Annotated in this window: 41 protein-coding genes and 1 other RNA gene (1 of these 42 running past the window's edge); 21 read left to right on the top strand and 21 right to left on the bottom strand. The window is 73.9% G+C overall.

Features of this window, described 5'->3' with window-relative positions:
• Positions 1–421: 421 nt before the first annotated feature.
• Entirely contained in the window at positions 422–1,186 is a 765-nt protein-coding gene (locus AB0L74_RS04445; protein WP_365645447.1) for a hypothetical protein, read from the top strand.
• Positions 1,187–1,478: 292 nt separating this feature from the next.
• Positions 1,479–2,528 carry a LacI family DNA-binding transcriptional regulator gene (locus AB0L74_RS04450; protein ID WP_365645449.1) on the top strand — a complete coding sequence of 350 codons (1,050 nt, stop codon included), beginning with the start codon at positions 1,479–1,481 and terminating at the stop codon, positions 2,526–2,528.
• Here AB0L74_RS04450 and AB0L74_RS04455 read toward each other — a convergent pair.
• From AB0L74_RS04455 to ftsE, 6 genes are all read right to left on the bottom strand, one after another.
• The gene (locus AB0L74_RS04455; protein ID WP_365645451.1) at positions 2,495–3,475 is read right to left on the bottom strand and encodes a PHB depolymerase family esterase; all 981 of its coding nucleotides are present in this window, start codon (positions 3,473–3,475) and stop codon (positions 2,495–2,497) included. The two genes, AB0L74_RS04450 and AB0L74_RS04455, sit on opposite strands and share 34 nt — an antisense overlap.
• A gap of 127 nt (positions 3,476–3,602) precedes the next feature.
• Positions 3,603–4,002, bottom strand: a transfer-messenger RNA (tmRNA) gene (gene ssrA / locus AB0L74_RS04460).
• Between the two features lie 162 nt (positions 4,003–4,164).
• A complete protein-coding gene (gene smpB, locus AB0L74_RS04465) occupies positions 4,165–4,644 on the bottom strand; it encodes an SsrA-binding protein SmpB (protein ID WP_365645453.1) in 480 nt (159 codons plus the stop codon).
• Positions 4,645–4,691: 47 nt separating this feature from the next.
• Positions 4,692–5,888: a S41 family peptidase gene (locus AB0L74_RS04470; RefSeq protein WP_365645455.1), complete on the bottom strand. Its 1,197-nt coding sequence runs from the start codon at positions 5,886–5,888 to the stop codon at positions 4,692–4,694.
• 68 nt (positions 5,889–5,956) lie between these two features.
• Positions 5,957–6,874: a permease-like cell division protein FtsX gene (gene ftsX, locus AB0L74_RS04475; protein ID WP_365645457.1), complete on the bottom strand. Its 918-nt coding sequence runs from the start codon at positions 6,872–6,874 to the stop codon at positions 5,957–5,959.
• A 34-nt stretch (positions 6,875–6,908) separates the two neighbouring features.
• A complete protein-coding gene (gene ftsE, locus AB0L74_RS04480; RefSeq protein ID WP_365645459.1) occupies positions 6,909–7,598 on the bottom strand; it encodes a cell division ATP-binding protein FtsE in 690 nt (229 codons plus the stop codon).
• Positions 7,599–7,838: 240 nt separating this feature from the next.
• On the opposite strand from ftsE, the gene AB0L74_RS04485 reads away from it, so the two are divergent.
• Positions 7,839–8,030, top strand: a complete 192-nt coding sequence (locus AB0L74_RS04485; RefSeq protein WP_365645461.1) for a hypothetical protein — start codon at positions 7,839–7,841, stop codon at positions 8,028–8,030.
• Positions 8,031–8,125: 95 nt separating this feature from the next.
• Here the strand turns inward: AB0L74_RS04485 and AB0L74_RS04490 are convergent, their stop codons facing one another.
• The 4 genes from AB0L74_RS04490 to AB0L74_RS04505 all read right to left on the bottom strand — a co-directional run bounded on the left by AB0L74_RS04490 (position 8,126) and on the right by AB0L74_RS04505 (position 13,520).
• A complete protein-coding gene (locus tag AB0L74_RS04490) occupies positions 8,126–8,812 on the bottom strand; it encodes a hypothetical protein (RefSeq protein ID WP_365645463.1) in 687 nt (228 codons plus the stop codon).
• Between the two features lie 305 nt (positions 8,813–9,117).
• A complete protein-coding gene (gene prfB, locus AB0L74_RS04495) occupies positions 9,118–10,224 on the bottom strand; it encodes a peptide chain release factor 2 (protein WP_365645465.1) in 1,107 nt (368 codons plus the stop codon).
• Between the two features lie 96 nt (positions 10,225–10,320).
• The gene (locus AB0L74_RS04500; RefSeq protein WP_365645467.1) at positions 10,321–11,571 is read right to left on the bottom strand and encodes a serine/threonine-protein kinase; all 1,251 of its coding nucleotides are present in this window, start codon (positions 11,569–11,571) and stop codon (positions 10,321–10,323) included.
• A 224-nt stretch (positions 11,572–11,795) separates the two neighbouring features.
• Entirely contained in the window at positions 11,796–13,520 is a 1,725-nt protein-coding gene (locus tag AB0L74_RS04505) for a serine/threonine-protein kinase (protein WP_365645469.1), read from the bottom strand.
• A 493-nt stretch (positions 13,521–14,013) separates the two neighbouring features.
• Between AB0L74_RS04505 and AB0L74_RS04510 the strand changes: the two genes are divergently transcribed.
• From AB0L74_RS04510 to AB0L74_RS04550, 9 genes are all read left to right on the top strand, one after another.
• A complete protein-coding gene (locus AB0L74_RS04510; RefSeq protein ID WP_365645558.1) occupies positions 14,014–17,892 on the top strand; it encodes an FHA domain-containing protein in 3,879 nt (1,292 codons plus the stop codon).
• 164 nt (positions 17,893–18,056) lie between these two features.
• A complete protein-coding gene (locus tag AB0L74_RS04515; protein ID WP_365645471.1) occupies positions 18,057–19,451 on the top strand; it encodes an ABC transporter substrate-binding protein in 1,395 nt (464 codons plus the stop codon).
• Between the two features lie 4 nt (positions 19,452–19,455).
• Positions 19,456–20,802: a sugar ABC transporter permease gene (locus tag AB0L74_RS04520; RefSeq protein ID WP_365645472.1), complete on the top strand. Its 1,347-nt coding sequence runs from the start codon at positions 19,456–19,458 to the stop codon at positions 20,800–20,802.
• Complete coding sequence (locus AB0L74_RS04525; RefSeq protein WP_365645473.1) at positions 20,799–21,710, top strand: carbohydrate ABC transporter permease; 912 nt, start codon at positions 20,799–20,801, stop codon at positions 21,708–21,710. The genes AB0L74_RS04520 and AB0L74_RS04525 overlap by 4 nt, the downstream gene beginning before the upstream one ends.
• A 141-nt stretch (positions 21,711–21,851) precedes the next feature.
• Positions 21,852–22,079 carry a hypothetical protein gene (locus AB0L74_RS04530; RefSeq protein WP_365645474.1) on the top strand — a complete coding sequence of 76 codons (228 nt, stop codon included), beginning with the start codon at positions 21,852–21,854 and terminating at the stop codon, positions 22,077–22,079.
• Between the two features lie 151 nt (positions 22,080–22,230).
• Positions 22,231–24,438 carry a CDP-glycerol:glycerophosphate glycerophosphotransferase gene (locus AB0L74_RS04535; protein ID WP_365645476.1) on the top strand — a complete coding sequence of 736 codons (2,208 nt, stop codon included), beginning with the start codon at positions 22,231–22,233 and terminating at the stop codon, positions 24,436–24,438.
• A 6-nt stretch (positions 24,439–24,444) separates the two neighbouring features.
• The gene (locus AB0L74_RS04540; protein ID WP_365645478.1) at positions 24,445–26,697 is read left to right on the top strand and encodes a CDP-glycerol glycerophosphotransferase family protein; all 2,253 of its coding nucleotides are present in this window, start codon (positions 24,445–24,447) and stop codon (positions 26,695–26,697) included.
• On the top strand, positions 26,694–27,962 hold the full coding sequence (locus AB0L74_RS04545; protein WP_365645480.1) for a hypothetical protein: 1,269 nt from the start codon (positions 26,694–26,696) through the stop codon (positions 27,960–27,962). The genes AB0L74_RS04540 and AB0L74_RS04545 overlap by 4 nt, the downstream gene beginning before the upstream one ends.
• Before the next feature lie 116 nt (positions 27,963–28,078).
• Positions 28,079–29,635 (top strand): hypothetical protein, encoded by a 1,557-nt coding sequence (locus AB0L74_RS04550; protein ID WP_365645482.1) that lies wholly within the window; start codon positions 28,079–28,081, stop codon positions 29,633–29,635.
• A 23-nt stretch (positions 29,636–29,658) separates the two neighbouring features.
• Here AB0L74_RS04550 and AB0L74_RS04555 read toward each other — a convergent pair whose 3' ends face one another.
• Complete coding sequence (locus AB0L74_RS04555) at positions 29,659–30,072, bottom strand: organic hydroperoxide resistance protein (protein ID WP_365645484.1); 414 nt, start codon at positions 30,070–30,072, stop codon at positions 29,659–29,661.
• Between the two features lie 124 nt (positions 30,073–30,196).
• On the opposite strand from AB0L74_RS04555, the gene AB0L74_RS04560 reads away from it, so the two are divergent.
• Both AB0L74_RS04560 and AB0L74_RS04565 read left to right on the top strand, forming a co-directional pair.
• Positions 30,197–30,670: a MarR family transcriptional regulator gene (locus tag AB0L74_RS04560; protein WP_365645486.1), complete on the top strand. Its 474-nt coding sequence runs from the start codon at positions 30,197–30,199 to the stop codon at positions 30,668–30,670.
• 111 nt (positions 30,671–30,781) lie between these two features.
• On the top strand, positions 30,782–32,386 hold the full coding sequence (locus tag AB0L74_RS04565; RefSeq protein ID WP_365645488.1) for a glycosyltransferase family 2 protein: 1,605 nt from the start codon (positions 30,782–30,784) through the stop codon (positions 32,384–32,386).
• A gap of 161 nt (positions 32,387–32,547) precedes the next feature.
• Here AB0L74_RS04565 and AB0L74_RS04570 read toward each other — a convergent pair whose 3' ends face one another.
• Complete coding sequence (locus AB0L74_RS04570) at positions 32,548–33,171, bottom strand: TetR/AcrR family transcriptional regulator (protein ID WP_365645490.1); 624 nt, start codon at positions 33,169–33,171, stop codon at positions 32,548–32,550.
• A gap of 220 nt (positions 33,172–33,391) precedes the next feature.
• On the opposite strand from AB0L74_RS04570, the gene AB0L74_RS04575 reads away from it, so the two are divergent.
• The 4 genes from AB0L74_RS04575 (at position 33,392) to AB0L74_RS04590 (ending at position 39,273) form a co-directional block, all read left to right on the top strand.
• On the top strand, positions 33,392–34,309 hold the full coding sequence (locus AB0L74_RS04575) for an ABC transporter permease (protein WP_365645492.1): 918 nt from the start codon (positions 33,392–33,394) through the stop codon (positions 34,307–34,309).
• A 115-nt stretch (positions 34,310–34,424) separates the two neighbouring features.
• Positions 34,425–35,183, top strand: a complete 759-nt coding sequence (locus AB0L74_RS04580) for an ABC transporter ATP-binding protein (protein ID WP_365645560.1) — start codon at positions 34,425–34,427, stop codon at positions 35,181–35,183.
• A 161-nt stretch (positions 35,184–35,344) separates the two neighbouring features.
• Positions 35,345–37,570, top strand: a complete 2,226-nt coding sequence (locus tag AB0L74_RS04585; RefSeq protein WP_365645494.1) for a CDP-glycerol glycerophosphotransferase family protein — start codon at positions 35,345–35,347, stop codon at positions 37,568–37,570.
• Entirely contained in the window at positions 37,567–39,273 is a 1,707-nt protein-coding gene (locus AB0L74_RS04590; RefSeq protein WP_365645496.1) for a glycosyltransferase family 2 protein, read from the top strand. Before AB0L74_RS04585 ends, AB0L74_RS04590 begins: the two co-directional genes overlap by 4 nt.
• A gap of 18 nt (positions 39,274–39,291) precedes the next feature.
• Here AB0L74_RS04590 and AB0L74_RS04595 read toward each other — a convergent pair whose 3' ends face one another.
• The 4 genes from AB0L74_RS04595 to AB0L74_RS04610 form a co-directional block, all read right to left on the bottom strand.
• The gene (locus tag AB0L74_RS04595; protein ID WP_365645562.1) at positions 39,292–40,869 is read right to left on the bottom strand and encodes a hypothetical protein; all 1,578 of its coding nucleotides are present in this window, start codon (positions 40,867–40,869) and stop codon (positions 39,292–39,294) included.
• Between the two features lie 238 nt (positions 40,870–41,107).
• The gene (locus AB0L74_RS04600; protein ID WP_365645498.1) at positions 41,108–46,048 is read right to left on the bottom strand and encodes an NAD-glutamate dehydrogenase; all 4,941 of its coding nucleotides are present in this window, start codon (positions 46,046–46,048) and stop codon (positions 41,108–41,110) included.
• A gap of 494 nt (positions 46,049–46,542) precedes the next feature.
• A complete protein-coding gene (locus AB0L74_RS04605; protein WP_365645500.1) occupies positions 46,543–47,208 on the bottom strand; it encodes an HAD family hydrolase in 666 nt (221 codons plus the stop codon).
• An 80-nt stretch (positions 47,209–47,288) separates the two neighbouring features.
• A complete protein-coding gene (locus tag AB0L74_RS04610; protein ID WP_365645502.1) occupies positions 47,289–47,804 on the bottom strand; it encodes a hypothetical protein in 516 nt (171 codons plus the stop codon).
• 295 nt (positions 47,805–48,099) lie between these two features.
• Here AB0L74_RS04610 and AB0L74_RS04615 point away from each other — a divergent pair, with 295 nt between their 5' ends.
• A complete protein-coding gene (locus tag AB0L74_RS04615; RefSeq protein WP_365645504.1) occupies positions 48,100–48,795 on the top strand; it encodes an Rv3235 family protein in 696 nt (231 codons plus the stop codon).
• Positions 48,796–48,888: 93 nt separating this feature from the next.
• On the opposite strand, the gene secA is transcribed toward AB0L74_RS04615, so the two are convergent.
• Complete coding sequence (secA, locus tag AB0L74_RS04620; protein WP_365645506.1) at positions 48,889–51,705, bottom strand: preprotein translocase subunit SecA; 2,817 nt, start codon at positions 51,703–51,705, stop codon at positions 48,889–48,891.
• Positions 51,706–51,983: 278 nt separating this feature from the next.
• On the opposite strand from secA, the gene AB0L74_RS04625 reads away from it, so the two are divergent.
• Positions 51,984–52,556 (top strand): GNAT family N-acetyltransferase, encoded by a 573-nt coding sequence (locus tag AB0L74_RS04625; RefSeq protein ID WP_365645508.1) that lies wholly within the window; start codon positions 51,984–51,986, stop codon positions 52,554–52,556.
• Between the two features lie 205 nt (positions 52,557–52,761).
• The gene (locus tag AB0L74_RS04630) at positions 52,762–53,934 is read left to right on the top strand and encodes a crosslink repair DNA glycosylase YcaQ family protein (protein WP_365645510.1); all 1,173 of its coding nucleotides are present in this window, start codon (positions 52,762–52,764) and stop codon (positions 53,932–53,934) included.
• A gap of 1 nt (position 53,935) precedes the next feature.
• Here AB0L74_RS04630 and AB0L74_RS04635 read toward each other — a convergent pair whose 3' ends face one another.
• From AB0L74_RS04635 to AB0L74_RS04650, 4 genes are all read right to left on the bottom strand, one after another.
• A complete protein-coding gene (locus tag AB0L74_RS04635; protein ID WP_365645512.1) occupies positions 53,936–54,682 on the bottom strand; it encodes a response regulator transcription factor in 747 nt (248 codons plus the stop codon).
• Positions 54,683–54,887: 205 nt separating this feature from the next.
• Positions 54,888–55,580: a ribosome-associated translation inhibitor RaiA gene (raiA, locus tag AB0L74_RS04640; protein WP_365645514.1), complete on the bottom strand. Its 693-nt coding sequence runs from the start codon at positions 55,578–55,580 to the stop codon at positions 54,888–54,890.
• Positions 55,581–55,891: 311 nt separating this feature from the next.
• The gene (locus AB0L74_RS04645) at positions 55,892–56,977 is read right to left on the bottom strand and encodes a ComF family protein (protein ID WP_365645516.1); all 1,086 of its coding nucleotides are present in this window, start codon (positions 56,975–56,977) and stop codon (positions 55,892–55,894) included.
• A gap of 174 nt (positions 56,978–57,151) precedes the next feature.
• Positions 57,152–57,671, bottom strand: the end of a protein-coding gene (locus AB0L74_RS04650) for an LpqB family beta-propeller domain-containing protein (protein WP_365645518.1). Its footprint extends 1,325 nt past the window's final position; 520 of the gene's 1,845 nt are visible here — the last part of the coding sequence; its start codon lies beyond the right edge, outside the window — the gene reads right to left on this strand; its stop codon occupies positions 57,152–57,154.

A 57,671-nucleotide genomic window follows, 5' to 3' on the forward strand; every position in this document is an offset into this window, starting at 1 on the left:
CGCCACCGGCACCCTCACCGGCTGGTCGCTGACGTTCTGACGCCGGCACCGCACCCAGAGAAGAGCACGCGAGACGCCCGGCCGGGGTTCCCCGGCCGGGCGTCTCGCGTGTTCGGCGACCGATTTCGAACCTATCCGTTTTCATTTATCGGACGCCTCGACGGAAAGCTCAAGCCAACCTCAAATAACTCGGCGGGCAAGCTCAAGTCAACCTCAAATAAAGAGAGTACGTGTTCACATCAAGCCGTCTCTCATGGAAAGATCATGACTGTGCGGGAACGCCGAAAGGGGAAAGGCGAAACCGCACGCAGGGGGGGCCAGGCATTACTGAAAAGTAATGCCACCCATGTGCACCGTGCGTGCTTTCCCTGCTGCTTCATTTCGCTTCGTGTTTCTCATCCACGTAACGGAGGCAGTAGACATGCGCAAGACCGCGAAGATGACCCGCAGAAGGCTCGTCGGAATGGCCGCCGTGACGGCGGCGGCCATCACCATGGCGGCCATGCCGGCGACGGCGTCCGCGGAGGAGGCGGTCGGCTCCACCCCGGCGTCGTACGAGGCCTACCTCGTGGAGCAGGTGGAGCTGGGTGACGCGGACGCCCAGCAGACGCTGGACGAGTTCCAGGCGCTCTCCGAGGGCGAGCAGGAGCAGTTCATCACCTACCTGAACGACCCCCAGCGCGGTCAGGAGCTCGGGGACTTCCTCTCGGACGTCACGGACGTCGACTCCATCAACGAGGAGTCCTACGAGACCGAGCTGACGAAGACCAGCGAGAACGGCGACGTCGTCCTGGAGGCGACGACCGGTATCGACCAGGTCGAGTCCGCTCCCTCGACCGACGAGGAGCTCGCCGACCCGACGGCGCGGTACTACGACTGGAACGCCTGGTACCAGGTCTCCGACAAGATCCTCGGTGTGACGGTCACGACCGTGAAGATCGGTGTCAACTACCGCACGACCAAGTCGCGGGTCGTCAAGGTCTACAGCGGGTACGCCTCGCACCGCAACCGCGTCCCGTTCGTCGAGTTCCGCCACGGCATCGTCAGCAAGTGGATCTCCGCGGACCCGGCGAACAACGCCACCGCCGAGACGATCTGGCAGGGCGAGTGGAAGGGCATCGCCTGGGACGGCCGTCAGCGCGTGTGGGCCGACCAGAGCGGCTTCAAGGGCGGCTACCTGAAGTAGGCGGACCCCAGGGCCGGCATCCGGCAAGCTCACGCCGGCCGCACCGAGCGGGAACGCTCGGCGCGGCCGGCGCTTCCGGTGGTCCCGGCCCCGCGCTGCCACGAGGGGGCTGCGCCAGGGCCTGTCGTCTGTTCGCGGTTCCCGCGCGAACCATTGACGCGAGCCCCCTCCGTCCCTACCTTCCCGTCGCGGGGCTTCGACGACCGGCGCCGGAGCCGTCCCCGCGTCCGCCCCGGGAGGAGCCGACCATGCCGACGGCACGAGGGCGGGCGCACGGGCCGGAGCCGTCCTGATGGTCAGGATCACGGACGTGGCGCGGCGCGCCGGGGTGTCGCCCAGCACCGTCTCCTACGCGCTCAGCGGCAAGCGCCCGATCTCCGCGGCGACCCGCCGCCGGGTCGAGGCGGCGATGCGCGAGCTGGGCTACCGGCCCCGCGGGGAGGCCCGGCCGGTGGCGGGCGGCCGGACGAACGTGGTCGCGCTGGTGCTCTCCTCGTCCGCCGACGTCCGGGTGCCGGCGGTGATGGAGTGCGTGGCGTCCGCGGTCACCGCGGCCCGCGCGCACGGCCGGGACGTGCTGCTGGTCAGCCGGGAGGGGGACGCGGACGGGACGGACGGGCTGCGGCACGCGGCGGACGCGGCCCTGGCGGACGCGCTGATCGTGACGGACGTACGGGCCCGCGATCCCCGGCTGCCGCTGCTGCGCGCGCTGGACCGGCCCTGCGTACTGATCGGTGTGCCCGCCGAACCGGACGGACTGACCTGCGTGGACGTCGACGTCGAGGCGGCGGGCGCGCTGTGCGTCGACCATCTGGCGGGACTCGGGCACCGGGCGGTGGCGCTGGTCGGGCCGCCGTCGCGGGGGCCGGCCGGGCGGGCGGCCCGGGGCGTGGCGGCCGCCGCCGCCCGCGCGGGGCTGGCCTGCTCGGCGTACTCCTGTGCGGCGGCGCCGGACGCCGCCCGGCTCACCGCCGGGCGGCTGCTGCGCGCGCGGCCCGCGCCGACCGCCGTGGTCGTCCGCGGCGAGCGGCTCGTGGAACTGCTCGTCGGCGCCTTCGACCACCTCGGCCTGCGGGTGCCCGCCGACGTGTCCGTGGTCGCGCTGTGCCCGGACCCGCCCGCCGGTGCGGGCCGCCTCCCGGTCACCTCGGTCACCGTGCCGTCCGCCGCACGGGGCGGGCGGGCGGTGGAGCTGCTGGTGCGGCACCTGGCGGGCGAGCCGGTGCCGGGCGTCACGCTGCTGCCGCCCCGGCTGACGCGGGGCGCGACCACGGCACCGCCCGGCGGGGGGCCGCACCGGACGCCGGGTCAGCCGAGCCCCCAGGCCCGGCCGAGCCGGTAGGCCGCGCACAAGCCGACGTCCAGCGCGTACGCCCCGGCCGTCCCGCACCTCTCGCCGCCGGTGCCCGGGGCGACGGGCTGGCCGTGTCCCATCCCCGTGATGGCGTACGTCTCCACGACCGCCCTCCCGGACGGGTCCCGGAAGATCTGGTGCGGGTACCCGGCGACCGTGTCGCTGGTGTCGGCGGTGCGATCGGCGCCGTGCACGTCGGTCCACTGCTCGACCAGGCCGGTCATGTTGGCGGGCCGGACCGTGTAGTCCGCGCTCCCGTGCAGCACGGTCAGGGCCGGCCAGGGTCCGCCGTAGCCGGGCCGGGCGGCCCGCACCCGGTCCCCCCACTGCCGCGGCGTCTGCGTGGCGCCGACGTACATGCACACGTACGGCGATCCGGCGGCCTGCGCGCAGCCGTAGGGCAGTCCGGCGACGATCCCGCCGGCGGCGAACTTCTCCGGGTACGCCGCCATCATCACGGCGGTCATGCCGCCGCCGGCCGACAGCCCGGTGACGTACACCCGGGACGGGTCCGCGCCGGTGTCGGCGAGCTGCCGGTCCACCATCTGCGCGAGGGACGCGGCCTCGCCCTGGCCGCGCTGTATGTCGCCGGTCTGGAACCAGTTCAGGCAGGAGGAGAGGTTGTTGGCGCTCTGCTGCTGAGGCAGGACGACGGAGAACCCCCAGCGGTCGGCGAGCTCCGGCCAGCCGCTGCCGGTGCCGTATCCGGCGGCGTTCTGGGTGCAGCCGTGCAGCGCGAGGACGACCGGCCGGCCCGCCGGGAGCCCGTCGGGGACGTACCGGAACATCCTCAGCGCGCCGGGGTTGGTGCCGAAGCCGGTCACCTCCTGGAGGGAGGCGGCCGAGGCCCGGCCGGGGGCGGCGAGGAGGGTGAGCAGGGCGGCCAGCAGGGTCGCCAGGGCGGTGACGGAACGTGCGGCTCTGGTGTGTGTCATGGCCAGGGACGGTAGGGGCGGGAGCCCCCGCCGGATATGGGGCCGGCCGCCACAGGGCGGGGGACCGGCTGTGTGGCCGCACACCAAAGGGCCCGGTGATCGCGGATCACCGGGCCCTTCATGGAGATGGTGGAGATGGCGGGAATCGAACCCGCGTCCAACGGTGCGGAACCAGGGCTTCTCCGTGTGCAGTCCGCTTCGCTTTTCTCGGCCCCGGAGATCACGCGGACAAGTCTCCGACGGGCTCAGTCACTGTGTGGTTTCCCTCTTCACCCCGTGACCGGGATCGAGGTTTAGTTCCCTAGCTGATGCCAGGATCCGGGTCGGGAACAGCCCCGGGCTGACACTCCCTTAGTAGGAGGCTCGCTCTGCTACCTGAGATCAGGCAGCGAGGGCGAAGGCCTGCTGGGAGGAATCGCGCTTGGTGTTGGCGATTATTTTTTTCGGCCTGTGGTTTACGAGATCATGGCCGCTTCCTCGACACGCTTCCCCTGCTTCGACAGCCGCTGTCGAAACCGATCATCCCCATGTTGATTTCTCAAGGTGCGCACCCACCGTGAGGTGCGGTTGTCATCCTACGGGACCAACGCCCGTCGATGCCACCGTATTCCCCGGCGGTCACCCCGCCGGGCGCCGGGTCCAACGCGTCCCGGCCGCCCGCCATTCCCGGGTGCCCGGGGTGAGGCGGGTCACGCCCGCTGCCGCCGCCGGATCGCCGACATCGCCCGCTCGGCCTCCCGCCGGTCCTGCTTCTCCCGCAGGGTCTGCCGCTTGTCGTACTCCTTCTTGCCGCGCGCCAGCGCGATCTCGACCTTGGCGCGGCCGTCCTTGAAGTACAGGGCGAGCGGCACGATGGTGTGCCCCGTCTCCTGGGACTTCGACTCCAGCTTGTCGATCTCCACGCGGTGCAGCAGCAGCTTCCGCTTGCGGCGGGCGCTGTGGTTGGTCCAGGTGCCCTGGCTGTACTCCGGCACGTGCACGTTGTGCAGCCACGCCTCGTGCCCGTCCAGCTGCACGAAGCCGTCGGCCAGCGACGCCCGCCCCTGGCGCAGCGACTTCACCTCGGTCCCGGTGAGGACGAGCCCGGCCTCGTAGGTGTCGAGGATGTGGTAGTCGTGCCGCGCCTTCTTGTTCTGCGCGATCAGCTTGCGCCCTTTTTCCTTAGCCATAGTGCCGACCATTTTCGCACCACCCAGGGGTCTGGCGGGAAGCCGATTTACGCGGGCGGCGGTTCCTGTCCCAGGCCGCGGAGGACCGTCCGCGCCCGCTGGAGCGCGGCCGGGGCGTCGGGGTCGACCTCCAGGTCGGGTGTGATGCCCGTGCCGTCGACGCCGCGGCCGGAGGGGGTGCGGTAGTGGCCGACGGTCAGCTCGGCGACCGAGCCGCCGGGCAGCCGCCTCGGCATCTGCACCGAGCCCTTGCCGAAGGTGCGGGAGCCCACGACGACCGCCCGGCCGCGGTCCTTCAGGGCGCCGGTGAGCAGTTCGGCCGCGCTCATCGTGCCGCCGTCGACGAGCGCGACCAGCGGCCTGGCGGTGTCCCCGCCGGGCTCGGCGTGCAGCACCCGCTGCTCGCCGTCGACGTCGTAGGTGGCGACCAGGCCGCCGTCGAGGAAGGCGGAGGCGGCCGTGACGGCCTCGCCGACCAGTCCCCCGGAGTTGCCGCGCAGGTCGAGCACGATCCCCTCGCCGGCCGGGGCCCGCCGTACGGCGGTGCGGACCTTCTCGCCGGTGCCCCGGGTGAACGCGGTGACCTTGACGACGGTGGCCCCGCCGGGCAGCTCGCGCACCGTGACGGAGTCCGTCGACAGGCGGGCCCGGTGCAGGGTGAGGCTCCACTCGCGCGGGCCGCGCTGGAGGCCGAGCCGGACGGTGGTGCCGGCGCTCTCGCCGGTGGCGTCGCCGCGCAGCAGGGAGACGACCTCGGTGACGGGACGGCCGTCGACCGGCGTGCCGTCGATGCCGCGCAGCCGGTCGCCCGCGCGGATCCCGGCGGTGTCGGCGGGCGACCCGGCGCGCACCCGGGTCACCTCGATCCGGCCGTCGCGCTCGCGCCGCACCCGCAGGCCGACCCCGGTGTAGCGGCCGTCGAGGGCGTCCTCCAGCTCCTCGTACTCGCCCCGTGAGTAGACGGCGGCCCAGCGGTCGCCGCTGCGGCTGACGGCCCGCTCGGCGGCCTCCACGGGGGACTTGCCGTCGGCCAGCGCCTCGGCCGCCGCCCGGGCCACGTCCTGGCGGCCTCCGGCCGGCGCGGCCGAGCGGGCCCCGTCCGCCGCGGCCTTCGGGTCCTCCCGGTCCGTCCCGGGGAGCGAGCCGGTGGCCGCCCCGGCGACGAGGACGCTGGCGAACACCAAGGTCAGGGCGGCCCCGTGGCGGAGGCGGCGGGGCCGGTGGAACGGGTCGCGACCTGACATGCCGGTGAGTCTAGGACAACGAAAAGGGCCGTACGGACGGTTGCCCGCACGGCCCCTCGCGCGATCTGTCATACCTTCAGATACTTGCGCAGCGCGAAGAACGCGGCCAGCGCGGGCATCAGGAAGCTCGCCGCGAGGATGAGCGGCAGCTTGGTGAGAACGGCGTCCCAGCCGACGAAGTTGATCAGCGGCAGCTTCTCGGACAGGGCCATGCCGTTGTCGATGACGAAGTACTGCCCGAGCACGAGGAAGGAGCAGGCGATGGTGCCGCCGACCAGCCCGGCGACCGCGGCCTCCATGATGAACGGCGCCTGGATGTAGAAGCCGGAGGCGCCGACCAGGCGCATGATGCCGGTCTCGCGGCGGCGGCTGAAGGCGGAGACGCGCACCGTGTTGACGATCAGCAGCAGCGCCACGACCAGCATGACCAGCATCACGCCGCGCGCCGCCCAGTTGAGGTACCCGAGGAGCTTGAAGAGGTTGTCCAGGATGCCCTTCTGGTCCTGCACCGACTGCACGCCCGCGCGGCCGTTGAAGGCGGTCGCGATGACCTGGTACTTCTCCGGGTCCTTCAGCTTGATGCGGTACGACTCCTGCATCTGGTCGGGGGTGAGCGAACTGGCCAGCGGGGAGTCGCCGAACTGCTCCTTGTAGTGCTTGTACGCCTCGTCCTGCGACTCGTACAGCACCTCGTCGACGACCGACATCTTGCCCAGGTCGGCCTTGATCTGCTGCTTCTGCTCGGTGGTGACGGCGCCCTTGGCGCAGTTCGGGTCGGACTCGGCGTCGCTCTTGTTGCAGAGGAAGATCGAGACGTTGACCTTGTCGTACCAGTAGCCCTTCATCTGGTTGACCTGATCGCTCATCAGCAGCGAACCGCCGAACAGGGCCAGGGACAGGCCGACGGAGACGATGACCGCGAAGGTCATCGTCAGATTGCGGCGGAGACCGACACCAATCTCCTGGAAAACGAACTGCGCGCGCATGGCGTCTTTTTCGTGCCTTTCCGTGGACGGGGGATCAGTGCTGGTAGCCGTAGACGCCGCGGGCCTGGTCGCGGACGAGGCGGCCCTTCTCCAGCTCGATGACGCGCTTGCGCATCTGGTCCACGATGTTCTGGTCGTGGGTCGCCATCACCACGGTCGTACCGGTGCGATTGATCCGGTCGAGCAGTTTCATGATGCCGACGGAGGTCTGCGGGTCGAGGTTGCCCGTCGGCTCGTCGGCGATCAGCAGCTTGGGCCGGTTGACGAAGGCCCGGGCGATCGCCACGCGCTGCTGCTCACCGCCGGAGAGCTCGCCGGGCATCCGGTCCTCCTTGCCGCCGAGGCCGACGAGGTCGAGCACCTGGGGCACGGACTTGCGGATCTCGCCGCGCGACTTGCCGATGACCTCCTGGGCGAAGGCGACGTTCTCGCCGACGGTCTTGTTCGGCAGCAGCCGGAAGTCCTGGAACACGGTCCCCAGCTGGCGGCGCATCTGCGGCACCTTCCAGTTGGAGAGGCGCGCGAGGTCCTTGCCCAGGACGTGCACCTGCCCGTGGCTGGCCCGCTCCTCGCGGAGGATCAGCCGCAGGAAGGTGGACTTGCCGGAGCCGGAGGACCCCACGAGGAAGACGAACTCGCCCTTCTCGACCTCCAGGGAGACATCCCGGAGAGCGGGTCGGTTCTGCTTGGGGTAGACCTTGGAGACGTTGTCGAATCGGATCACGGATGCACCACGGGTCGCCGGGGGTAGATGAGCGTGACCATACGCGAACCGGGGTAGGGACCGCAGTCACCGGTCGGGGTTGCGCAAGGGTTGCGTGTTTTGTCCGGCCCGCGCCCCCGCCCCCGCTCCGCCCCGGGGGGAACGCGCGCAGTGCCCCGCGGAACCTGGCACAGTGGAAAGGGAACGTTCGCGGCGGCGCGGGCGTTGTGTACGTGGAACCGGTGCGAGGAGGGCGAGCGCATGACGTACGACCGGCTGGTGTGCGCGAACTGCGCGGCGCCCGTGAGCGAGGGCCGGTGCCCGGTGTGCCGGGCGAACCGCGAGCGGATGCAGCAGGAGAACTTCTTCGCGGGACTGAACCCGATGACACTGGTGGCGCTCCTCGCGGTGCTGGTCGCGGCGGTGGCGCTGCTGGCCCACCAGACCGCCTGAGGCAGCCCCGGAGACGGCTGAGGCCCGGAGCGCTGGATGCGTTCCGGGCCTCTTGGCCTATGCCGCGCGTACGGTGCGCGCGCGGGTGACTACCGTTAGGCGGTGGCGCCGCCGCGGCCGGCCACCAGGCGCGGCAGCAGCCGGAAGCCGATACCGCCGGCGATCATCGTGGCGGCGCCGACCAGCAGGAACGTGGTCTCCGCGGCACCGGTCTCGGCGAGCTCCTTGCCGCCGCCCTTGGCGTTGGCGGCCGGGACCGCCTCCGCGCCGGTGTCGGTCAGGGCCGAGGAGCCCTGCTCCTGAGTGGAGGGGTTGGAGCCACCGTCGGTGTCGGTGTTGTCACCGACACCGCCGACTCCGCCACCGCCGTTGTCGTGGTCGTCTTCGCCGTCACCGGGGTCCTCGGACGGAGGCTGCTCGGTGGGAGGCTCCTCGGTCGGGGGCTCCTCGGTGGGAGGCTCCTGCGTCGGGGGCTCCTGCGTGGGAGGCTCCTGGGTCGGAGGCTCCTGCGTCGGGGGCTCCTGGGTCGGAGGCTCCTGCGTGGGAGGCTCCTGGGTCGGGGGCTCCTGGGTCGACGGGGTCGACGGGATCGAGGTGGGCGGGTCATCCGGCTCGTCGCCGAGGCCGATGTTGACGTCGGCGCCCAGGCCGTCGTCCCCTGCGCCGACGCTCACGCCGATCTCGAGCGCCGAAGCGGCACCCGCGGCGGTCAGCGAGGCACCGGCCGCGATCACGGCGCCGGCCGCGATCCGAGCGACACGGATCCGCGTCTTCTTGGTCATATGGTTGCTACCCCCAGTAGCTCATCGTCAATGAGGCGGCGTTCGGGGCCGTGATCGACGGAGGTAGCTGTAGCGAAGCCCCCCGGTTCACATGCGCCCGATACATACGCATGCCGCGCCTCACCATTCCGATTTTTCAAAGCAACGTCAAGGCCATTGCGCACAGGATGTCCGCGTAAGCGGCGAATGCCGGAGAGGTCGTCATGTGAGTGTGATGTAGAACCCCGACATCACGGTACAGAAAAGGCAACTGCCGCCCGAAAGGCGGCAGTTGCCTTGTCGACAAAACGCTGTATGCGCCGAGCTTACTTCTCCTGCCGCTTGCGCCAGCGAATTCCGGCCTCCAGGAAGCCGTCGATCTCGCCGTTGAACACGGCCTCCGGGTTGCCCACTTCGTGCTCGGTGCGCAGGTCCTTGACCATCTGGTACGGGTGCAGCACGTACGAACGCATCTGGTTGCCCCAGGAGTTGCCGCCGTCGCCCTTGAGGGCGTCCATCTTGGCCTGTTCCTCCTGGCGGCGCCGCTCCAGCAGCTTGGCCTGGAGGACGTTCATCGCCGTGGCCCGGTTCTGGATCTGCGAGCGCTCGTTCTGGCACGAGACGACGATGCCCGTGGGGAGGTGCGTGATGCGGACCGCGGAGTCGGTGGTGTTCACGCCCTGTCCGCCGGGTCCGGAGGACCGGTAGACGTCGATCCGCAGCTCGGACTCGTCGATCTCGACGTGGTCGGACTGCTCGACGACGGGCAGGACCTCGACGCCGGCGAAGGAGGTCTGGCGGCGGCCCTGGTTGTCGAACGGCGAGATGCGCACCAGCCGGTGCGTGCCCTGCTCGACGGAGAGGGTGCCGTAGGCGTACGGCGCCTGCACGGCGAAGGTGGTCGACTTGATGCCGGCCTCTTCCGCGTACGACGTCTCGTAGATCTCGGTCTTGTAGCCGCGCTGCTCGGCCCAGCGCAGGTACATGCGCTGGAGCTTCTCGGCGAAGTCGGCGGCGTCGACGCCACCGGCCTCGGCGCGGATGTTGACCAGCGCCTCACGGGCGTCGTACTCGCCGCTGAGGAGCGTGCGGACCTCCATCTCGTCCAGCGCCTTGCGGACCGCGGTGAGTTCCGCCTCGGCCTCGGCGCGGGTGTCCGAGTCGTTCTCCTCCTCGGCCATCTCGAAGAGCACGGCGAGATCGTCGATCCGGCCGCGCAGGGCCTCCGCCTTGCGGACCTCGGCCTGGAGATGGGAGAGCCTGCTGGTGATCTTCTGCGCCTCGTCCGGGTCGTCCCACAGGGACGGCGCGGCCGCCTGCTCCTCGAGCACGGCGATGTCTGCCCTCATCTTGTCGAGGTCCAGAACGGCCTCGATCGACTCCATGGTCGAGGAGAGGGACTTGAGCTCTTCGGATACATCGACGACTGCCACGCATCCAGCGTAACGGCTCCGCCGGGCGGCGGGCGCCGGGTGACCGGGCTCACGGCGGGGCGGCGCGGGGGCGGCACCCGCCGCGGGCCCGTCGCCTCACGGGGACGCCGGGGCGGAGTCCCCGGTGTCTCGCGGGCCCGCGTCGTCGCCGCCCGTGGCCGCCCAGGTGCCGATCCCGATCGCCGCCATCAGCACCAGGGCGCCCGCGCCCAGCGCCGCCCGGCGGCGGCGCGCGGCGGCCCGGTTGCGGGCGGAGCCCGGCCGGGGGGCACCGGCCGTGCGGGGGGCGCGGGCGGTGCCGCGGGCGCCGCCGGCCAGTTCGTCGGGGCCCGGGACGCGCATGGAGGTGTGGGTGTCCCGGTTGGCGTCGGCGGGTTTCGCCCCCGGCACCAGCGGCACGGCGCCCCGGCGGGGCACCGGCTCGCCGGCGGCGGGCGGGGGCCCGGCGGGCGGCACGGGCGGTTCCCCCGGGTCCTCGTCCACGGTGTCCGTGCCGGGCTCGTCCACGTCGAGCGGTGGCATGCCGGCCAGCATCGGCAGCAGCTCGCGCAGCCGCGCGCCCAGCTCCGAGGCCCGCAGCCGGGAGGCCGGGGCCTTGGCCAGGCACTGCACGATCAGCTGCCACAGCTCGTCCGGGATGCCGGGGAGGGGGACGACCGTCTCGGTGACGTGGCGGCGCAGTACGGCACCCGGGTGGCCGCCGCCGAACGGGGTGAAGCCCGCGAGCAGCTCGTAGAGGACCGTGGCCAGGGCGTAGATGTCGACCGAGGCGCGCGGCGGGAGCCCCTCGACGATCTCCGGGGCCAGGTAGTCCGGCGTGCCGATGATCTTGGTGGCGCGGGTGCGGCGCGGGGTGTCGATGAGCTTGGCCACCCCGAAGTCGGTCAGCAGCGCGGGGTGCGAGCCGCCGGGGCCGAGCGGGCCCCGCATGTCCAGCAGGATGTTCTCCGGCTTGACGTCCCGGTGCACGACCCCGGCGGCGTGCGCGGCGGCCAGCCCGTCGGCGACGTCGGCGGCGATCGCCACCGCGGCCGCGGGCGGCAGGCGCCGCTCCCGGTCCAGGCGGGTGCGCAGGTCCGTGCCGCGGACCAGGTCCATGACGAGGGCGAGGTCGTTGCCGTCGACGACCAGGTCGCGCACGGAGACGACGTGGGGGTGTTCCAGGCCCAGCAGGGCCGTGCGCTCCTGCACGAAGCGTCCGACGAGCTCCTGGTCGGAGGCGAGGTCCTCGCGCAGCAGCTTGATGGCCACGGGGCCCTCCGGCCCCTCGCCCAGCCACACCGTGCCGGCGCTGCCCCGCCCGAGGATCTGGTGGGCGGTGTACCGGCTGCCGATCTTCCGTGCCAAGTCTGCTCCTACCGACGCGTGTTGCCGACAAAACTACGCGTCCGGGGAGCCGGCCTTCACCGCGGAGGCGGAAATCACCCGTGGGATGTCGACAAATCACCAAGCTCGCAGGTGAGGGCGGGGTGCGGTGGACGTCCGGGGCGGGCGGGGACCGGCCGGGCGGGGCAGGCCGGAACCGGAGCGGGCGGAGGCGGGACGGGCCGGGCCAGGCCGGGCCGGAGGGGTCAGCCGGTGGTGCCGCCGCCGTCGCCGCTGCCGCCCAGGTCCTGGATCCAGCCGGTCACGTCACCAACCCAGTCGCTGATCTGCTGCCAGTAGGACTTGCCGGTGCCGATCCACTCCTGGAGCGGGCTCAGCTCCCAGACCAGCCAGCCGGCCACGAACAGGATGACCAGGGTGAACAGGCACCCCTTCAGGCAGCCGAGGCCGGGGACGCGCATCGGGTTGGCGCTGCGCTGCCGCGGCGGGCGGGGCTCCCGCGCGGGCCGCCGGGGCTCCGGCGCGGGCGGCGGGGCGTACCGCTGCGGCTGCGGCTGCGGCGGCCGCTGGGGCTGCGGCGGCTGCGGCGGCTGCGGTGTCGCGTACCGCTGCGGCTGGTGCTGCTGCGGCCGGCCGTAGCCCTGCGCGGGCGGTTGCTGCGCCGGGCCCGGCGGCGGCTGCTGCGGTCGGGCGACCTGGCGCTGGGGGCGGCGCCGCAGCGGGTCCTGGCCGGGGTCGAGGTACTGGACCTGGGTCTGCTCGTTGCGGTCGCGGGCGGCGCGGAGCTGGTTCTGCCAGGGGTGCGGGTCGTCCGGCTGCCCGGGCTGCCCGCCCTGTCCCGGCTGCCCGGGGGGCACCGGCGGCATGACGGCCGTCGGGTCGGCCGCGCCGCGCTGCGGCAGGACGGCGGTGGGGTCGGCGTCACCCCCGGGGCCGCCGGTGTGCGGCAGGACGCTGGTGGCGGCGTTCGGGTCGTAGACGCCGTCGGGGTTCTGCGGCAGGACCTGGGTCGGGTCGGCGTCGCCCGGGGCGCCGGGCGTGCCGGGCACGGGCGCGGGCGCCGGGTCGGGCGCCAGCAGCGCGCCCGCGTTCTCGGCGGCGGCGATCTGGGCGGAGTTCGCGTGGACGCCGATGCCCTCGGCGACGACGCGCAGGGCGCGCGCGAGGTTCTCGGCGCCGGGGCGCTCGCCGGGGTTCTTGCGCAGGCAGCGCTCGATGACCGTCCACAGCGGGTCCGGGACCGTGGAGGGGCGGCGCGGCTCGGCGCTCAGGTGCTGGTGCAGGACTTCCAGGGCGGTGCTGCCGGAGAACGGCGGACGGCCGGTGACCAGCTCGTACAGGAGGATGCCGGCGCCGTAGACGTCGACGGCGGAGGTCTGCGGGCGCCCCTCGGCGGACTCCGGCGCGACGTAGGCGGGCGTGCCGACGAACTCGTGGGTGCGGGTGAGGCCGGGCGAGTCGGCGAGGCGCGCGATGCCGAAGTCGGTCAGCATCGGGTACAGCCGGTCGCCGTCCTGCTTCAGCAGCACGTTGGCCGGCTTCAGGTCGCGGTGGACGACGCCGTCGGCGTGGCTGGCGGCGAGCGCGTCGGCGATCTGCGCGGTGAGCAGCGCGGCGGCCACCGGGGTGAAGGGGCCGTTCTCGCGCAGGTGGCGGTGGAGGTCGGGGCCGTCGACGAGGTCCATGACCAGCGCCAGCAGGTCGCCCTCGACGACCAGGTCGCGGACCCGGACGATGTTGGGGTGGGTCAGCCGGAGCAGCACGGACCGCTCCCGCAGGAAGCGCATCACGACGTCGGCGTCGTTCGCCAGCTCCTCCTTGAGGACCTTGATCGCGACCGTCTCGCCGGGCTGTCCGGGTACGGCCGCCTCGGCGCCCGCGGTCTCCCTCTGGCGGGCCCGCCAGACGGTCCCCGTGGCGCCGCGACCGAGCGGCTCCTCGAGGAGGTACTTGCTGCCTACCGGCCGCACGTCATGCGCTCCCTGCTGCTTGCTTGGCTGGCCCGTACACCGTGCTCCATCGTGCCGTCCGTCGCGCTGGGGTGCCACGGGATGTTCCGACCACTGTAGTGCCGCGCCCCCGGCACCGGGCCGTCCTCTTCTCGTCCCGCCCGGTCCTCCCCTTCTCCTGTCCGGTCCGCCTCGTGCGCCGTCCGGTCCCGCGCGTCCTCGAAAGACGCCCCACCCGGTCCATTGGTTGCCGCACCCGGACGTGACCGATGTCAAACGGCCGCCGTTCGATCATCTCCGCGCTACTCACCGGGCATTTTTGCGGGCAGAGCCGACCAATCAAGATCATTGGGCGGCGGGATGCGGGCACGTTGTCGGCGGCAGGTGCGAGGATGCCTCCAGTACTGGCCGACGTGCTCGTGTGGCGGTGGGGGAAGTCCGCGGTGGGGGACCGCGTCAGGTGGCTTCGTCCCCCGGTACACGGGCGCCCGCGCAGAAGGGACCGCTGACGGCGATGCAGATCCGGCTGACCGTCGTAGACCCGCTGGGCCCGTCCCCATCGGCGCGGGGCAGCGCCGCGAGCTGCGACGTGCTGGTGACGGCGCCCGCCGGCACGGCCCTGGCCGCGGTCGCGTCGGCGCTGGCCTCGGCGGTCCCGGGCGGCGACGGCTCCGGTGCCCCCGTGCTGTACGCCGGCGCGCGGCGGCTGGACGCGCAGCGCTGCACGCTGGGCGAGCCCCCGCTGATCGACGGGGCCGTGCTCCACGTGGGCGCCCCGGGCGATCCCGAGCCCCATCCCGAGGCGCCCGACGCCCCCGCCCAGCTCCATGTCGTCGCCGGCCCCGACGCGGGCGGCGTCCATCTGCTGCACGGCGGCCAGATCCACATCGGCCGCTCCGCCGACGCCGACGTCCCGCTCGACGACCCCGACGTCTCCCGGATGCACTGCGCGGTGACCGTCACCGCCGACGGCCGCGTCACCGTCGCCGACCTGGGCTCCACCAACGGCACGGCCCTGGACGGCGCCCGCGTGGGCGACCGCCCGGTCCGGTTCGCGCCGGGTGCGCTGCTGCGGATCGGGGAGTCGGCGCTGCGGCTGGTCCCGGGGGCGCGGGGCACCGGGGCGCGGGTCGGGACGACGCCGGACGGGGAGGGCCATGTGCGGCTTTCCCGGGAGGCGGACGGCCCCGGCGGCGGTGCGTACGGCGGATCCGGCGGGGCGTCCCCCGGCGGCGAGGCCGCCCACGCGCGCGCGGCCGACGGGCCGGGCACCCCCGCCGGCGGCCCGGAGGGCCCCGCCGGGGGCCTGGGCGGTCCCGCCGGGGGCCTGGGCGGTCCCGCCGGGCGCACCGGCCACGCCTACGGACCGGCCGGGCAGCCGCAGCCGTACGTCCCCGGCCAGGCCGGGGCACCGAGGATCGAGCGCGCCGACACGGACCCGGCGGCGCGCCCGCCGCGTCCGGCCCCCGGCCCCGGTACGGCGGACGAGGCGGCGTACGCGGCCGCGCGTCCCGTGGTCCCCGGCCCCGGCGGCCCGCGCGCGGGGCGTTCCGGCCCCAGCTCCCCCGGCGCGTCCGCCGCGGGTCCGGAGGCGGACGGCACCACGCGCAAGGGCACACCGCTGCGCGGAACCGAGGTGCCGCCGGGCGTACGGCGGCGCGGCGGTCTCGCGGCCTGGGCGCGCCGCCTGGCCGGGGGGCGCGGCGACGCCGGCGGCACCGGGCGGGAGCCGTACGGCGAGGGACCGGCCGGGACGGCGGTGGCCTCGGCGGCCGGCGCCCCGGCGCCGGAGACCTGGCCGGACCCGGCCGCGCTGCTGCTGACGGCGCTGGCGCCGGGGCCGCGGCTGTGGGAGCGCGGGCCGGGGCATCCCGAGGCGCTCGCCGTGCGGCTCGGCACGGCCGACCGGGCGGCGCCCGACGGCTCGGGGCTACTGCCCGCCGTGCCGGTGACCGCCGGGCTGCGCGAGGTCGGGTCCCTGGGGCTCGCCGGCCCCCGGGCGCGGCTCACCGGGCTGGCGCGCGCGGTGCTGGCCCAGCTCGCCGCGCTGCACTCCCCCGACGTGCTGGAGATCGTCCTGATCAGCGCGGACCGGGCCCGTCCCCTGGAGGAGCGCACCGCGGAGTGGTCCTGGCTGGGCTGGCTGCCGCATGTGCGCCCGGGCCACGGCCAGGACTGCCGGCTGCTGCTCGCGCACGACCGCGAGCAGGCCGCGGCCCGCGCCCAGGAACTGCTGCGGCGTCTGGAGGACCACCTCACCGACCCGGGACGGCCCGGAAGCGGCGCCGACTCCGCACCGGCACCGGCGTCCGCGCCGGACCCCGCGGCGGCACCCGTCATCCCGGCCCAGCCGACCGCCGCCTCCCACGGCGGCCCCTTCGGGACCGGCGGCACCGGCGGTCCGGGCGGCGCCGTGGCCGCCCCCGGCGGCCCCGTCCGGGCGGCCGAGGGGCCCACCGCCCCCGCCGCCCCCACCGATCGGGACCGGGCCCCCGCCCGGCGCCCCGCGTGGGTCCGCGCGGACGAAGGGCCCCCCGGTCCCGGCGTCACCGAGGGGGCCGGCCCCGCGATCTGGACCCGAGGGCCCAGCGGACCCCCCGCGCCCGGCCCGACCGGCGGCCGACCCGGCGACACCGGCGCGACCGCCGGAGCGGACGCGACCGCCTGGACCAGCGGAACCCTCACCACCCCCGCGCGCTCCCAGGCGGCCGGCGTCCCCGGCGCGACCGGCGGGGCCGACCCGACCGCCTGGACCAGCGGAACCCTCACCACCCCCGGGCGCCCCCACGCGGCCGGCGCCCCCGCCCCCTTCCCCGGCCCGTACACGGTGGTCGTCGTGGACGGGGACCCCTCAGGAGCCGACGTGCGCGACGCGCTGGCGCGGCTGGCGCTGGAGGGCCCGCGGGCCGGCATCCACCTGGTGTGCCTCGCCGAGACCGCCGCCGCCTCCCCGGCGTCCCCGGTGGCGGAGACGTACGAAGCCGCCTGCGCGGTCTCGCCGGTGTTCCGGGAGTGCGGGGCGGTGGCGCTGCTCAGCGGCGACGTGGCAACGGCCCTGCGGCTGCTGCGCGTCGCGCGCGCGGGCGGCGCCCCGGCCGGCCCGGTCGGCCACGGCACCGTCGCCACCGTCGACGCCGTCTCCCCGGCCTGGGCCGAGCGGTTCGCGCGGGCGCTGGCGCCGCTGCGGCCGGACGGCGCCGACGGCGCCGGACGCGCGCGGCAGGCGCGCGTCTCCGCGCCGCTGCCCCAGTCCGCGCGGCTCCTGGACGAACTCGGGCTGGCCCGCGCCACCCCGGCGTCGCTGATGGCGCGGTGGGCCGCCGCGGCCGACGACCCGGCGGCGCTCGGCGGTCGGGCGCACGCCGTGCTGGGCGCCGGGCCGCGCGGCCCGGTCGGCGTGGACCTCGCCGCCGAGGGACCCCACCTGCTGATCGAGGGGCCGCCGGGCAGCGGCCGTACGGAGCTGCTGCGGGCCCTGGTCGCCTCGCTGGCCTCCGCCGAGCGGCCCGACCGCCTCGGCATCGTCCTGATCGACGGCCGGGACAGCGCGGGCGCCGCGGGCGGCGGGCCCGGCGAGGGGCTGCGGGTCTGTACGGACGTCCCGCACGTCACCACCCATCTCACCGCCAACGATCCGGTGCGGATGCGGGAGTTCGCCCAGTCGCTGAGCGCTGAGCTGAAGCGGCGCGCGGAGCTGCTCGGGCGGTCGGAGTTCACCGAGTGGCACACCCGGCGCGAGGTGTCGGGCCGGATGGTCGCGCAGCGCACGGCGCCGGGCGCCCCCGAGGCCGCCGGTGCCGGGGACCTGGACGCCCCGCCCAGCACGACCCTGCGGCTGCGCCCGGGGGCGGCCCGGCGGCGCGCGGAGGCCGCGCCGCCGCCGCTGCCCCGGCTGGTGGTGGTCGTGGACGACCTCGACGCCCTGGTCGCGCCCGCGCTCGGCTCGCCGGGACGGCCCGCGGCCGGCTCGGTGACGCGGGCGCTGGAGGCCGTCGCGCGGGACGGCGAGCGGCTCGGCGTGCACCTGGTGGCCGCCGCGGGCCCCGGCGGCCGCACGGCGCAGTCGGAACCGGCCCGCCGGGCGGCCCTGCGCGTCACGCTGGACGCCCCCGTGCCGGGGCCGGACGAACCGGCGCCGGGGCGCGGGCGGCTGGCCCGCCCGGACGGGCGGGTGGTGCCGTTCCAGGGCGGCCGGGTGACGGGCCGCATCCCGCGGACGGCGACCCTGCGCCCCACCGTGGTGCCGCTGGAGTGGCACCGCATGGGCGACCCGCCCGCCCGGCGCCCCGTGCGGGAACTGGGCAACGGCCCCACCGATCTGGCGCTACTCGCCAGTGCCCTGGAGCGGGCGGCACGGGAGGTCTCGGCGACGGCGGTGGCCCCCCTGGTGTGACGCCGGGGCCCACCGGGCCGTGGCCCGCCCGTGCCTGGTCACGAGGGGGTCACGATCTTCCGTACGACCCCGGATGCGCTCTTGCCGCCCCCAACCCCCGGGGCGTACACAGAGCGCACGGAAGAGCGCAGAACGTTCGACGAGGAACGAAGAACGGGGCAGTGATGCGCAGCACGAGCCGCACCATCCGGACACGCAGGACCACCGGGAAGACCACCAGAGCCGTGACCGCCCTCGCCGCGGGGGCGCTCGCGTTCTCGCTCACCGCCTGCGGGGGCGACGACGGCGGCAGCGACGACGGCGACCGTCCCGACGGCGGGACGGAGGCGACCGCCTCCGTCTCCCTGCCCAAGCTGGACGGGGCGACCCTGGAGGTCGCCGCCGTCTGGACCGGTGCCGAACAGGCCAACTTCAAGAAGGTCCTCGCGGAGTTCGAGAAGCGCACGGGCGCGAAGGTGACCTTCGTGCCCGCCCAGGACCCGATCATCAACTTCCTCGGTTCGAAGATCGCGGGCGGTCAGCCGCCGGACGTCGCGATGCTGCCGCAGCCCGGCGCCATCAAGCAGGCCGTCGACAAGGGCTGGGCCAAGCCGCTGGGCGCGGCGGCGGTCAAGGAGCTCGGCGAGAACTACTCGCAGGGCTGGCAGGACATCGGCAAGGTCGGCGGCAAGCAGTACGGGGTGTACTACAAGGCCGCCAACAAGTCGCTGATCTGGTACAACGCGCGGGTCTTCGAGAACGCGGGCGCGAGCGAGCCCAAGACCTGGGACGAGTTGCTGACCACGGCCCAGACGGTCTACGACTCCGGTGTCACGCCGTTCTCCGTCGGCGGCGCCGACGGCTGGACCCTCACCGACTGGTTCGAGAACGTGTATCTCTCGCAGGCGGGCCCGGAGAAGTACGACCAGCTGGCCCGGCACGAGATCAAGTGGACGGACCCCTCGGTGAAGGAGGCGCTGACCACCCTCGCGGAGATCTGGGGCAAGAAGGACTACATCGCGGGCGGCGCGAAGGGCGCGCTCCAGACGGAGTTCCCGGCGTCGGTGACCCAGACCTTCACCGGCGGCGACCAGCCCAAGGCGGGCATGGTCTACGAGGGCGACTTCGCGCAGGTCAACATCGGGCAGACGAAGGCGCAGGTCGGCACGGACGCGAAGGTGTTCCCGTTCCCGGCCGTCGGGGACACCGCGCCGGTGGTCTCCGGCGGTGACGCGGCCGTCATCCTGAAGGACTCCAAGGCGGCGCAGGCTCTGGCGACCTTCCTGGCCTCGCCGGACGCGGCGACGATCCAGGCGAAGCTCGGCGGTTACCTGTCCCCGAACAAGAACGTCAAGGCGTCGGCGTACCCGAACGAGGTGCAGCGCAAGATCGCCGAGGCGCTCGTCGCGGCCGGTGACGACTTCCGCTTCGACATGTCCGACCAGGCCCCGCAGGCTTTCGGCGGCACGCCCGGCAAGGGCGAGTGGAAGGCGCTCCAGGACTTCCTGAAGAACCCGAAGGACGTCGCGGGCGCCCAGCGGAAGCTGGAGGCCGACGCGGCCGCCGCCTACGGAGGCTGACGCGATGCCACCGGCCAGCGCGGCAGGGGCCCCGCCGGTCCCTGCCGCCCCCAAGTCGCGCAAGAGCGTGACCGGTACCCGCAAGACGGTGGCGGCGCTGTTCCTGCTGCCCGCGCTGGTGCTGCTCGGCGCGCTCGTGGTCTACCCGATCGGGTACTCCCTCGTCCGCAGTTTCTACGACCAGTCCGGCGACGGCTTCGCCGGCGTGGACAACTACCGGGCCCTGTTCACCGACGACGGCGTCCGCACCGCCCTGAAGAACAACATCGTCTGGGTGGTGTTCGCACCGGCGGTCTCGACCGCGCTCGGCCTGATCTTCGCGGTGCTGACCGAACGGGTGCGCTGGGGCACGGCGTTCAAGCTCGTCGTCTTCATGCCGATGGCGATCTCGATGCTGGCCGCCGGGATCATCTTCCGCCTGGTGTACGACCAGGACCCGGACAAGGGCGTCGCGAACGCGGTCTGGGTCGGTGTGCACGACACGTTCGCGCAGTCGTCGGCGTTCCCGAAGGCGCACCCGGGCCGCGAGTCGCCGCTCGAAGCGGCCGGCGGGGGCGCGTTCGTCACCAAGGAGCCCGTCCGCGCCGGTGAGCCCGTCACGCTGCCGCTGGTCGGCGTGGCGCCCGACGTGATGCCCGACGACGCCGAGCGGGCGGCGGTGCCCGAGGCCGAGCCGGGGAAGGTCACCGGCACGACCTGGCAGGACTTCACCCGCGGCAAGGGCGTCGGCACCCTGGGCGGCGTCGACGCCTCCGAGCTGGGTTACGCCGGGATGCGGATCGAGGCGGTCAAGGACGGCGAGGTCGTCGCGTCGGCGACGGCCGCGGACGACGGCACCTTCACCCTGCCCGCCGCGGCCGACGGGGCGCTGCTGCGGCTGCCCGCCGACAACTTCAAGGAGCCGTACAACGGCCTGGACTGGCTCGGCCCGTCGCTGGTCACCCCGGCGATCATCGGGGCCTACGTGTGGATGTGGGCGGGCTTCGCGATGGTCCTCATCGCGGCCGGGCTGGCGAGCGTCCCCCGGGAGCTGCTGGAGGCGGCCCGGGTGGACGGCGCGGGCGAGTGGCAGGTCTTCCGCAGGGTCACCGTGCCGCTGCTCGCCCCGGTCCTCGCGGTGGTCACCGTCACCTTGATGATCAACGTGCTGAAGGTGTTCGACCTGGTGTTCATCATCGCCCCCGGTTCCTCCCAGGACGACGCGAACGTGCTCGCCCTGGAGCTGTACCGCAAGGGCTTCGCGGCGGACCAGCCGGGCATCGCCAGTGCCATCGCGGTGTTCCTGCTGCTGCTCGTCATCCCGGTGATGTGGTTCAACATCCGCAGGCTCAGGCGGGAGGTGCGGCGATGACGGCGCGGTCCGAGGCGGTCGCGAAGGCGGCCGTCCCCAGTGAACCGGTCCGGGCGCGGCGGGCGCTGGGCGCGCGGCTGGCGCAGGGCGTCAGCGGCGGTCTGGTGCGCGTGTTCCTGCTCGTCGTCGGCCTGTTCTGGCTGGTGCCGACGTTCGGGCTGCTGCTGTCCTCGCTGCGCACCCCCGAGGAGATGGCGGCGAGCGGCTGGTGGGAGGTGTTCACCCAGCCCGCCCAGCTCACCTTCGAGAGCTATGGACGGCTGCTGGAGAACGGCGACATCACCGACTCGCTCGTCAACACCGTGCTGATCACGGTTCCGGCGACCGTGCTCGTCGTCGTCATCGGCTCCCTGGCGGGCTACGCGTTCGCGTGGATGGAGTTCCCGGGCCGCGACTGGTGGTTCCTCGGTGTGGTCGGGCTGCTGGTGGTGCCGGTGCAGGTGGCGCTCATTCCGATCGCCGAACTCTTCGGGAAGATCGGCCTGTTCGGCTCCATCGTCGGCGTGATCCTGTTCCATGTCGGTTTCGGACTGCCGTTCGCGGTGTTCCTGCTGCGGAACTTCTTCGCGGAGATCCCGAAGGAGCTGCTGGAGGCGGCGCGGCTCGACGGCGCCGGCGAACTGCGCCTGTTCGCCCGGGTGGTCATGCCGCTGGGCGGCCCGGCCATCGCGAGCCTGGGCATCTTCCAGTTCCTGTGGGTGTGGAACGACATGCTGGTCGCGCTGATCTTCACGGACTCGGGGAGCCAGCCGATCACGGTCGCCCTCCAGACGCAGGTACGGCAGTTCGGCAACAACATCGACGTGCTGGCGCCCGGGGCGTTCATCTCGATGGTGATCCCGCTGGCCGTGTTCTTCGCGTTCCAGCGGCAGTTCGTGTCCGGTGTGATGGCGGGCGCCGTCAAGTAGGGCGTCCGCGAGCGCGGCGGGGGCGGGCCGGTGACGGCCCGCCCCTTCGCGTGTTCCCCCGTATGCCGTAGGGGGCCGTAACCCGGTCACTCCACCGGCCGTTCCCGGGCCGAACACCCGCGCCGACCCCTGGATGTCCCCGTGCCCCGGTTCCGTGTCATCGTCCCCGCGCACCAGGGGGCGGCGGGCGCGCAGCCGAGCGCGTCGTACGCCGTGCCGTACGCCGCGGCGTGCCCGGCGGGAGCGGTCCGCCGCCCCGGGGACCGCCCGGCGAGCGGCGCCCGGCCCCCGGGCGCGGCGGCGGCGCGCCCGGCGCTCGCCGGCGTGCCGCAACCCGCCGGGCCGCGCACCGTCACCGACAGCCTCTGACCGCCGTTGTCCCTTCGGGAGTCCGCATGTCCCGCAGCTCGTCGCGGCCCACTCCGACCCGGCCGTCCACCCGGCGGCCGGCGGGCCGGCCCGGCCGCCGCCGCGCCGGCTGAGGCCGCGGCTGGTGAAGAACGACGACAGAGAGAGCAGAATGCCCCGCTTCAGCATCATCGTCCCGTCCCATGGGGTCGCGGGCCGGCTGTCCCAGGCGCTGGACTCGGTCCTCGCCCAGTCCTTCGGCGACTTCCAGCTGATCCCGGTCTGCGACGCGCCGGACTGCGCGGCGGCGGACGTCGCCGCCGTCCGCGCCGAGCGGGACTCCCGGGTGGCCCCCGTGCACTCCCCTCCGTCGGCGGGCCTGGCCGGGGCTCGCAACGCCGGGATGCGGGTGGCGACCGGCGCGTACCTGCTGTTCCTCGACGGCGACGACACACTGGTGCCGGGGGCGCTGGCGGCGCTGGACGCGCGCCTGGCCGAGACGGGCGACGTCGACGTGCTGTACTTCGAGCACGAGCGCGTCCCCTGGTGGGAGGGCGAACCGGCCAACCCCGCCGCGCCGCTGCTGGCGAAGACGCCGGACGGGGCCTTCTCCCCCGACGCCGCGCCGCGGCTGACCGGCGTGCCGCTGCCCGCGTGGAGCGCCGCCTACCGCCGCGCCTTCCTCGCCGAAGGCGACCTGCGCTTTCCCGGCGGGTCCTTCACCGACATCGCCTTCGGCGGCCTGGCCGCGGCGGGCGCCGCGCGGATGGGCGTGCTGCGTTCCGTCGTCGTACGGCATCTGGTGCGCCGGCAGGGCAACCGGCTGCACCGGCCGGGCGCGCACCACGCCCACCTGCTCGACCAGGCGGACCTGGTGCTCACGCGGGTGGCCGGGCTGGACCTGTCCGCCGCGCGCCGCACCGCGCTGTTCGAGCACCTCTTCGCGGCGATCCTGAAGACGGCGACCCATCCGCGGCGTCTGCCCGAGGGCGGCCGCCGGGCGTTCTTCCGGCGGGCCTGCGCGCTCCACCGGCGCCACCGCCCCGCCGGTTTCCGGCCTCCCGCCGGGCGGCTGGGCGTGCAGCACCGGCTGCTGGCGTCCGGGTCGTACGCGGCGTTCCGGGCGCTGCGCGGCGCCAACCGGGCGGCGACGCGCGTGCTCCAGGGGCTGCCGCGCCCGCACGGGCTGCGCACCCGCCTGCTGTACCGGTGGCATCTGTGCCGGCCGCTGGATCCGGACCTCGTCGTGTACTGCGCGTACTGGGGCCGCGGCTACGCCTGCAACCCGGCCGCGCTGCACGCCAAGGCGCGCGAACTCGCCCCGCGGCTGCGCGGTGTGTTCCTGGTGGAGCCCGGCCAGGAGCACACCCTGCCGGAGGGCGTCGACCACGCGGTGATCGGCAGCCGCCGCTCCTGGCGGGTGCTGGCCCGCGCCACGTACCTGGTCAACAACGCCAACTTCGCGGAAGGCGTGGTCAAGCGGCCCGGCAGCGTGCATCTGCAGACCCAGCACGGCACCCCGCTGAAGACGATGGGCGTCGACCAGTCGACGTACCCGGTGGTGGCCGCGGCCAGCGGCAGCTTCACCAAGCTGCTGGGCCGGGTGGACCGCTGGGACTACAACCTGTCCGCCAACCGCCACTCCACCCAGGTGTGGGAGCGCGCCTTCCCGGGCTCCTACGAGCACCTGGAGTACGGCTATCCGCGCAACGACGTGTACTACACGGCGACCGCGGACGACGTGGCCCGCGTCCGCCGCGAGCTGGGCGTCCCCGAGGGCAGCACGGCCGTCCTGTACGCGCCGACGCACCGGGACTACCAGACCGGGTTCGACACCGGCGGCCTGGACCTGGAGGCGTTCTGCGAGGCGGCCGGGGAGGACGTCGTGGTCCTGCTGCGCGCGCACTACTTCTACGACCGGGGCGGCGCGCGCGGCAGCGGCCGGATCATCGACGTCACCGCCCACCGTTCCTCCGAGGACGTGTGCCTGGCCGCCGACGCGCTGGTCACCGACTACTCGTCGATCATGTTCGACTACGCCAACCTGGACCGGCCGATCGTCGTGTACGCCGGCGACTGGGACGTCTACCGCGAGACGCGGGGCGTCTACTTCGACCTGACGGCGGCGCCGCCCGGCCCGGTGGCGCGTACCCCCGAGGAGCTGGCGCGGATCTTCCGCGACGGCTCCTACGCGGGGGCCGAGTCGGCCGCGCTGCGGGCCGCGTTCCGGGAGCGGTTCTGCGAGTTCGACGACGGCCGGGCCGCCGAGCGCGTGGTGCGCCGGGTGCTGCTCGGCGAGCCGCCGGAGGCGATCCCGCCCGTCACGCCGCTCGCCGAACGCGTCCCGGCCCCCGCCGCCGCCCCCCTGGTAAGGAGCTGACCCGCAGTGCCCCGCTTCAGCCTCATCCTCCCCTGCTTCAAGGTGCAGGGCTTTCTGCGCGAGTGCCTCGACTCGGTCCTCGGGCAGTCCTACCGGGACATCGAGGTGATCGCCGTGAACGACTGCTCGCCGGACGGCTGCGGCGCCATCCTCGACGAGTACGCGGCCCGCGACACCCGCCTGCGCGTGCTGCACCTGGAGGAGAACGTGGGCCTCGGCCGCGCCCGCAACGCCGGGATGCCGCACGCCACCGGCGACTACCTCTTCTTCCTGGACAGCGACGACACCCTGACGCCGGGCGCCCTGCGCGCCATGGCTGACCGGCTGGCGGAGACCGGCGACCCGGACGTGCTGGTCTTCGACTACGCCCGCACCTACTGGTGGGGCGGCACCCGCCGCAACGTGCTCGCGCACATCCTCGCCGAGACGCAGGACGGCAGCGGGGACGGCACGTTCACGGCGGCGGAGCGCCCGGAGATCCTCGACCTGCTGATGGTGGTGTGGAACAAGGTCTACCGGCGCGACTTCGTCGAGCGGGAGGGCTTCACCTTCCCGCCGGGCTACTACGAGGACACGCCGTGGACGTTCCCGGTGATGCTCACCGCCGGGCGGATCGCGACACTGGACCGGATCTGCCTGAACTACCGCCAGCGCCGCCAGGGCAACATCCTGTCCACCACCAGCCGCAAGCACTTCGACATCCACGAGCAGTACACGCGGGTCTTCGCGTACGTGGACGCCCGCCCGGAGCTGGCCCGGTGGCGGCCGTATCTGCACGCCAAGATGGGCGAGCACTGCCTGGACATCCTCGCCAAGCCGGACCGGCTGCCGCCCTCGGACAAGGCCGAGTTCTTCCGCCGTACGGCCGAGATGTTCCGCGCGCACCGGCCCGGGGGCGCCCCGGTGCCGGACGGGCTGCGGGTGCTGGAACGCGGTTACCCGGGCTACGTGCTGTGGCGGCAGTCGGGGCGGGCGCGGCGCGAGCTGGGGCGGCGGGCGCAGCGGGCGCGCGCGGCGGCGGGCACGCGGCTGGGCCGCGCCCGGTCGGCGCTGGCCGCCCGCCGCCCGCTCGATCCGGACCTGGCCGTGTACTCGGCCTTCTCGCACCGGGGCGTGCTCGGCGACCCGGCGGCGATCTACCACAAGGCCCGCCAGATCGCCCCGCACCTGCGCGGGGTGTGGGTGCTGCGGGACGAGGAGCAGGCGGAGCAGGCCGAGCGGACGGGCCTGCTGCCGCCGGGCACGGAGCATGTGATCCTCGGCAGCGCCTCCTACCGGCGGGTGGCCGAGCGGGCCACGTACTTCGTGAACAACGTCAACTGGCCCGGCTCCCTGGTCAAGCGCCCCGGCAGCGTCCACATCCACACCCACCAGGGCACCCCGCTGAAGTACATGGGCGCCGATCTGCTGGACCGGCCCGGGGCCCGGCTCGGCGTCGACGTGCCGCAGATGCTGCGCCGCGCCGACCGCTGGGACTACAGCCTGGTCGCCAACCGGCACTCCGAGCGGGTGTGGGAGCGGGCCTACCCCTGTCACTTCACGTCCCTGCGCACCGGCAGCCCCCGCAACGACGTGCTGGTGGGCGCCGGCCCGGACGCCGGCCGCGAGATCCGCGCCCGGCTCGGCGTCCCCGACGGCCACACGGTGGTGCTGTACGCGCCGACCCGGCGCGACTACCGCCGGGGCGGGCTGGTCGAGCGGCTGGACCCGGCCCGGTTCGCGCGGGACCTCGGCGCGGGGCACACCCTGATCGTGCGGCTGCACCCCTCCCTCGCCTCCGGCCCGGCGCGCGGCCTCGGCCTGGCGGAGCTGCACCGGCGCGGCATCGTGATCGACGCGACGGACGAGCCGCACGTCGAGGAGGTGATGCTCGCCTCGGACGTGCTGGTCACCGACTATTCCGCCCTGATGTTCGACTACGCCAACCTGGACCGGCCGATCGTCGTCCACGCGGACGACTGGGGCGCGTACACGGCGAGCCGGGGCGCCTACTTCGACATCACCGCCGAGGCGCCCGGCCGGGTCACCCGCTCCTACCGCGAGCTGGCGCTGCTGTTCGGCTCCGGGGCCTGGCGCGACGAGGAGGCGGCCCGGGCGCGGGCCGCCTTCCGCGAGCGGTTCTGCGAGTACGACGACGGGCGGGCCGCCGAGCGGGTGGTGCGGACGCTGATGCTGGGCGAGCCGATGACCGGCCCCGCGGGGGTCCCCCGCGCCCGCCGGGTGCCCGCCGCCGACCGCGACGTGCCGGCCTCGCCGTGAGGCCGCGCACCTGGGTGCTGGTCCTGGCCGCGGCCTTCGCCCTGCTCCAGCTGGCGAACGTCACCGGCCGCGACACCCCCGACACCAAGAACTACCTGGCCTACGCCCTGAGCCTGAGCGGCCAGGACAAGCGGGAGACGGCCGAGGCCGCCATCGGCTACGTCTGCGACGGCAAGGCGTCCCTCGCGCGCCGCGCGCAGAGCGTGCACGTGGTCCGCTTCCACCGGCCCGATCCCACCGCGCGGGTCACCGCCACCTGCCGGGAGCGCGAGTGGCGGACGGTGGAGACGCGGCTGCGGGCGGGGCAGACCGGCGGGCACACCGTGCCGTTCATGCCGGAGCGCTTCATGCGGATCTTCGAGGTGCGGCCCGGCTACCCGGCGTTCCTGGTGCCGTTCATCACCGCGTTCGGCGTGACGTGGGGGCTGTGGGCGGCGAGCGTGGTCATCGCGGCGGCGGGCGGCGTCCTCGTCTTCCTGGTGCTGCGCACCCTGGCGGTGCCGGTGCCGCTCGCGCTGACCGGGCAGGCGCTGTACTACGTGCTGCCGTGCGGGACGACCGCGATGCGCCCGATGGCCGAGGGGCTGCTGCTGGCAGGGACGCTGGCGGCGCTGTGGGGCTGCGCGCTGGCCCTGCGGGGGCGGCGGGCGGGGCTCGCCCTGGTCGGCGGCTCGCTGGCGGCGCTGTTCGCGGTCAAGCACTCCCAGGCGCTGTTCCTCGGGGTGTGCCTGGCGGCGGCGGCCGCGCTGACCGTCGTACGGCGCTGGTGGCGGGGGCGGCCGCCGGGCCGGGAGGTACCGGTACTCGGCGTGATCGGGCTGGGCGCCGCGCTCGGGACGGTGGTGCTGGCCCGGCTGCTGCACTACCCGTCGGAGTCCGACAGCCTCCAGGACCTGCTCACCGGTCACTTCGCGCGGCCCGACCGGGAGCGCCCGTGGCCGGAGTTCTGGCAGTTGCAGGGCAATTTCTGGGGCGAGTGGCTGCGCCGGCAGGCGTGGCAGCCGCTGTTCGCGGCGGCGCTCGGCGCGGGCGTGTGGGGCGCGCTGCGGCGGCCGGTGTTCGGCGGGTTCCTGGTCGCGGCGGCGGCGACCGGCTTTCTGACCCAGGCCGCGCATCCGGACATCAACATCTGGGGCGAGCGGCTGATCGTCCTGGCGTGGCTGCTGCCGGTGGTCGGCATCCCGCTGCTGCTGGAGCCGGTGGTGCGGGCGCGGGTGCCCGTACCGGCTCAGGGGCACGCGGGCCGGACGGAGGCGGTGCGCTGAGCCGGCCGCGCGCGCCACCACCCGGAATCACTCGATGAGGTGACGCCAGGTCAAGATGTTGACGGTGCCGGGAACATACGGCAAATGCCCGAGATGTTCCCTCTCCCGACAGCCCGGTGAGCGCCGGCGTCCTCGTCCGGCGGACCGTGCGCGGCGCCACGGCGCTGCGCGGCGGCCGCGGCTGGCGCCCCACCCCCTATCAGGTCGCCGGCTTCCTGTTCTGGCTGATGATGACGCTGGCGTACTGGCGGGTGCCGTTGTGCTGCGACGCCGGGCAGCACGCGGCGGTCGTCGAACGCCTCAAGGCCGATCTGCTCCGCCCGCGCCATCCGATGGCCGACCTGCCGGGCGCCGGCAGCGCGTACTACTCGCCGTACGCCGTCGCGCAGGGCGCGTTCGCCCGGCTGACGGGGCTCGACGGGTGGGCGGTGCTGCGGCTGGCGGGGCCGCTGAACCTGCTCGTGCTGCTGGGCGGCCTCGGCCGTCTCGTGCGGGTGCTGACGCCCCGGCCCTGGGCGCCGGTGCTCGCGCTGGCGGCGATGACGCTGCTGTGGGGCACCGAGCGGGCCTGGTGGAGCGGTTACCTCGGGCTGATGTCGATGACGGGCAACCTCGGCTACCCGTCCTCGTTCGCCATCGGGCTCACCTTCTGGGCCTGGGCGCTGACCGGGGCGCGGGCGCGCGACGCCGGGCGCCTGCGGTACGTCGGCCCGAGCGGGCTGCCCGGCTGCGCGGGATACGCGGGGCTCGGCCTGCTGTACGGCCTGATCCTGCTGGTGCATCCGATCACGTCGGTGGCGGCGGCGCTGGGCGGCGTGGCGCTGGTCGCCGGGTGGCAGCGCGGATGGCGCGCGGCCCTCGCCGGGCGCTGGGCGCTGGCGGCGGCGACGGCGGGGGCGGCGGCGCTGTCCTGGCCGTACTTCGACGTCCTCGCGCTGGCCGGGGACGACAGCGTGGACGCCATGCACCGCACGCTCTACCTGAACCTGCCCGGGCAGTTCTGGCTGGCGCTGCTCGGACTGCCGGCGCTGTGGCTGCGCGGGCGGCACTCGGCCCGCGACCCGCTGGTGCTGATGTTCGCCCTGGAGTGCGCGGTGGTGGCGTACGGCTGGTTCAGCGGCCACTACACCTACGGCAGGATCCTCGGGCTCACGCTGGTGCCTTTGCAGTTCGCCCTGGCCGTGGAGCTGGCGGCGCCCCGGCCGTGGGGCCGCCGCCGGCGGCTGCTGGGCCTGGCGGTCGCGGCGGGGGCGTGCGCCGGGTTCCTCACGGTGCACGCGGGCGCGGTGGTGCCGCCCGCGCTCGACCCGGTCGGCTTCGACCAGCCGCCGCGCTGGCCGTCGTACGACTGGGCGGCCCGGCACATCCGGCCGGGCGAGGTGGTGATCACCGACGGGTACTACGCCGTCCACGCCATCGCCGGGTACGGACCGAACCTCGCCGCGCCCGCCTGGCCGGACCCGGCCCTGGACGAGCGGGAGCGCGGGCGGCGGGCCGCCGACGTCCGCGCCTATCTCGCCCGGGATTCCACCCCCGCCGAGCGCGCCGCCGTCGTCCGCCGCTACCGCGTGCGCTGGCTGCTGCTGACGCGCTGGCATCCGGTGCCCGAGGAGGCTGTGGTGGTCGCGTGGAGCGGCCGGACGGGGGAGGTGCTGGCGCGGGTCGGGAAGTGAGGCCGCGGGTGCGGCTGCCCGGCCTACTCGACGACGAGGTCGACCGGGATGTTGCCGCGGGTGGCGTTGGAGTAGGGGCAGACCTGGTGGGCCCGCTCGACCAGCTCGCGGCCGGTGGCCTCGTCCACGCCCTCGGGCAGCTCGACCCGGAGGGTCACGGCGAGCGCGAAGCCCTCGCCGTGCTTGCCGATGCCGACCTCCGCGGTCACGGCGGCGTCGCCGACGTCGACCTTCGCCTGCCGGCCGACGAGAGCGAGGGCACTGCCGAAGCAGGCGGCGTACCCGGCGGCGAACAGCTGCTCCGGGTTGGTGCCCCGCCCGCTGCCGCCCAGCTCCACCGGGGCGCTCAGCGCGAGGTCGAGCGTGCCGTCGGAGCTGACGGCACGGCCGTCGCGGCCGTGGGTGGCGGTGGCGGCGGCGGTGTAGAGCGCGTCCATGGAAGACCATCCCTCTCGTGAAGGTCGTGGCGCGGCGGCCGGGCCGCCCCGCCTCGTGACCACCAGTAGAGCACGCAATTAAGTTGTGCACAACTAAATGGTGCGCAGGCGCTACTCTGGAGGCATGACCACGCCCGCAGCGGACTGGCTCCGCCTCGACCAGCAGATCTGCTTCTCCCTGAACGCGGCCTCGCGGGCCTTCGGCGGGATCTACCGCGAACTGCTGAAGGACCTCGGGCTCACCTACCCGCAGTACCTGGTGATGCTGGTGCTCTGGGAGCACGGCGACCTGCCGGTGAAGCAGCTCGGCGAGCACCTGCGGCTGGACTCCGGCACGCTGTCGCCGCTGCTCAAGCGGCTGGAGGCGGCCGGCCTGGTCCGGCGGGAGCGCAGCGCGCGCGACGAGCGGTCGGTCCGGGTGCGGCCGACCGGGGAGGGCGAGGCGCTGCGCGAGCGGGCGCTGGAGGTGCCGCGGCGGATCGCCGCCGCCACCGGCTTCGACCTCGACGAGATCCGCGACCTGCGCGCCCGCCTGGACCGGCTCACCGGCGCGCTGGACGCGGCGGCGGCACTGCCCCAGGAACCCGCGGGCCCCTGACCGGGGGCGACGGCAGCCCGGGGGTCCGCTCCCGCGCGGACGGCTCTCGTACGGCTTACGATCCCTATCGCGAACCGCCGCCGCTCCCGGCGGCAGCCCCGGGAGGCCGCCATGCCCGTGCCGCAGCCCCAGGTGGCCGTCGTCGTCATCGGATACGACGACGCGGCCCATGTGACGGACGCCGTGCGGTCGGCGCTGGCGCAGGGACCGGCCGTCCGCGAGGTCGTGGCCGTCGACGACGGCTCGACGGACGGCAGCGCCGCGCTGCTCACCCGGCTGGCCGCGGCGGAACCGCGGCTGCGCGTGATCCGGCGCCCGGCCAACAGCGGGGGCTGCGGCACCCCCCGCAACACCGGGACGGACGCCGTGACGTCCCCCTACGTGATGTTCCTGGACAGCGACGACGTGCTGCCGCCCGGCGCGGTGGAGGCGCTGCTGACGGCGGCGCATGACGAGCGCGCGCAGGTCGCGAGCGGGCTGTGCGTACGCCGTGAGCTGCCCTCGGGGCGCGAGGTGCCCTGGCAGGCGCCGCTCTACGCGGCGCGGGCCGTCGTCGAGCGCCCCGCACGGCAACCGGGCCTGGTGCGCGACACGCTGTGCGTCAACAAGCTGTACGACACCGGATTCCTGCGCGCCCACGGCATCCGCTTCCCCGAGGGCCGCCACCCGTACGAGGACGTCGTCTTCACCGCGCGCGTGCTGGCCGCCGGGCCCCGCGTCGTCCTCGTCCCGGACCGGGTGTACGTCTGGCACGTCCGCCGGGCCGCCGGGCGGCTGTCGATCTCCCTGGACCGCTCCGGCGTCGGCAACTGGCGGGCGCGCACCCGGGCGTGCCGGACGGCCTGCGAGATCCTGCTGGCCGCCGGGGAGAAGGAGCTCGCGCGGGCGGCACGCGGCAAGTTCCTCGACCACGAGCTGCGCATGTACGCGCGCGAGCTGGGGCTGCGCGACGCGGAGTACCGGCGCGCGTGGTGGGAGCACACGCGGGCGTATCTCGCCGGCTACGACGCGGCCGACTGGGCGCGCGCCCCCGCCTCGCCGGGAGCTCTGCTCGGCCGGGTCGTGCTGGCCTCCCCCGAGCCGCGCGACCTGCCCCGGCTGCGGGAGCTGGCGTCCCGTCCGGCCCGCCTCCTGCCTCCCTACGCCCGCGCGCCCGACGGCACGCCGGTCTGGTCGGCCGGCCTGCCCCAGGTCACCCTGGAGCCGCTGCTGACCCGCCCGGTCCACCTCCTCCCGCTCGCCGTCGACGCGGAACTGCGCCCCCGCGCGGGTGCCACCCGGCTGCGGCTGCGCCTGCACGACCTGTACGGCCGCATCACCGAGGCCGGCGGCCCGCGGGCGGCGCGGGCGGAGTGGCGGCGCCGCGAGGACGGGCGGGCGGGCCAGTCCCGCACGGTGGCCCTCGCGCCGTCGTCCGCGGGGGCCGCCGCCTGGTGCGCCGAGACGGACGTGGACCTGGCGGCGCTGGGGGCGGGCACCTGGGACCTGTACCTGCGCCTGGGTTTTCACGGCGGCGCGAGCCGTGAGGTCACGGCGCACGCGCTCACCGGCGCCGGTCTGCTGCGCCGTCGCGCTCTGCCGAGCGCCCGGCACGGCGTGCTGCTCGTCCGTCCCTACGCCACGCACTCCGGCGCGCTGGCCCTGCGGGTGGCGCCCGGCCCGCGCGGGATCGCGAGCGTGCTGCGCGACAGGCTCAGGCGGCGGCCGCCTCGCTGATCCCGCGCCCCGCGCCCCGCGCCCGGCCCGCCGCCGGGCCGGGCGCGGACCGGGCGCGGACCGGGCGGACCCCCGGGCCGGGGTCGCGGAGGCGGTACGGCCCGCCGCTCGGGAGCGCACCGGGCTCCCCGGGGGCGGGCTCCCCGGGGGGGCGGGCCCTCCTAGAGCGCCTTGAGCGCCCCCGTCGTCGCCCTCGCCAGCGTCGCCAGGTATCCCTTGGGCAGCTTGCGGGTGCGGATCACGACCGAGCGCCAGTAGAGCGGGCCCGAGATCAGGTCGAGGGCCAGCTCCTCGTCGAACCCCGCGCGCAGTTCACCGCGCCGCTCCGCCGCCACCAGGATCTGGCTGGCGACGCCCTCCTGGCCCTCGCGCAGCGCCTTCTGCACGGCTTCGGCGATCTCCGGGTTGCGGGCCGCCTCCGCCTGGAGGTCGGGGAGGATCTGCGAGGCCACCGGGTGGCGCAGGGCGCGGGAGGTCACCTCGTACAGCAGACGCAGATCCGCCTCCAGGGACCCCGTGTCCGGGGCCGGCAGGCCCTGTACCGCGAGGGCCGAGACGATGTCGAGCACGAGGTGCAGCTTGGAGCGCCAGCGCCGGTACACCGCCGTCTTGCCGACGCCCGCCCGGCGCGCGATCCCCTCGATGGACATGCGCGCGTAGCCGACGGCCGCGAGCTCCTCGAACACGGCCGCCCGGATGGCCTCCGTCACGTCCTCACGGAGCACGGCCGCCCCCGCGGGGGCCCGGCGCGGACGCGGCTGGGGCTCGTCGGCGTTCGTCGTCATGCCGACCAGCATAGGGGCGTCGCGACGATACGGCCCCGTCCCGACGCCGGGGCGGACGAGAACGTGACGACGATACGGTTGCGTTCCGCCGTCCCCTCGCCCTACGCTCGCGTTGCGACGATACGGTGCCGTCCCGACGTAAGTGAACGCGAGAAGTCGTCCGGGGAAACGCCGTTCGCCGACCGTTCGCCGACCCCTCCCCCGAACGAAAGCAGCGGATGTGAGCCAGGTACTCCACACACCGCCCCCGGCCGCGGCCCCGCCCGCCACGGACCTGGCGGCGCTCGCCGCCCGCCACGGGCTCTCGGTCAGCGGCGCCCGCCCCTCCCTGCCGCAGTACGTCCGGCAGCTGTGGGCCCGGCGGCACTTCATCACCGCGTTCGCCACCGCCAAGCTCACCGCGCAGTACAGCCAGGCGAAGCTGGGACAGGTCTGGCAGGTGATGACGCCCCTGCTGAACGCGGCCGTGTACTACTTCATCTTCGGCGTCCTGCTGCAAACCAAGCAGGGCGTGCCGGACTACGTCCCGTTCCTCGTCACGGGCGTGTTCGTCTGGACCTTCACCCAGAGCTCGGTCATGGCGGGCACCCGGGCGATCTCCGGCAACCTCGGGCTGGTCCGGGCCCTGCACTTCCCCCGGGCCGCGCTGCCGCTGTCCTTCTGCCTCCAGCAGCTCCAGCAGCTGCTGTTCTCCATGGCCGCCCTGGTGGTGATCCTGTTCGCCTTCGGTGTGCCGCCCGCCCCGTCCTGGCTGCTGGCGGTGCCGGCGCTGGTGCTCCAGTTCGTGTTCAACGCGGGCCTGTCGATGGCCATGGCCCGGCTGGGCGCCAAGACGCCCGACATCGCGCAGCTGATGCCGTTCGTGCTGCGCACCTGGATGTACGCGTCCGGTGTGATGTGGAGCATCGACCACATGACCAGCGACCGGAGCGGCCTGCCGTCCTGGCTCGGCCCGCTCCTCCAGGTCAACCCCGCCGCCGTCTACATCGACCTGATGCGCTTCGCGCTGATCGACACGTTCCGCGCGAGCCAGTTGCCGCCGCACGTGTGGGCGATCGCCACGGGCTGGGCCCTGCTGGCCGGCGTCGGCGGCTTCGTCTACTTCTGGAAAGCCGAGGAGAGGTACGGCCGTGGCTGAGCACACCCAGCGGATCGGGCACGAGGCCACGCGGGAGACCGCCGAGCGGGTCCCGCACGAGGTCACGCCGGAGACCGCCGAGCGGGTCCCCACCGTCGTCGCGGACCGCGTCGACATCGTCTACCGCGTCAACGGCGCCGCCCGGGGCCGCGGCACGGCCACCGCCGCCCTCCACCGCATGCTGCGCCGCGAGCGGACCGAGAAGGCGGCGGGCGTACGCCGGGTGCACGCGGTGCGGAACGTGTCCTTCGTCGCCTACCGGGGCGAGGCGATCGGGCTGATCGGCACCAACGGCTCCGGCAAGTCGACCCTGCTGAAGGCGGTCGCGGGCCTGCTGCCGGTGGAGAACGGGCGCATCTACACCGACGGCCAGCCCTCCCTGCTCGGCGTGAACGCCGCGCTGATGAACGACCTGACCGGGGAGCGCAACGTCCACCTCGGCGGGCTGGCGATGGGCATGTCCCGCGACCAGGTCAGGGAGCGCTACCAGGAGATCGTCGACTTCTCCGGCATCAACGACAAGGGCGACTTCATCACCCTGCCGATGCGCACGTACTCCTCCGGCATGGCCGCCCGGCTCCGCTTCTCCATCGCCGCCGCCAAGGACCACGACGTCCTGCTCGTCGACGAGGCGCTGGCCACCGGCGATCGCTCCTTCCAGAAACGTTCCGAGGAGCGCATCCGGGAGCTGCGCGAGCGGGCGGGCACGGTCTTCCTGGTCAGCCACAGCAACAAGTCGATCCGCGACACCTGCGACCGGGTGCTGTGGCTGGAGCGCGGCGAGCTGCGCATGGACGGGCCGACGGCGGAGGTGCTCAAGGAGTACGAGGCGTTCACGGGCGGCCCGGACCGCGCCGCCGGGCCGAAGCGCTGAGCGCGTTCCCGGGCCAGGAGCCACGGCCGGCGAGGCCCCCTTCCCTCCCGAGGGCCAACACCACCCTCCGCTTTCATCCCATCGGTGCCACTATGACCGAATAAGGGCGAACGAGGTGCGCGCCCGGAGCGCCGACGGTGAGGCAGGCGAAGGAGTCCCCGATGCCCGAGACCCGCGAAACCGCCCCCGGCCCCGGCCCCGTCCTCAGCGTCGTCGTCCACGGCCCCAACGTCCAGGACCACCTGACCGGACTGCTCGACTCCCTGGCCGCCCGCCCTTTGCCGGACACCGAGGTGATCGTGGCGGCGGTCGGCGACTGGGCCCGGGAGACGGCCGAGCGGCACGGCCCGGCCTTCCGGGTGCTCGCCCTGCCGGACGGGACGGGCGACGCCGCGGCCCGCGCGGCGGGGGCGGCGCGGGCGACGGGCCGCTGGCTGCACTTCGTGCACGCCAAGGACGGCCTGCCCGCCGGCGCCCCGCACCTGGTCGCCGAGCGCGCCGCCGAACTCCCCGGCACCGTCGACGTCCTGCTGCTCGACCACGTGCACAGCACCTGGCGGACCGCCGCCCTGCCCTCCCGGGACGGCCCCCTGCTGGCCCGCGCGGGCCGCGCCGACCTCGCCCTCGACGACCAGCCGGGCCTGCTGCGCCTGGCCCCGCTCCTCGGCACCCGCCTGCTGCGCGCGGACTTCTGGCGGACGCACGAGGAACGGTTCGCCACGGACGACGAGCCGTTCGCGGCGTACGCGGCCCTTCTCCTGGCCGGCCGGGTGGCCTGCCTGCCCCACCCCGCCTACGAGGACCGCCGGCTGCGCCCCGAGAGCCTGCCGCCGGTCGGTCCCGAGCGGCGCTATGCGCTCGTCGACCGCTACGAGCGCCTCCTCGGCCTCACCCGGGACCGCCCGGCCGCCCACGCCGTCCTCTACGACGTCATGGTCCGCGACTGCCTGCGCACCTTCGTCCGCGCCGGGATGCCCCCGCGGACGGCACGGGAGTTCTTCCGGCGGGCGTCCCTGGCGGCGCTGCGCCGCCGCCCAGAGGACTACCGGCGCCCCGCCGGCCTCGAAGGCATCCGCCGGGCACTGCTGGAGGAGGACGCCTACGTCCGGTACCGGGCGCTCCAGGCCGCCAACCGCGCCCGCCGCGCGGTGCGGGCGACCGTGCGCACCGGGAGGCGGCAGGCCGGTGCCCGCCTGCGCGACGTGGAGTACCGCAGGGCGCTCGGCCGCCCGGCCGACCCCCGGCTGGCGGTGTTCTCGGCCTACTGGAACCGGGGCGTGGCCTGCAACCCGGCCGCGATCGCCGCCAAACTGGCCGAACTCGCCCCGCACATCCACCCGGTGTGGGTGGTGACCGCCGGCAACGCGGCGCTGCTGCCGCCCGGCACCGACCACGTCGTCCCCGGCACCGCCCGGTACTGGGAGGTGCTCGCGCGGGCGAAGTACCTCGTCAACAACGTCAACTTCCCGAACGCGGTGGTCAAACGGCCCGACGCGGTCCACGTCCAGACCCACCACGGAACGCCCCTGAAGCGCATGGGCCTGGACCAGATGCCGTACCCGGCGGCCGCCCGCGGCCTGGACTTCCGCGCCCTGCTGGAACGGGTCGACAAGTGGGACTACAGCGTCTCCGCCAACGGCCACACCACCCGGATGTGGCAGCGGGCGTACCCCTCCCGCTACGTCTGTCTCGACCACGGCTATCCGCGCAACGACGTCTTCTACACGGCGGGCGCCGCCGAGGTCCGCGCGGTGCGCGAGCGCCTCGGCATCCCGCCGGGCCGCCGGGCCGTGCTGTACGCGCCGACCCACCGCGACTACGAGGCCGCCTGGACCCCGCGCCTCGATCTCGCCGCGCTGGCCGGCCGCCTCGGTGAAGAAACGGTCCTGCTGGTGCGCGCGCACTACTTCTACGACGGCACCGCCTCCCCCCTCACGGGTCTGCGCCGCACCGGCCGGATCGTGGACGTCTCCGCCTACGACCCGGTCGAGGAGCTCTGCCTGGCCGCCGACGTCCTGGTCACGGACTACTCGTCGATCATGTTCGACTACGCCAACCTCGACCGCCCGATCGTGATCCACGCCGACGACTGGGAGACGTACCGCACCACCCGCGGTGTCTACTTCGACCTCATGGCCGACGCTCCCGGCCCGGTGGCCCGCACCCAGGAGGAGCTGACCGAGATCCTCGCCACCGAGGCGTGGCGCGACGAGGCCGCGGCCGGGGCCCGGGCCGCCTTCCGCCGCCGCTTCTGCGAGTACGACGACGGGCGCGCCGCCGAACGCGTCGTACGCCGGGTCTTCCTCGGCCAGGACGAGGCGACGCTCCCGCCGGTGCTCCCCCTGGAGCGGCGCACCCCGGCACCGCGCCCCGAGGAGGTCGTATGAGCCCGGAGACCAGCCCGGAGACCACCCCGGCCACGGCACCGGCGGCCCCGGACGTCACCGTCACGGTGATCGTCTACAACGACGCCGCGCGGCTGCCCCGCGCCGTGGCGTCCGTCCGGCGCCAGACCCACGCGAACATCGAGATCGTCATCAGCGACGACCACTCCACGGACGGCACGCCCCGGGTGGCACGGGAGCTGGCCGCCCGCGACCCCCGCGTCCGCTACCTGCGCCTGGCGGAGAACAGCGGCGGGTGCAGCGCCCCGCGCAACCGGGCCGTGGAGATCGCGCGGGCGCCGTACCTGATGTTCCTCGACAGCGACGACGAGCTGCCCGAGCGCGCGGTGGAGGTGCTGCTCGCCGCCCATCGCGCACGCGAGATCGACTTCGCGATGGGCGCGGTGCGGCGGATCCGGGCGGACAGCGGGCGCCGCTCGACGTGGATGCCGCACCTGGTGGCCGAGCACCGCACCCTGGAGGGCATCGAGGCGGACCCCCGGCTGTTCTTCGAGCACCTGTCGACCGGCAAGATGTACGCCCGCGCCTTCCTCGACCGGCACGGCCTGCGCTTCCCCGAGGGCATCCACTACGAGGACCAGCTCTTCTCGGCGCAGGCGTACTGCCTGGCGAAGGCGTTCACCATCGTCCCCGAGCCGGTCTACCGCTGGTACGTGGCGCCGTACGCGGACGCGGACGCGGCCTCCATCTCCAACCAGCGGCACAAGATGGCCAACGTGCGCGACCGGATCCATGTGCAGCGGCTCATCGACTCCTTCCTCGCCGAGAGCGGGCACGAGTCGCTGCGCGAGGACAAGGACTACAAGTTCCTCAAGCACGACTTCCGGATGTACGCCGGCGACCTGCCGCTGCGCGACGACGAGTGGCTGGCGTCCTTCGCGGACACGGTGAACCCCTACCTGGACACGCTGTCCGAGGGGGCGTACGCCCGGCTGCCGCGCGAGGAGCGGATCGTGGTGGAGCTGGTCCGCGACCGCCGCCTGGCCGACGCACGGCAGGCCGCCCGCGGTCTCGGCCACGACGTCGCGCCGCCGCGGGTGGCGACGGGCCCGGACGGCCGGACGTACTGGGGCGACCGGGTCCCGGAGTCCGAGCGGGCCCGCCGCGAGCTGGACGTCACCGACCTGGAGCTGGACACCCGGCCCTTCGCCGTCGCGCGGTTCCGGCACGAGATCACGGAGCTCGCCCGGGGCCCCGGCGCCTCGCTCGACCTGACCGTCCGGACCCACGATCCCGGGCTGCGCCTTCCCATCGGCCCGCAGCGCGCGACCCTGGTGCTGACGCCCGGCCGGCACCGGCTGGCGGTCGGCTTCCGGCTGTCCCCCCTCCGCCCCGGCCTCTTCGAGGGCCGGGTCCGTCTGGACCTGGCGGCGGCCCGGCTCCCCGTGCGCGGCTTCACCGGCGTACGCCACCCCGTGCTGCGCCTGCGCCACCAGGGCCAGACCCACACGGGCGTCCTTCTGGCCCCGCCCGCCTTCCCGCCGTTCACCACCCGCGTGACCCGGCCCTCCGGCGCCGCCCCGCACCGGGTCACCGTCGAACCGGAGGGCCACGCCCCGGGCCGTCTCCGGGTGCGGTGGCAGTCGACGGGACGGGCGGCGCGGATGCTGCGCCCCGTGCTGCGGCGCCTCGCCCGGCCCGGGGCAAGGCGGGCGGCCCGCCTGGTGCGCGGCGTGCCGCGCTGAGCGCTCGGCCGGCGCCCGTCACCACGTACAGCAGTCCGTCACCGCGTACAGCACCTGCCCGCCCGGGCCCCGGGCCACCGCCCGCAGCCCGGGCGCCGTCCGCGGCGCCGGCCCCCGGTCCACCACCCACCGCACCCCGTACTCCCGCACGATCTCCCGCCGCTCGCCGGCCGGTGTCCCCGCGGCGAAGTACCGCCCCACCGCCGCCGTCCGCCGCTCCTCGTCGGGCAGGAAGAAGTCGGGATAGCCGGGGGCCACGCTGTACGCCCCGTAGGCCGGGATCTGCCGGGACGGGAAGGTCCGGGCCATGACGACGTCCCCGTACCGCACCCACGGCGTGATCCAGTGGTACCCCGCCCACGGCTGCCGGTACTTGGCCGCGACCGGCCCCGGCAGGAGGTCGCGGTCGACGACGTACCCGAGCGTGCCCGCCTGCGCCCACGCGCCGGCGGCCAGCGCCCCGGCCAGCAGGCACGCCCACCCGGCCCGCACCGCGCGCCGGGTGGCCCGCACCGCCTCCAGCGCCGCGGCGAGCTGCGCCGGGATCAGCGCGGCGGGCAGCGCGCGCCCCCACGAGTAGTGGCCGCTCAGCCCGCCCGCCGCCGACACCAGCAGGCCGAGGGCGAAGAACAGCACCAGCACGTCGCGCCGGTCGCGCCGCAGCCGCGGGACGAGCGCGGCCACGCCGAGGAGCGCCAGGCCGAACCGGCCGGGCAGATCGGCGTAGAGCGGCCGGTGCACCGCCGCCAGCCCGTCCCCGGCGCCGGACAGCGCGAAGAAGTCGTAGTACGGCCACAGCCACAGGACGGCCAGGCCCACGGCCAGACTCACGGCCGGGCCCGTGGCCGGGCCCCTGGCCAGACCGGCCACCGGCCCTGCCGCCACCGCCCGTGCGGGCCGTGCCGTCCGTGCCGTGCGTGCCGTACGTGCCGTACGTGCGGGCCGTGCCGTCCGTGCGGTCGGGACGGGCCGCGCGGGCCGCGCGGCGAGTACGGTGGCGAGGGCGCCCAGCGAGGCGACGACCCCGGTGAACTGGTGGCACAGCAGGACCACCGCCCACAGCGCGCCGAGTCCGGCCCAGGTCCCCCATCCGGCGCGGTCGCCGTCGCGCAGCGCCCGTGCCAGCCACGCCCACAGATGGAACGCCGTCCCGAGGGCGAACACGCTCGGGTAGGCCACGGTCAGCGCCAGGGAGTGCAGCCCGACGAAGCCGCTCCAGCTGAACGGGGCGGTACCCCACAGCAGCAGCAGGCACAGCAGGGCGAGCGCCGGGGCGGCCCGGTGCGCGCTCAGGGTGCGCACGTACCGCCACACGCCCGTCACCAGCAGTCCGAGCGCGGCCAGTGCGCCCAGGCGCAGCACGATGAAGACCGACAGCCCGCTCACCCGGGCGACGGCGCCGAGCAGCAGGGTCCACGGCGAGTAGTACGGGCTCGGCGTGTCCGCGTCGACCAGGGGGTTGCCCGGGTCGGTGAGGCTGTGGCGCAGCCGTTCCACGGTCGCCGCGTGGATGCCGAGGTCACCGGCCCACGGCAGCCGCACGATCACCAGGAGCAGCAGGACGAGCAGAAGCAGCGGGAGGAGGCCGAGCGGCAGGAGGCACGGGGCGGGCGCGGCAGCCGCCCGGGGAACGGCCGCCGTGCGCGGCGGCGGGGTGCGGGTCGCGCCGGAACGCCCAGTCACGCGGTCACTTTATCCGTGATGCCCGGCTATCGCTGGAATCGCGACGCCAAGGCGGGGCGCCCGATACGGGAGCGCCCCGGGCCGTGGTGGCCCGGGGCGCCCCGCTCGCTCAGCCGTACACGGTCACGAACGCGTCGTCACCCACGCCTCGTCACGAATGCGTCCGCAGCAGCGTCCGCATGGTGCGCATCGCCACCGACAGGTTGGCGAGGTCGAACGCGTCGGAGCCGTGGATCTCCTCCAGGGTGGTGCGGGCCCGGCCGAGGATCGCCGCGTTCTTCTGCTCCCACACCCTGAACCGCTCCTCCGGCGTCGAGGTGCCGTCGCCCACCGCCAGGACGTCGGCGGTGAGCGCCGCGTGCGCCGCGTACAGGTCCTCGCGGATCGCCGCGCGGGCCATGGACTGCCAGCGGTCGGTGCGGGGCAGGGCGCTGATGCGGTCCATCAGCTGGGTGATGGTCAGCCGGTCGGCGAGGTCGTAGTAGACCTCGGCGACGTCCAGCGGCTCCTTGCCCATGCGGTCGGCCACCGAGACGATGTCGAGCGTCGGGAAGGCGGAGGAGAACCCGGCCACGCGGGTGGCCAGCTCTTCGGGCACGCCGGCGGCGGTCAGCTCGTCGTGGACGTACTGGTACCACTCCAGGTCCGCGCCGCGCAGCAGCTTCGGCAGCTCCTGCCAGACCCGCTCGACGCGGTCGGCGAAGAAGTCGACCGTCTCCGCGAGCTGGAGCGGCTGCGGCCGGTTGTTGAGCAGCCAGCGCGTGCCGCGCTCGACCAGGCGGCGCGAGTGCAGCCGGATGCGGGTCTGCACGGCGGCCTCGACCTTGTTGTCCAGGCTCTCCACCGCGTCCCACACCGGGTAGGCGCGGAAGATCGCGCGGGCCGCGGTCTGCGCCCGGACGATCTCCTCCAGCGACGCGCCGGTCTCCTCCCGCAGCCGGTGCAGATAGGTCGTACCGCCCGTGTTGACCGTGTCGTTGACCAGCACGGTCGTGGTGATCTCGCGGCGCAGCGGGTGGGTGTCGATACGGTCGCCGAACCGCTCGCGCAGCGCGGTCGGGAAGTAGGCGTGCAGCAGGCCCTTGAGATACGGGTCGTCGGGCAGCGAGGTGTCCAGCAGCTCCTCGGCGACCGTGATCTTGGTGTAGGCCAGCAGGACGGCCGTCTCCGGGCCGGTCAGGCCCTGCCCGGCGGAGAGCCGCTCGCGGATCTGGCGGTCGGTGGGCAGGAACTCCAGGGCCCGGTCCAGGTGGCCCTCGCGCACCAGGTGCCGCAGGAAGCGCTGCTGGGCGTGGAGCATGTCCTGGGACTGGGCGAGCGCGTTGGCGATCGCCGTGTTCTGCGCGTAGTTGTTGCGCAGCACCAGGCGGCCGACCTCGTCGGTCATCTCGGCGAGCAGCTTGTTGCGCTGCTTGACGGTCATGTCGCCGTCCGCGACCAGCCCGTTGAGCAGGATCTTGATGTTCACCTCGTGGTCGGAGGTGTCCACGCCCGCGCTGTTGTCGATGGCGTCGGTGTTGACCCGGCCGCCCTGCATCGCGAACTCGATCCGGCCGAGCTGGGTCAGGCCCAGGTTGCCGCCCTCGCCGACCACCTTGACCCGCAGGTCCCGGCCGTCGACGCGGATGGCGTCGTTGGCCTTGTCGCCGACATCGCCGTGCGACTCGGCGGACGCCTTGACGTACGTACCGATGCCGCCGTTCCACAGCAGGTCCACCGGCGCCTTGAGGATCGCCTTCATCAGGTCGGCCGGGGTCATCTTGGAGACCTTCTCCTCGATGCCCAGGGCCTCGCGGATGTGCGCGTTGACCGGGATGGCCTTGGCCGTGCGGGGGAAGACACCGCCGCCGGGCGACAGCAGCGCGGTGTCGTAGTCCTCCCAGGAGGAGCGGGGCAGCTCGAACAGGCGGCGGCGCTCGGCGTAGGAGACGGCCGCGTCCGGGGTCGGGTCGATGAAGATGTGCCGGTGGTCGAAGGCGGCCACCAGGCGGATGTGCTCGCTGAGCAGCATGCCGTTGCCGAACACGTCACCGGACATGTCGCCGATGCCGACGACCGTGAAGTCCTGGCTCTGGGTATCCACGCCCAGCTCCCGGAAGTGCCGCTTGACGGACTCCCAGGCGCCGCGGGCGGTGATGCCCATGCCCTTGTGGTCGTAGCCCGCGCTGCCGCCGGAGGCGAAGGCGTCGCCGAGCCAGAAGTCGTACCTGCCGGCGACCTCGTTGGCGATGTCCGAGAAGGTCGCCGTGCCCTTGTCGGCGGCGACGACGAGGTAGGTGTCGTCCTCGTCGTGGCGGACCACGTCCTTGGGCGGCACGACCTCGCCGGCGACCATGTTGTCGGTGATGTCGAGCAGCGCCGAGATGAACGTCTTGTAGCTGGCGATGCCCTCCGCCATCCAGGCGTCCCGGTCCGCGGACGGGTCCGGGAGCTGCTTGGCGACGAAGCCGCCCTTGGCGCCGACCGGCACGATGACGGTGTTCTTCACCATCTGCGCCTTGACCAGGCCGAGGATCTCGGTACGGAAGTCCTCGCGCCGGTCGGACCAGCGCAGGCCCCCGCGCGCGACCTTGCCGAAGCGCAGGTGCACGCCCTCGACGCGCGGCGAGTACACCCAGATCTCGAACGCCGGGCGCGGCGCCGGCAGGTCGGGGATGGCCTGCGGGTCGAACTTCATGGAGACGTAGTCGTGCGGCCGGCCGGGCGCCGCCTCCTGGAAGAAGTTGGTGCGCAGGGTCGCCTTGATGACGCTGAGGAAGGACCGCAGGATGCGGTCCTCGTCCAGGCTCGCCACCTGGTCGAGCGCGGCGTCCAGCTCCTCCAGCAGGGCGTCGACGATCTCGCGCCCGGCGCGCTGCCGCTCCGGCGACATCCGCGCCTCGAAGAGGGAGACCAGCAGCCGGGTGGTGTGGACGTTGTTGCGGAGGGTGTCCTCCATGTAGTCCTGGCTGAACGTGGAGCCCGCCTGGCGCAGGTACTTGGCGTACGCGCGCAGCACCATCGCCTGGCGCCAGGTCAGCCCGGCGCTGAGCACGAGCGCGTTGAAGCCGTCGTTCTCCGCCTTGCCGGTCCAGGTGGCGGCGAAGGCGTCCTGGAACCGCTCGCGGGCGTCGTCGCCGAGGTAGTCGCCGCCGCCGGCGGACGCCTTGGGCATGCGCAGGCCGAAGTCGTAGATCCAGGCCGTCCTGCGGTCGCCGCAGCGCAGCTCGTAGGGCCGCTCGTCGGTGACCTCGACGCCGAGCCGGCTGAGCACCGGCAGCACGGCGGACAGGGAGACCGAGCCGCCCTTCTGGTAGATCTTGAAGCGGCGCTCCTCGGGCCCGGCGCCCACCGGCTCGTACAGGCTCAGTGCGAACGTCTGTTCGTCATCGAGCTGTTCCAGGTGCGCCAGGTCGGCGACCGCGGCGCGCGGACTGTGATCGGCCTTGTAGCCCTCGGGGAAGGCGCTCGCGTAGCGGCGCATCAGCTCGGCGGAGCGCTCCTCGCCGAACTCGGCGTTCAGCGCCTCGGCGAACCCGTCGGCCCAGGAGCGGGCGGCCTCCACCAGGCGGGCCTCGATGCGCTCCTTGTCGGCGTCGGACAGCTCGGGCAGCTCGGTGCCCTGCGGGACGCGGACGACGAAGTGCAGCCGGGACAGGATCGACTCGGTGTTCCAGGCGGTGAAGTCGACGCTGGTGCCGCCGAGCTCCTCCTTCAGGATGTCGATGATCCGCAGCCGCACGCCCGTGGTGTAGCGGTCGCGGGGCAGGTAGACGAGAGCGGAGTAGTAGCGGCCGTACTCGTCCTGGCGCAGGTAGAGCCGCAGACGGCGGCGCTCCTGGAGGTAGAGCACGGAGGTGACGATGGCCTGGAGCTCGTCGGCCGGGGTCTGGAACAGCTCGTCGCGCGGGTAGGTCTCCAGAATCTGGAGCAGGTCCCGCCCGTCGTGGCTGTTGGGCGAGAACCCGGCCCGGTCCAGCACCTCCTGCACCTTGCGCCGGATGACCGGCACGCGGCGGACGGACTCGGTGTAGGCGGCGGAGGAGAACAGGCCGAGGAAGCGCCGCTCCCCGACGACGTTGCCCTTCTCGTCGAACTTCTTGACGCCGACGTAGTCCAGGTACGAGGGCCGGTGCACGGTGGCCCGGCTGTTGGCCTTGGTCAGCACCAGCAGCCGGTGCTCGCGGGCCTTGGCGCGGGCGTCGGCGGGCAGCCGCGCGAAGGACGGGCTGACCGGGTGGCTGTCCTCACCGGCGTGGTGCGGGTCGGCGCGCAGGATGCCGAGGCCGGTGCCGGGGACGGCGGCCAGGGAGTCGTCACCGCGCAGCTCGTACTCCCGGTACCCGAGGAACGTGAAGTGGTCCTCCGCCAGCCAGTGGAGCAGCTCGCGGGCCTCCTCGACCTCCGGCCCGGGCAGGTCGCCGGGGAGGGGCTCCTCGGCCAGCGAGTCGGCGAGACGCATGGAGGCGTCGCGCATCTTGCCCCAGTCCTCCACGGCCTCGCGGACGTCGGACAGGACACGCAGCAGGTCGGCGGTGATCTGCTTGAGGTCGGCGCGGTCGGTCTCGCGGTCGATCTCGACGTGGATCCAGGACTCGATGTGCGCGTCGTGCGGGAGGTCGCCCGAGGGCGGGGTGGTGAGCACCTCGATCAGCTTGCCGGTGACGTCGCGCCGCACCACGAACTGCGGGTGGACGACGACGTGGATGCCGCGCCCCTGCCGGGTCAGCTCGTTGGTCACGGAGTCGACGAGGAACGGCATGTCGTCCGTCACCGCCTCCACGACGGTGTGGCTGCACGTCCAGCCGTTCTCCTCCACCGTCGGGGTGTGCACCCGCACGTTGGCCGTGCCCTGCGGGCGGTTCTCGGCGAGGCGGTAGTGCGAGACGGCGGCTCCGAAGACGTCGACCGGGTCACGGCCGGTGAGGTCCTCCGGGGCGGTGTGCAGGTAGTAGCGCTGGAGGAACGCGAGCACGGATTCGCGGTCCGGGGTGTCCGGGGTGCCCTCGCTCGTCGTCCCAGTCGGTAGGTGCCCCCCGACCGGGCTGTTCTCAGCTACCCGGGCGGCCCTTTCGAGCAGCTCGGCCTTTGCTTCGTCCAGCTTGGTCTGCATTATCCTCTGGCTCCTGTCGCGCGCCGTTGCGTGACGTAGAAGGAAGTACGGTCTCCTGCCCTCCGACGTAACGCCTCGACCCGGGGTTTCCGGTCTGCTCCGACGCTATGCCGCAAGGTGAGATGAGCGGGGGCGTATCAGCCAATTTCGACACGCTCGCCGGATGGGACGCCGCACACGGCGCCGTCGTCGTCCGGGGAGTGCTCGGCGTCCGGGGAGTCCTCGATGCCCCGTCCCGCCCGCGAAGACCAGCGACCGCCGCCCGGTCACGGTTGTCCACCGTGCTCACCGGGCGCAGGGCAGGGGCACCGGTGCCCCCGCGAACTATCGCGCTGATCACGCCACAAGGCTATCGCTCTCGGCGGGGGGCCCGTCATGAGCCGTATGTGTACAAAACAGGGGGTGGAACTTTGACGTTCTGCACAGGGACGTGACGGGCCGGTTCGGCGTATCCGCGGCGGCCCGGGCGGTGGCGCCCGCGACCGCCCGGGACCTCACGCCGCCAGCCGCTCCGCCTCCGCGACCGCCTCGTGCAGCGTGTCCACCACCGGCACCCCCGCCGACTCCAGGCTGGCCCGGCTGTGCGAACCGCCGGTGTACAGCACGGCCCGCGCCCCCGCGTGCCGGGCGGCCAGCGCGTCATCGGCGGCGTCCCCGATCACCACCGTCCGGGCGGGGTCCACCCCGGTCAGGGCGGCCAGGTGGCGCACCATGTGCTCGGTCTTGCTGCCGCCGGAGGGCCCGGTCCGCCCGTCGACGCGTATGAAGTGCGCCTCGATCCCGAAGCCGCGCACCAGCGGGACCAGCTCCTCGTGCCCGTACATGCTGAGGATCGACTGGCTGCGCCCCGCCGACCGCCAGCCGGTGAGCAGCTCCGCCGCGCCCTCGGCCAGCCCGCAGCGCACCCGGTGCTCGGCGTAGTGCCGGTGGAAGGTCTCGTCCATGACCTCCCACTCGGCTTCGCTCGGCAGCCGTCCCAGCAGCCGCTCGTAGAACTTCGGCACCGGCACGCAGTACATCGCCCGGTACTGCTCCAGCGTGATCGGTTCCAGGCCCAGCTCGGCGAAGGCCGCGTTCGTCGCCCCGATGACGGCGTCGTTGTCGTGGAACAGCGTCCCGTTCCAGTCCCAGACGATGTGCGCGGCTGTGTGCGTCCCCATGTCCGACAACGTACCCGCCGCCACTGACAGTCAAGGATTCCCCAGCCAAGGAGCGGGAAGGCGGGAGCCGGCGGACCGGTTCAGCCGCCGCTTCCCACCAGGTTCGAGATCTCCTGCGTCGCGTACCACAGCAGTTCGTGGTCCTCGGCGCCGTCCACCACGAACTGCGCGTCGTCGTCCCCGGCGTCCGCGGCCTTCAGCGCCTCGGCGGCGGCGGCCACGTCGGCCTCCGCGTCCGCGGCGTCGACGTGCACCGAGGCGGCCTTCGCCAGGGGTACCGCACCGGCGACCCGCACCTCGCCGAGCGCGGCCGGGTCGAGCCCCCGGCCGGGGTCGGCGCTCGCCGCGCCGTCGGGCACGTCGACGGCGACCACGACGCGGCGCCGCGGCGCCCCCGGGTCGGCGGCCAGCAGCCGCAGCGAGGCGAGCGCGGCACGGCTCAGCGCCGCGTACTCCAGTTCCTCGATGTCGTCGGACAGGTACCACTCGCGCAGCGCGGGGGTGACGGCGTACGCCACGAGCGGCGCGGCCCCCAGCTCACCCTTCTGGTACGCCTCGGCGAGACCGGGGAGGGTCAGGGGGACGTAGACGCGCATGAGTGGCCGCTTTCGTGGTCGGTGCTCCGCTGCAAGGGCCTTCAGGATACGTGCGGATGTCCCCTTTCGGGGCTCCGGCCGTGACGGCCCGGGCGTCCACCCCGGTCCCGCCCCTCACCCGGTACGGCCGCGCGGTACCGGGCCCCGCCACCGCTCGGTCACCCGGATAGGCGAATCTCTCCCCGGCCCGGTCCCGGCCCGCCACCGCCTTGCCGCCCCGCCGCACCGCCCCGTACAAGATCCGCAACCTGAAGTTACTGCTCGGTATCCACCGGGCCGCCGAACGGGGACTCCCATGCACAAGATCATGACCAGGGCCCATCAGCGCCCCGGCAGCACCCGCCCGTCCAGCCGCCGCGATCCCCGCGGCCCCGGCGCCGCCCCGCCCCGCGCACCGGGCGGGGGCACGGCGCGCGCCGCCGCCCCGGGCGGCCGCCGTCCCGGCTCCCCGGGCGAGCCGCCAGCAGCCCACTCCGGGCCCGCGGACACCCGCCCGCCGACGTTCCGGGACGTCCCGCGGGCGGCCAGGGACGCGGCGCGAGCGGACCGGGAGGCGCCACCGGCGGCGCGGGCCGGGCGGGAGGCGGCACCGGCGGCCCGGGGGGCGGGCCCGGCCGCGCCCGCCCGGGCCGTCCGCCGTCCCCTCCCGCAGCCCCGTCCCACCGACATGTTCGCCGAGCTGCTGCTCGGCGTCCTCAGCGGCCGGCGCCCCGTCCACTCGATGCTCCGGCACACCGCCGGCCGCGCCTACGACGAGCTGGCGTGGCTCGCCGAACGCCGCCCCCTGCGCACGCGCGGCGCCCACCCCGTGGTCCGGGACATCGGCTACTTCGAGCCCCGTCCGGGTGCCGTGGAGGTCTTCGCCCGCATCGGTGCCGGCGACCGGCTGCGCGCCCTGGCCTTCCGCCTGGAACGCGGCCGGGACCTGCGCTGGCGCTGCACGGCCGTCGAACTGGGCGGTCCGCGCATGCCGCGCGGCGACGACGACTGAACCGCCGCCCGCCCCCGGACAGACGGCGGGGGCCGGGCTCCCCCCGAGGGAACCCGGCCCCCGCCGGCCGGCACTACGCCGTCGTCGGCGCCGTCACTTCTTGCGGCGCCGTCCGCCCTTGGCCTGCTTGCGGCGCTCCGCGCGGGTGAGCCCGTCCGCCGGGGAGCGCACCGGCTCGTCCTCGGGGGTGACGTCCCGCTCGATGACGCCGCCCTCGCCGTCCACGGTGGGCGCGGTCAGGTGCAGGTTCCGCCGCTGCGGGGCGTCGAGTCCCTTGGCGCGGATCTCCGGGCGGGCGACCGCCTGCGCCGGCACCTGGTCCTGCGCGCCCTTGTCGAGGGAGGGCCCGGCGGCCTCCACCGGGACCTCCTCGACCTGCTGCTCGACCTGGACCTCCAGGTTGAACAGGTAGCCGACGGACTCCTCCTTGATGCCGTCCATCATGGCCTGGAACATGTCGAAGCCCTCGCGCTGGTACTCGACCAGCGGGTCCTTCTGCGCCATCGCGCGCAGGCCGATGCCCTCCTGGAGGTAGTCCATCTCGTAGAGGTGCTCACGCCACTTGCGGTCCAGGACCGACAGCACCACCCGGCGCTCCAGCTCCCGCATGATCTCGGAGCCGAGCTGCGCCTCGCGCGCCTCGTACTGCTGGTGGATGTCGTCCTTGACGGACTCGGCGATGAACTCGGCGGTCAGGCCGGCCCGGTCGCCGGCCGCCTCCTCCAGCTCCTCGATGGTCACCTTCACCGGGTACAGCTGCTTGAAGGCGCCCCACAGCCGGTCCAGGTCCCAGTCCTCCGGGAAGCCCTCGGCGGTCTCGGCCTGGACGTAGGCGTCGATGGTGTCGTTCATGAAGTGCTGGATCTGCTCGTGCAGGTCCTCGCCCTCCAGGACGCGGCGCCGCTCGCCGTAGATGACCTCGCGCTGCCGGTTGAGGACCTCGTCGTACTTCAGGACGTTCTTGCGGGTCTCGAAGTTCTGGGTCTCGACCTGCGACTGGGCGGACGCGATCGCGCGCGTGACCATCTTGTTCTCGATCGGCACGTCGTCGGGGACGTTCGCCATCGACATCACGCGCTCGACCATCTGGGCCTTGAACAGGCGCATCAGGTCGTCACCCAGGGAGAGGTAGAAGCGGGACTCGCCGGGGTCGCCCTGACGGCCGCTGCGGCCGCGCAGCTGGTTGTCGATCCGGCGCGACTCGTGCCGCTCGGTGCCCAGCACGTAGAGGCCGCCGAGCTTCTCGACCTCCTCCTTCTCGGCCTTGACCGCCTCCTCGGCCCGCTTGAGCGCCTCGGGCAGGGCGTGGGCCCACTCCTCGATGTGCTCCTCGGGGTCGAGGCCGCGCTGGCGCAGCTCCGCCTCGGCGAGGTCCTCGGGGTTGCCGCCGAGCTTGATGTCCGTACCGCGGCCGGCCATGTTGGTCGCCACGGTGACGGCGCCCTTGCGGCCGGCCTGGGCGACGATCGACGCCTCGCGCTCGTGGTGCTTGGCGTTGAGCACCTCGTGCTGGATGCCGCGCTTGCTGAGCTGCTGCGAGAGGTACTCGGACTTCTCGACCGAGGTGGTGCCGACGAGGATCGGCTGCCCCTTGCGGTGCTTCTCCTCGATGTCGTCGACGACCGCCTCGAACTTGGCGACCTCGGTGCGGTAGATCAGGTCCGACTGGTCCTTGCGGATCATCGGCCGGTTGGTCGGGATCGGGACCACGCCGAGCTTGTAGATCTGGTGGAACTCGGCGGCCTCGGTCATCGCCGTACCGGTCATGCCGGACAGCTTGTTGTACAGGCGGAAGAAGTTCTGGAGGGTGATCGTGGCGAGGGTCTGGTTCTCGTCCTTGATCTCCACTCCTTCCTTCGCCTCGATCGCCTGGTGCATGCCCTCGTTGTAGCGGCGGCCGGCGAGGATACGGCCGGTGTGCTCGTCGACGATCATGACCTCGCCGTCGATGACGACGTAGTCCTTGTCCTTCTTGAAGAGCTCCTTGGCCTTGATGGCGTTGTTCAGGTAGCCCACGAGCGGGGTGTTGACCGACTCGTAGAGGTTGTCGATGCCCAGCCAGTCCTCGACCTTGGCGACACCGGCCTCGTGGATGGCGACCGTGCGCTTCTTCTCGTCGACGTCGTAGTCGCCGGTCTCCTCCAGGCCCTTGAGCGGGTTGCCCGGCTCGCCGCGCTTGAGGCGCTTGACCAGCTTGGCGAAGTCGCCGTACCACTTGGTGGCCTGGTCGGCCGGGCCGGAGATGATCAGCGGCGTACGGGCCTCGTCGATGAGGATGGAGTCGACCTCGTCGACGATGGCGAAGTTGTGGCCGCGCTGGACGAGCTCGTCCTTGGACCACGCCATGTTGTCGCGCAGGTAGTCGAAGCCGAACTCGTTGTTGGTGCCGTAGGTGATGTCGCACGCGTACATCTCGCGGCGCTGGGCCGGCGTCATGTTGGCGAGGATGCAGCCCACGGACAGGCCGAGGAACCGGTGGACGCGGCCCATCATCTCGGAGTCGCGCTCGGCCAGGTAGTCGTTGACCGTGACGATGTGGACGCCGTCGCCGGAGATGGCGTTGAGGTAGGCGGGCAGCGTGCCCACCAGGGTCTTGCCCTCACCGGTCTTCATCTCGGCCACGTAGCCCATGTGCAGGGCGGCGCCGCCCATCATCTGCACGTCGTAATGACGCTGGCCGAGCACGCGCTTGGCGGCCTCGCGGACGGTGGCGAACGCCTCGGGCAGCAGGTCGTCCAGGCTCTCACCGTCGGCATACCGCTGCTTGTACTCATCGGTGAGGGCGCGCAGCTCGGCGTCGGAGAGGCCGACGAAGTCCTCTTCGATGGAGTTGACCTGGTCCGCGATGCGGTGCAGCTTGCGCAGGATCTTGCCTTCGCCTGCACGCATGATCTTCGAGAGGACGGACACGGGGGTTGGTCTCCTTGCCGGTCGGGCCTGGGACGGTCGTTTTCGTTGACTGAGTGAGCAACGGCCATCGTATGCGAGGACCCCGTCACCCCGGGAGGGCTGCCGCGACGGGACCGTCCGCTGCCGCATGTCGCTTCCTGGTCTGCTTTCCCAAAAGACAACGTGCGGGGCCCGTGGATGGTGCCGCGTCCCGCCGGCGAATTCCGCGAAACGTCACCCGCCGCTCACGCTCGGCAAAGGGATGGCGCCTTCCCCCGGCCCCCGCGCAGAATCGCCCGATGGACCCCGTCACGCTCACCACCGGCCGCCTCGTCCTGCGCGCGGTCCGCCCGCGGGACACGGAGGCCGTGTACGCCGCCTGCCAGGACCCCGCGATCCAGCGCTGGACCACCGTCCCCTCGCCGTACCTGCGGGAACACGCGCGGAGTTTCACCGAGCGGACGGTCCCCGACGGCTGGGCGAACGGCTCGATGTTCACCTTCGGCGCCTTCCTGCCCTCCGGCGGCGACCTGGTGGCCGCGCTCAGCCTGACCCGGCACTCCCCGGGGGCGGCCGAGATCGGTTTCTGGGGCGTCCGGGAGCACCGCGGCCACGGTTACGTCACCGAGGCCGTCGCCGCCGTCTGCCGCTGGGCGTTCACCCGTCTGGCGATCGACCGGGTGGAGTGGCGGGCCGAGGCCGGCAACACGGCCTCCCGCGCGGTGGCGCGGCGCGCCGGCTTCGTCCTGGAGGGGACCCTGCGCTCCGCGGTCGACAACAAGGGGGTGCGCCGGGACTGCTGGGTGGGTTCCCTGCTCCCCTCGGACCTGGGCCTGCCGTCGACGGCGCCGTACGTGCCCGCGCGCGTGTGACCGCGGACCCCGTGCGGTCCGGGCCGGGCGTCCCGTGGCCGCGCGCCGCGCCCGCCTGGCCACGGAGGCCGGGCGTCGCCTCGGCGTCGTCGGCCTGCCACGCGCCCGCGCGGGCGGCCGCGGACCCGCGCCCGGGGCCGTCCCGGCGCCCCGGCCGGGCGGGGCCCGCCGCCGCTGTCAGACCCACCCCTTATCGTGCGAAGGCATGACGACCCCGCGCCCCACCGCAGAGCTCTCCGCAGACGAGGCCCGCCGCATAGCCCTGCGGGCCCAAGGCCTCCTCGGCGCTCCCGACCGCCGCGCCGGTGTCCGTGGCGTCCTGCGCCGGCTGGGCGCGGTCCAGCTCGACACCATCTCCGTCCTCGCCCGCTCCCACGAACTCGTCCCGTACGCCCGTCTGGGCGCGGTGGGCCGCACGTCGGTGGAGGACGCCTACTGGAAGGGCACGCACGCCTTCGAGTACTGGTCGCACGCCGCCTGCGTCCTCCCCGTCGAGGAGTGGCCCCACTTCGCCTTCCGCCGCCGCGCCTACCGGGACCGCCCGCACTGGAACCACGAGCTCCCCGAGGACGTCTACGACCGGGTCGTCAAGCAGCTGCGCGCCGAAGGGCCGCTCACGGCGACCGAGTTGGGCGGCGCCAAGCGCACCGGCGAGTGGTGGGACTGGTCCGCCGCCAAGGTCGCCGTCGAACGCGCCCTGATGTACGGCGAGGTGGTGTGCGTCGAACGCCGTGGCTGGAAGCGGGTGTACGACCTCGCCGAGCGCGCGATCCCGGCGTCCCTGCTGCACGACGAACTGGACGACACCGAGTGCCTGCGCCGGCTGGTCCGGCTGGCCGGGCAGGCCCTGGGGGTCGGCACCCGCGCCGACATCGCGGACTACCACCGGCTCAAGGGGGAGCAGGTCGACGCGGTGATCGCCGACTCGGGCCTGGTCCCGGTGACGGTGGAGGGCTGGGGCCGGCCGGCCTGGGCCGACCCCGCGGCCCTCCAGTCACCTCCGCGCGGCCGTCACCGCACGACCCTCCTGTCGCCGTTCGACTCGCTCGTCTGGGAGCGGGCGCGCACGGAGCGCCTCTTCGGATTCACCCATCGCCTGGAGGCGTACGTCCCCAAGCACAAGCGTGTGTACGGCTACTTCACGATGCCGGTCCTCGCCGGCGGCCGGCTCGTCGGCCGGGTGGACCCGGCCCGCGAGGGCCGCACCCTGGTGGCCCGGCAGGTCACGCTGGAGGGTCCCAAGGCGGTCCCGGCGGTGGCCCAGGCCCTGGTCGAGGCGGCGGGCTGGGTGGACTGCACGGACGTCCGGGTGGAGCGGGTGGACACCGCGGAGCTGCGCGATCCCCTGGTGAAGGAGCTCGCCCGCGCGCTGGCCTGAGTCAGCGGATCTCGAGGATCTTCTCCCGCATCGCGTACACGACGGCCTCCATCCTGGAGTGCAGCTGGAGCTTCTCCAGGATGTTGCGCACGTGGTTCTTGACGGTGTTCTCGGAGATGAACAACTCCTTGGCGATGTCCCGGTTGTTCATCCCGGTGGCCACCAGCTTCAGGACCTCCAGCTCGCGGTCGGTCAGCCGGGGGGCGGGCACCAGGCGGCGCTCGTCGGTCCGCTGGATCATCGACTTGAACTCGGTGAGCAGCTTCGACGCCATGGAGGGGCTGATCTGCGACTGCCCGTCGGCCACCGCGCGAATGGCGGTGGCCACCTCGTCGGTGGAGATCTCCTTGAGGAGGTAGCCGGTCGCCCCCGCCTTGATCGCGTCGTAGAGGTCGGCTTCCTCGTCGCTGATCGTCAGCATGATGATCCTGGCACTGGGGGCGACCTCCTTGATGGAGGTGCAGGCCTCGATCCCGCCCCGCTTCGGCATCCGTACGTCCATGAGCACGATGTCGGGCAGCAGGTCGGCGGCCTTCTCGACGGCCTCGGCGCCGTCACCGGCCTCCCCGACGACCTGGATGTCCTCCTCGGCGGCCAGCACGATCTCCAGGCCACGGCGGAACAGGGCGTGGTCGTCCACGACCAGCACCCGGATCGGCTCCTCGCGTGCACAGCCCGCGTCCGGGCCCGCGCCGACGGCGCCTTCGCCGGCGTCCTCGTCCCGCATCGGTCCGAAGCTGTCCGCCATCGTTCCTCCCCCTGAAGGCTGTGGCCTGTGGTCCTGAGCCATCGCCAACGCAAGGCAACGGCCCACCGGTTGAGCCGATGCGGCCATGATTTCATGCCCGGGCGGCGCCGGCGTGACGCAACGGTGCGCGACGGGGTCGCACACGGGTGCCCCTGGGGGCGCACACGCGCTCCAGGGGCACCGGTCCTCAGGCCACCCGGCGCGGTCAGCCGCCGAGTGCTCCGCCCGCCTCGGGGGAGGGCGCCTGGGTGACCATGGTGTCCGTCCTGAGGTGGATCACGCCGTAGTCGTACGCGTGCCGCCGGTAGACGACACTGGGTTCCTTGGTCTCGGAGTCGACGAACAGATAGAAGTCGTGCCCGACCAGCTCCATCTCGTAGAGCGCCTGGTCGAGGGTCATGGGCGCGGCCACATGGGTCTTCTCGCGGACCACGAGGGGGCCTTCGCCCTGGATCTCCAGCGAGCCGATCTTCTTGGTGGGCACGCTGTCCTGCTCTTCCTGCGGGACGACGGCTCCCGTCCCGTTGAGCGTGGCGGCGCCCGGGACGTGATCGGCGACCTCGGCCGCCGGGATCCGGCGCGCACCGCGCCGCGAGAAGCGCTTGTCGTGCTGCTTGCGCAGCCGTGCGTCCAGCTTCTCCGCCGCCAGGTCGAGCGCCGCGTACGGATCGCTCGCCGCTGCCTCCGCCCGGATCACCGGACCGCGGGAGCGGAGCGTGATCTCCACTCGGTCACAGCGGTCGGCCTGCCGGGGGTTGGGCTCCTTGGACACCTCGACGTCGAGGCTGATCACCTTGCCATCGAGCTTCTGGATCTTGTCCAGCTTCAGCTTCTCGGCCACGTGCTTCCGGAACCGCTCGGGCACCTCGGTCTTGCGGCCCTTGACGACGATGTCCACGCAGAACTCCGTTCCCGGATCGCTCCGCTTCGGCGGCGGAGCATCTCCCTTTTGCACCAGGTTCCGGTGAACCCGGAACCTCGGACTCGGTGACTTCCACCTCCTCCCCCGTGGGCAAGATCTGCATTCCACCGGTGCGAGTGATGATGGGAAAACCCGCGGCCGGCATTACGAAATGAGAGGTGTGGCCTGCGGCTTTCCCTCACACTCGAACATATCTCGCCCGGACGGATGTCGTCACCCTCTACCGCGGCATACCTCCATTCCGGTGAATAGGCTCCGTCATTATCTGCAACGTCATCACCAGTCGATCAGTTCCGGTTTATTTCGAAGGAATCCGGTGACGCCGCGACCACGGCCGCGCGCATGACGCGACGGATCGCCTCACCGTCCCCGTTCACGCCCGCCCGTTCCGGCCCGGCGGGCGCCCGGTCCGTCCTCTCTTCCGGTGCCGTGCCCATCCGTTCCCCTCTGCCTTCCCCCATGGCCCGCGAATACACAGCCGCCCTCGCCGTCATGTACGGCGACGGCCCCGCGGTCCGTCCAGCCGGGAGCGCGGTCTGTCCCTCCGCCCCCGGCCATCCGTCCAACGACGCCCGCACGGCGCGCGCCGCCTCCGCGAGGGACGCCCCGGTCGTCATCACGTCGTCGACGAGCACGACGGCGGCGGCGCCCCGCAGCAGCCGGGCGGCACCGGGCACCACCGCGAGGGCGCCGGCGAGGTTGTCCCGTCGCTGCCGGGAGCCGAGCCCCGACTGGTCGGCCACGGCGCGCCGGTGCCGCAGCGCCCCCAGCATCCGGGCGGGCGTCCCGGACCGGCGCAGCTCGCCCGCCGCGGCCAGGGCGATCCGCCGCGCGGGATCGTGCCCCCGCGCCCGCACCGCCCGCCGGGTGGAGGGCACGGGAACGAGCAGCACGGCCCGCGCCCCCTGCGCGCCGCCGCGGCCCGCCACGGCCACCCGCCCGGCGCGCCACCCGGCGCCGCCATGGCCGGCGGCCTCACCGGCGGATCCGGGGCCCGGGGAGCCCAGGGCTCCGCGCGCGTCCGCGTCCAGGGCCCCGAGAGCACCTGCCTCCACGGCCCCGCGGGCTCCCGTCGACGCCGCCCGGAGCCCGGCGCGCACGGCTCCCGCCAGGGCCGCACCGAGCGGCCCCGCGAGCGCCAGCGCGCCCCGCTCCTTGTGGGCGAGCAGCACCGCCCGTACCTCGTCCGCGTACGGGGCCGCCGCGTGCACCGCCGGCAGCCCGGGCGGCTCCGGCTCCGGCCGCACCCGGCGCGGCGCGGCACCGCTCAGCGCGGCACGGCACCGCGGGCACAGCACCGTGCGAGCCCTGCCGCAGCCCCCGCACTCGGCCGGCAGCACCAGATCGGTGAGGTCCCGCCACCACCCCCGCATGCCCACCACTGTGCCCCAGGGCCGCATCACCCGGCCGGCCCTGTGGACAACCGCCTGTGGAAAACTCCGCCGCCGCGGGCCGGCCCCGGCCGCGCACGGCCGCGCCTGACGAACGCGCCCGGGCGCGAGCACACCGGGCCCGGCCCGGGCACCCCAGCCGGGCCCGCCCGGCACTCACCCCGGATAGACCGGTGCCGTCCCGTCCGTCACCTTCTGCCACTGCGTCCCGGACGGCAGCCGCACGATGCCGTCCTCCGAGTACGCCACGAGCGGCAGCCGCTCGTCCTCGGACGCGGCGATCTCCCGCACACCGGTCAGGGCTGCGGGTGCCTGGGTCTCCGGCGTGGAACCGTCGACCTGGACGTACCCGATCTGCTGCACTCCCCCGTGCTCGCGCCCCACCACCACGAGCCGGCTGTCCCCGGCCCAGGACATGGCCGTGACCTCCTCCAGCCCCGGCGTCGCGGAGCGCAGCTCGCGGACGGTGACCGACGGCCGCTCCCCGGCCTTCCCGTCGCGCTCGATCCGCCCGATGAGCAGCGACCGCTGCCCGTCCCCGTCGCGCACCACGAGCGCGATGCGCACCCCGTCGGCGGCCACCCGCACGTCCTGGACCCGGCCTTCCAGGCCGGGCGTCCGCACCGTCACCGGCCGGCCCGCCCCGTCCTCCAGCATCAGCAGCCGGGGATCGGCC

Source organism: Streptomyces sp. NPDC052020 (assembly GCF_040680575.1).
Taxonomy (GTDB): domain Bacteria; phylum Actinomycetota; class Actinomycetes; order Streptomycetales; family Streptomycetaceae; genus Streptomyces.

Excerpts from the sequence above, each read along its gene's own strand:
- AB0L74_RS04490 (WP_365645463.1), bottom strand. The coding sequence starts at position 8,812 with ATGACCAAGAAGACGCGGATCCGTGTCGCTCGGATCGCGGCCGGCGCC.
- AB0L74_RS04520 (WP_365645472.1), top strand. The coding sequence starts at position 19,456 with ATGCCACCGGCCAGCGCGGCAGGGGCCCCGCCGGTCCCTGCCGCCCCC.
- AB0L74_RS04535 (WP_365645476.1), top strand. The coding sequence starts at position 22,231 with ATGCCCCGCTTCAGCATCATCGTCCCGTCCCATGGGGTCGCGGGCCGG.
- AB0L74_RS04635 (WP_365645512.1), bottom strand. The coding sequence starts at position 54,682 with ATGGCGGACAGCTTCGGACCGATGCGGGACGAGGACGCCGGCGAAGGC.
- AB0L74_RS04510 (WP_365645558.1), top strand. The coding sequence starts at position 14,014 with ATGCAGATCCGGCTGACCGTCGTAGACCCGCTGGGCCCGTCCCCATCG.
- AB0L74_RS04605 (WP_365645500.1), bottom strand. The coding sequence starts at position 47,208 with ATGGGGACGCACACAGCCGCGCACATCGTCTGGGACTGGAACGGGACG.
- AB0L74_RS04555 (WP_365645484.1), bottom strand. The coding sequence starts at position 30,072 with ATGGACGCGCTCTACACCGCCGCCGCCACCGCCACCCACGGCCGCGAC.
- smpB (WP_365645453.1), bottom strand. The coding sequence starts at position 4,644 with ATGGCTAAGGAAAAAGGGCGCAAGCTGATCGCGCAGAACAAGAAGGCG.
- AB0L74_RS04525 (WP_365645473.1), top strand. The coding sequence starts at position 20,799 with ATGACGGCGCGGTCCGAGGCGGTCGCGAAGGCGGCCGTCCCCAGTGAA.
- AB0L74_RS04585 (WP_365645494.1), top strand. The coding sequence starts at position 35,345 with ATGCCCGAGACCCGCGAAACCGCCCCCGGCCCCGGCCCCGTCCTCAGC.
- AB0L74_RS04445 (WP_365645447.1), top strand. The coding sequence starts at position 422 with ATGCGCAAGACCGCGAAGATGACCCGCAGAAGGCTCGTCGGAATGGCC.
- AB0L74_RS04630 (WP_365645510.1), top strand. The coding sequence starts at position 52,762 with ATGACGACCCCGCGCCCCACCGCAGAGCTCTCCGCAGACGAGGCCCGC.
- ftsX (WP_365645457.1), bottom strand. The coding sequence starts at position 6,874 with ATGCGCGCGCAGTTCGTTTTCCAGGAGATTGGTGTCGGTCTCCGCCGC.
- AB0L74_RS04560 (WP_365645486.1), top strand. The coding sequence starts at position 30,197 with ATGACCACGCCCGCAGCGGACTGGCTCCGCCTCGACCAGCAGATCTGC.
- AB0L74_RS04455 (WP_365645451.1), bottom strand. The coding sequence starts at position 3,475 with ATGACACACACCAGAGCCGCACGTTCCGTCACCGCCCTGGCGACCCTG.
- AB0L74_RS04590 (WP_365645496.1), top strand. The coding sequence starts at position 37,567 with ATGAGCCCGGAGACCAGCCCGGAGACCACCCCGGCCACGGCACCGGCG.
- AB0L74_RS04470 (WP_365645455.1), bottom strand. The coding sequence starts at position 5,888 with ATGTCAGGTCGCGACCCGTTCCACCGGCCCCGCCGCCTCCGCCACGGG.
- AB0L74_RS04565 (WP_365645488.1), top strand. The coding sequence starts at position 30,782 with ATGCCCGTGCCGCAGCCCCAGGTGGCCGTCGTCGTCATCGGATACGAC.
- AB0L74_RS04625 (WP_365645508.1), top strand. The coding sequence starts at position 51,984 with ATGGACCCCGTCACGCTCACCACCGGCCGCCTCGTCCTGCGCGCGGTC.
- AB0L74_RS04515 (WP_365645471.1), top strand. The coding sequence starts at position 18,057 with ATGCGCAGCACGAGCCGCACCATCCGGACACGCAGGACCACCGGGAAG.
- AB0L74_RS04570 (WP_365645490.1), bottom strand. The coding sequence starts at position 33,171 with ATGACGACGAACGCCGACGAGCCCCAGCCGCGTCCGCGCCGGGCCCCC.
- AB0L74_RS04645 (WP_365645516.1), bottom strand. The coding sequence starts at position 56,977 with ATGCGGGGGTGGTGGCGGGACCTCACCGATCTGGTGCTGCCGGCCGAG.
- AB0L74_RS04610 (WP_365645502.1), bottom strand. The coding sequence starts at position 47,804 with ATGCGCGTCTACGTCCCCCTGACCCTCCCCGGTCTCGCCGAGGCGTAC.
- AB0L74_RS04450 (WP_365645449.1), top strand. The coding sequence starts at position 1,479 with ATGGTCAGGATCACGGACGTGGCGCGGCGCGCCGGGGTGTCGCCCAGC.
- AB0L74_RS04600 (WP_365645498.1), bottom strand. The coding sequence starts at position 46,048 with ATGCAGACCAAGCTGGACGAAGCAAAGGCCGAGCTGCTCGAAAGGGCC.
- AB0L74_RS04485 (WP_365645461.1), top strand. The coding sequence starts at position 7,839 with ATGACGTACGACCGGCTGGTGTGCGCGAACTGCGCGGCGCCCGTGAGC.
- AB0L74_RS04615 (WP_365645504.1), top strand. The coding sequence starts at position 48,100 with ATGCACAAGATCATGACCAGGGCCCATCAGCGCCCCGGCAGCACCCGC.